Raw genomic sequence first — 57,671 nt, forward strand, 5'->3', positions numbered from 1 at the left:
CGGTGCGGCAGGAGGTCGTGGTCGCCTCCGCAGCTGGGAGGGCTGGGCCACGACGCGCAGTGGCGACCCGCTCACGGGCCGAATTATCGCGGCTGTTCCGGAAGGAGTGAGCGATCGTGGTCGGATCCGACCGGTGGGACTGGGCCGGGAAAATCATGCTGATCCTCCGGTGGTGTGAGGGGTGATCTCAGCCGCTGGTCGAGTCGGAGGCCCTGTTCGGATACGGGTCACCTGACAGGTGGGCGGGCCTGACGGTCGCGTGCGGCGCCTCCGGTGGTCAAACGATCATGTTAACGTTCACACTCATCGATGGCTCTCAGGTTGGCAGACAGTTCCAGGATTTTCAACCGGTAGTTTCGGGCCTGTTACGGATCAGGAGGTCGCGGGTGCGCGTCGCGCTCGGTCAGCCCTCGCGGCACCGGTGTGGGTTGCGCGTCGAGTGATTCGGGAAGGGAGTAGCCCAGACGCCCGACTCCTCAATGGACGGAGACTGACATGCTGGACAACCTTGCCGTGGTCGGAGGCCCGAAGACGCCGGTCTCCCAGCCGGTGCTGATCGGCTTCTTCGTCCTCGTCGCGGTCGCCATCGTCGTCATCCTGTTCCTGCGCTCGCGCAGCAAGTAGCACCGCGCGTCCGGGCCGTACCTCAGGGCGCTTCGCGCCCCGGTGCTCCTGGCGTCCACGTGTGGGCTCGTGTCTCCCAGGCCCACTGGGCGATGCCGACGCGGTTTCGCACCCTCAACTTGCGTTGGACGCTGGCGAGGTGGGTCTTGACGGTTCCGGCGGTGATGAACAGTCTGGCGCCGATCTCGGGGTTGGTCAGGCCGTCGGCCACCAGGGAGACGATGTCCATCTCGCGGTCGGACAGCGCCGGTTCCGGGTTGCGGGTGGGCGCGCTGGTGGCCCTGGAGAGTTGGCGAAGCAGCCGGACGGTCACGGTCGGGCTGATCAACGCGTCGCCGGCCACCGCGGCGCGGACCGCCTCGGCGAGAAGGGCCGGCCCGGAGTGCTTGACGAGGAATCCGCTGGCCCCGTGGCGGAGCGCGGTGTGCACATAGGCGTCGAGATCGTACGTGGTCACTACGACGACGCGAGTGGCAACGGGAGCGTCGGCCGCGCACAGCCTGCGCGTCAGTTCGAGCCCGTCCATCCCCGGCATGCGGATGTCGGCGATGACCACGTCGGGACGTAGCCGCTGGGTCAGGGCCAGCGCCGTCGCACCGTCGGCGGCCTCGCCGACGACCTTGATGTCCGTGGCGGCCCCCAGGATGGTGCGGAACCCGAAGCGGACGGAATGCTGATCATCGGCGAGGAGCACGCGGATGGTCATGCTGTCGTCCGCAGCACGTCCGCGGGCAGGTCGACACGTAACTGCCAACCAGCCGGCGACTGCGGCCCGTAGTCGAGCGTGCCACCGAGCATCTCCACCCGTTCGGCCAGGCCGCTCAGCCCGCTGCCGCCGTGCCGTCGCAGCGGATCCCGTCGACCGTGGAGCGAAGCCGGGCTCTGGTAATCGGCGGGTGATCTGTTCGTCACGTCCACGGTGACGCCTCCGAGGTTGTGGTGCAGACGTACGTCGACGGCGGCACCGGGGTGGGCGTGGCGGCGCACGTTCGTGAGTGCTTCGACAACCACGCGGTAGACGGTCGTGCTCGCCTCGGGCAGCAACGAGGATTCGAGCCCCGGATCGATGGCGACAGTGACGGGTCCGTCCCAGGCGGCCGCGTATCGCTGGATCAGGTCGGGCAGTTCGGTGGCATCCGGCAGGGGCGTGCGGACCGCTCCGGCGGCGTCCTCCAGCTCCCGTAGCAGCCGGATGGTTCGGTCCATCGCGTTCAACGCGCGGGTGCCGTCGGCCTCGATGGCCTGAAGCACGTCGGCGACGTCGGCGCCCTCGTCGAGCAGGATTCGCCCGGCCTGCGCCTGGATCACCATGGCGCTGACGTCATGGGCGACGAAGTCGTGGAGGTCGGTGGCGAGTTGGACGCGTTGCGCCCGGCGAGCCAGTCGCACCGCGCGTACCCGGGCCTCGTCGAGGCGGCGCAGGTACAGGCCGGCGGCGACGCCGGCGAACCCGGCCAGCGACCAGAAGACGCAGACCGCGACGCGGTCGCGCCAACCCAGCTCGGCAGCGCCGGTGATCGGCACGGCCAGGACACTCTCCGCGAGGATCGCCACGGCGACCGTCAGGATGGAGATGCGGGACGTCGCCGTCCGGCACACAAGTGCGAGGTAGGCGATCAGGACCGCCGTGGTCAGCAGGGGCCACGGCCCCGCCGGCATCGGAGCACCGGCCTGGTGCCACAGCCCCACCGTGCCGAGCGACAGCAAGGACACCAGGCCGCTGCTCACACCGGTCAGGTGGCGGGCGCGCGGCCAGATCGCCGCGTGCCCGGCGAGCGTCGCGACGGCCAGTGCGGCCGCGACGGCGAGTGGTGGGTGAACGCCCGGACCCCAGACGCCGGCCGACACGACGACGGCGAGGCAGGCGCCGACCGCCACGCCCGCTCGTGCCGTACGTCTGGGGGTCAACCGCCCGGACCGGGCTGCCGGCGCGCTCAGCGAGATCACGAGTTCACCGTAACCGTGCCGTACCGCCTACCGGTATCTACCGATCGGCAGATGGCGAGGGGTTCCTGAACGCGGAGATCCTGGCGACACGAGGCCAGCCACGGACGTGGCCGGCACACCCACGGGGAGGGCGCAGATGACCGCGGCACCGACAGAACAACCTCCGGCGTTACGGCACCATCGATATGTCGCCGGCTGGCCGGAGGCCGGCGTCCTGGTCGGGTCCCTACTGCTGATCGCTGTCGGGTTCCTGTGGTGGCTGCGCCCGAGCAGCTACCCGTTCGGCCGGCAGGACCGGTTCGCGGACCTGTCCCTCATGACCCACGTACCTTCGGACACGGCTGTCGCGCTCGCCCTCACGGCCGGCGTCGTCGGACTGGCGCTGGCCACTCTGCTCCGCAGCGGCCGGTCTGGCACACCGGTGCGGGTCGCCGGCATCGTGGTCGCTGCCGTCGCGGCGACGATGCTCGGCTTCCTGGTGCCCGACATCCAGGTGCTCACCATCACCGCGTACCTGATGACTCTGGCAGTGCCTGCCGCGATCGTCGCCGCACTGGTCACGCGCCTGATCAGCTCCGCGAGGCCACACTGCGGTCGCGCCGCGGGCGCCGGTGGCATCGCCGCCGGAGCGGCGGCCTTCGTCGCACTGCTGCTGTGGTTGAGCTACATCGCCCGCGACGCCGAACCCATTGGCTACCGACCGTTTGTCGTGTTCGGATCCCTGGCCGTCGGCGCCTGCTGGGCTGTGGTGCTGGTACGGCTCCTGCGACACCATCGCGGCCACTGTCAGTCCTGCGGACGGCCGGGAGCGGCGTGGACGACACCAGCCTCCGCAGCGTCCTGGGGTCGCGTCCTGACCTGGGCCGCCGCCCTGTGCCCACTGCCGTACGTGGTGACCAGACTGAGTTGGCTGACGCCCTGGCCCGTCGGGGAGAGCGCCGAGACCCTCGCCGCGCATCCCGGTCTCCGCATCTTCGGACTGGCCCTCGCGGTCGCCGGCGAGGCCGGTACCTGGCTGACCCTCGGACTGATCCGGCCCCGCGGCGAGGTCTTCCCACGCTCGTTTCCGTTTGTCGGCGGTCGGCCCGTACCCGTCTACGCGGCGGTCATACCCGGGCTGATCGTGGCGCTCATGATGTGCATCGCCGGCCACTCGCTTGTGCAACAGTCCTTCGGCGCCGGCACCGACCTCTCGGATCATCTCCTGGTCGTGCTGATGCCCTTCCCGCTCTGGGGGCTCCTGCTCGCCGGCGCCACTCTCGTCTACTGGTACCGCCGCCGCCCCGCATGCCGCGTGTGCACACCTGCCACGACGGGCGGTCCGTGGCCCCCGATCGGGCCGGAGTCGCCGGAGCCCCGGCTGCGGCCGAGCTGAGAAACGCCTACCAGTTCCCGGCCCCGGGTTGCCGGGACGGATTGCGATCATTTACGGTCGACGATGCCAGGTGAGAGGCGCTGCGACGGACCTGGTCCGCCACGCTCACCCGGAAACACATCGGATCCAAGGGCGCCTTCCCACGATGGGGGAGGCGTGATGAGTTCGTTCGTGACCACGTGGGGTGCCGGCGACTACCCGGCCATGGCACAGCGGCTGATGCCGGTCGCCGAAGCGGTGGTGGCAGCAGCCGCGATACGGCCGGACGACCGGGTGCTCGACGTGGCCACCGGTACGGGCAACGCGGCGGTACTGGCCGCCCGGTGCGGAGCCCGTACCGTCGGGGTGGATTTGGAGCCCGCGCTGCTGGAACTGGCCCGGCGTCGCGCCGCGGATGACGGCCTGGCGGTCGACTGGCGGGTCGGCGACGCAGGTCGCCTACCGCTTCCCGACGATTCGGCCGACGTGGTCCTGTCGGTGTTCGGCGTGATCTACGCGAACGACCACGAAGCGGCGGCCCGGGAACTGAGCCGGGTGTGTGCCTCCTCGGGCCGAGTCCTGCTGGCCGCCTGGACACCGGGCAGTCTGTTGCCGGCCATGGGTCAGGTCCTCGGCGGATACCTACCGCCACCGCCGGTAGGCAGCGCCCCGCCGAGCCGGTGGGGTGACCGCACGCTCGTCGGACCGCTCCTGGCAGCCGCCGACCTGCGGATCACGTCGACGGTCGTCCACCGGTTGGGCCTGAGCTTCGCCAACGCCGACGCGGCGACCAGCCTGCTCATCGACACCGCCGGGCACGTCGTCACCGAACGGGACCGGCTCGTGGCCCAGTGCCGGTGGGAGGCGTTGCGCGCGGACCTGCGCTCGTTCGTCGGCGACCGTGGGGTCACCGACGGCGGTCGGTTCCGGTTGGAGGCCGAGTACCTGCTCACGACGGCCGTACCGGCGTCAGCGGTGACACCATGACGCGGGCGGGTGCCTGCTAGACAGGGCGGGTGGAGATGGACATCTATGACCGGTACGAGCGGGACGCCGAAGAGCACTTGGCGGCCTATGGCCTGCGTGTCGGCGCTGACCAGGTCCCGACCATTCGGGAGGTCCTCGCGCGTGAGACCCGGCACGAGGCGGACACCTACGCTGGATTGGGTACCGTCCCCGGCAACACGGCCCTGATGCGGATCTGCGCCGTTCAGCTCTGGCATGCGGGTGCCGTGGAGGACGCGCTGTTGATTCACCGAGCCCGCCGAACCAGCATGGACGCGACTGGCGCCCTCGATGGGGAACTGATGCTGGGGGCGGGGGTGGCCAGGACCAGGGCGTACCTCGCGACCCTGGGCACCGAGGAAGCCCGAGAGGTCCTCAACCAGATCGCGTGGGTGGAGGAGTCTTACGACGCCGAGCGATACGCGGCTTTCGTCAGCACGTACTACCGAATCGCGTGACGGCGTGCCGCGCACCGACGCGATCCTGCGCCAGACCAGCGGCTCCGCCTACTGGCACGCCTGGGCGCGCGCGTTGCCGCCCTCCGCCGAGCCTCTGCGAGCGGGTCGGGGCTGAGCTGCCCAAGCGGTTGGAGCGGAAACGTCGCGACGAGGCGTACCGGGCGACAGGCTCAACCGACCCGCTGGGCCAGCACCTGCCCCGGCCAGGACCCAGCTAGGAAGGTGTCGGTGGGGGTGAACCCCTGGCGCTCGTAGAACGCCACCAACTCGCCACCGCCGCCCGCCCAGCAGTCCACCCGTAACAACCGCACGCCGGCTCGCCGGGTCTCCCGCACGGCGTGTGCCAACAGGGCCGACCCGAGGTTTCGACCGGCGAACCGTCGGTCGGCGACCAGGAGGCGGACGTACCGCTCGGGTTCGTCCGCGGGCGGGATCGGTGCGCGCGGACTGGGCCCGGAGTCCAACACCAGGGTTGCGGCTGGTGTGCCGTCCAGTTCCGCGATGTACGCGAGGTTCTCGGTCAGGTACCGGTCGACCAGTTCGGTCCCGCCGGGCCTCTCGGAGAACGACGTCGTGCCCCACTGCTCGGTATTGCCTCGATCGTTCATCCACTTCACGGCGGCGTCGAGCATCTTCAGTACGGCAGGTGCATCGGCCGGACCGCCGCGTCTGACACGTATGCCGCGGCTGGTGTCGTCCATCGCGGAATTGTAGGCGTGGCAGGGCGTTGACCGACACCCACCGAGATCGACCCGTGCCCGGTGCGGCCTGACGGGCACGCGCCGCCCGGGACAGGACCCGGGCGGCGCGTCTTCGGCAGCTGCCGGATGCGGTACTAGTTGCGCGTGCTCCACTGCTGGTTGGCGCCGCCGTGGCAGGCCCAGAGGTGAAGTTGCGTGCCATTTGCCGTGCCGGAACTGACGGCGTCGAGGCAGAGGCCGGACTGGACGCCGGTGATGGTGCCGTTGGAGTTCAGATTCCACTGCTGGTTGGGCTGGCCGTTGCAGTCCCAGATGAGGACGGCGGTGCCGTTGCTGCTGCCCGCCCCGCTGGCGTCCAGGCACTTGTTGCCGTAGACGGTAAGGGTGCGGTTGGAGGTGTGGGTCCAGCGCTGGTTGGTGCGGCCGTGACAGTCCCACAACTGGGCGCGGGTCCCGTTGCTGGTGCTGGAGTTCGGTATGTCGATGCATCGGCCGGACGGGTTACCCACGATCAGCACGTTCTGCTGACCACCCGGCGGCGGGCTCGTCGGCGGGGCGGTGGTGGGCGGGGCACTGGTGGGCGGCACGGTGGAGCCGAACTGGCTGAAGAACCGCCACACCTCCTGCTTGACCCAGCTCCGCGCGCCGCTCTCACAGCCGGCACACCCGTCCACCGGACCTTGCTGGTGGCCGCCGTCGAACGCGGCCCAGACCACCGGATATCCGGCCTGGCACGAGTAGGCGGTGGTGATGTGGGTTCGGCTACCCGCCGCCGGCTCCGGTGGGTTCTGCGCGGCACAACCGTTGTTCCGGACGAACCTGTCCCGCAGCGACCGTCCACTCGCGATGTTGTCGTTGATGCCGTGGATTCCCAGGTACGCCACTGGCTGGGTGCCGCCGCTGCATCCGCTGATCGCCCCGGGAGCCGCGATTGCCGCGACCGCCCGGAACACGGTCGGTCGGGAACACGCCAACGAGTAGCTCATCGCGCCGCCGTAGCTGAACCCGACCGAGAAGAGCTGCGTCGTGTCGACGCAGAGCGCGTTCTCGATCACCCGGACCATGTCGTCGGTGAAGGTCACGTCCTCACCGTTGGAGTTGCCCCAGCCGTTGCCGATGCCCTGCGGGGCGACGAAGATCGTGGTGTTGTTCGCCTGCGAGAGCATGCCGTAGTAGGCCCACGGGGCTCCGTCGCTGCCGCCCGACGCGACCTGTTCGGCGGTGCCGCCCAACCAGTGGAACCCGAAGGCCAGCCGGTGGGCATAGGTGTTGTTGTAGTTGTCAGGCAGCCGAAGGATGAAACTGCGGCTCTTTCCGCTGCTCTGGATGGTGTGGGTGCCGCTGCTCAGTCCGGGTGCCTTGCCGCAGCCGGCGGTGGTGGCAGCGGACGCCGATCCGCCCGTCATGATCACGTACGCCCCGACGGCGACCAGAACCATGACGGCCATGGCCGCCCCTATCCAGGGGGCGGAGAGTTTACGAAGTGGCACAGTCAAACCTCCTTGTGTATGCGTGGATGACGATGTGCGGCGGCCGACCCGCGTCGGCGACACGCGGATGAGCGGGCCGCCCGTTCTGGTTGTCGAGACAACGCCCAGGAGGTGCCCCGCGTTTACCGCGCGGAAATAGACTAGCATCATCGTCTGACGTATGACGTCAGGAAGGGTGCGTGTGCCGACCCGGCAGCCCGCTGCGGCTGGGTGCCTTCTGGACGGTCAGACCAAGACCGCGGCGAGAGCGCGGAACGCGTCGGCGGGGAATGTCGTGGCGTCGCCACCGTTGAGCACCTGGACAGCCACCTCGTCCGCACCGGCCTGGTAGTGCTTCTCCAGCCCGGCCGCGACCTGCTCGACCGTTCCCCAGGGGATCAGCGCGTCCACGAGGCGGTCGCTGCCGCCTCCCGCGAAGTCCTCGTCGGTCCAGCCGAATCGCCGCAGGTTGTTCGTGTAGTTCGGCAGTGCGAGGTATCCGCTCGTGTATTGCCGGGCCGTGGCGCGGGCGGCGGTGGCGTCGGCGTCGAGGACCACCGCGACCTCGGGGGCGAGCAGGCGGTCCGGTCCGAGTGCGGCCCGGGCCTCGGCGGTGTGTTCGGCAGGGACGAAATACGGGTGTGCCCCGGCCGCGCGGTCACGGGAGAGTTCGAGCATCCGCGGGCCGAGTGCGGCCAGGATCCGCCGCTCGGGAGGGAGCCCGGCGGCGTCGAGACCGTCGAGGTATCCCACCATCTTCGAGTACGGCCTGCGGTAGGTCGTGCCGCTGCCTTCCAACAGCACGGCATGGCTCGCGCCGAGACCGAGCAGGAACCGGCCGGGGTGGGCCTGCTCCGCGTCCAGGGCGAACGCCGCCACCTCCGGGGGCGACGAGTGCCAGATGCTCACGATCCCCGACGCGACCCCGAGGCGCCTGGTCCCGTCCAGGATCTCCCGGAAGCGTGGGGCGACGTTCTCCCCGAAACCGCCAGAGAACCAGAGCCGCGCGTAGCCCAGCTTCTCCAGCTCGATTGCGGCGTCGATGGCCGCGCCCCGGCTCTCACTGGCGAGGAAGAACGGTTGCCACACGCTGACGAGTCGTTGTGCCATACCGGAACACTACGCAACGTCGGCGGAGCGCGACGCCGCACCAACCGAGATTCCGGCTCGGACCGGCGTGGCCGTCGAGTCGAGCGGACCCCTCGGCGGCATGGCGACGGCGCCGCAGATACGTCCTGCACGGCCGACCCGTCCACACCGGTCGTGACGGGGGCAGGTGGCAGACTCATCGGCGTGAACGACGTGGCCGCATCGCCGGTGGATGGTGAGTTGGAGAGTGTCAGTCTGGTGGACCTCGCCGTCTCTCGGCTGACCCGGGAGATCCTCAGCGGCAAGAGCGACCCGGGCGAACGCCTGGTGGAGGAGCAGCTGACCCGGCGGCTGGGGATCAGCCGGGCTCCGTTGCGGGAGGCGCTGCGGTTGCTGGCCCAGCAGGGGTTGGTCGAGCACGTGCCGCGGCGGGGAGTCCGGGTGGCCACCCTGTCGGACCGCGACGTTCGGGAGCTGTACGAGCTGCGGGACGTGCTGGAACAGTTCTCGGTGCGGGCCGGGATCCCGGTCGGCCGGGAGAGCGACCTGGCCGGGTTGCGGGCGACCCTGGACCAGCTGCGGGAGGCGACCCGGGCCGGCGACCGGATGGCGGTCGCCGAGTCGCACCGGGAGTTCCACGTCGCGCTGGTGGCGCTCGCCGGTAACCGGCAACTGTCCGCTGTGTACGGCTCGATCCTGGTGAAGTTGCAGCTCTACATGGCGATCAACCTGCGCCGGGAGGCGGAGCTGGCGCAGCCGCTGGACGGGGTCCACCGGCACGAGCGGCTGTTCGAGGCGGTCGCCGGGGGAGACCCGGAGGAGGTGCTGACCGTGCTCGCCGGGCACGGAGCGCGTTCGTACCTCGGTTAGGCGCGGGGGGCGGCCCGAGTGCCGTCATGTCGTCGTTACACAGCGCGCGGGTTTCCGTAACAGAACGGTCGACAATCGACTGTATGCCAAAGCCAGTGGGGTCCATCTCGGAGCTTCGGTCGGCGTACCTCGACGGCGGCCTGAGCCCGGCGGGCCAGACCGAGCGCATCCTGGACGGGCTCGCCGGGCGCGACGGCGGGCCGGTCTGGATCAGTACCGTCCCGGCTGACCGCCTGCGGGACCGCGCCGAGTCGCTGACCCGCCACGGAGATCCCACGCTGCCGCTGTACGGGATCCCGTTCGCGGTCAAGGACAACATCGACGTGGCCGGGATGATCACCACCGCCGGCTGCCCGGACTTCGGGTACCGGGCCGCCGAGGACGCGCCGGTGGTGCGCCGGCTGCTCGACGCCGGCGCGATGCTCGTCGGCAAGACCAACCTCGACCAGTTCGCCACCGGCCTGACCGGCGCCCGCTCGCCGTACGGCAGCTGCCAGAGCGTCTTCGGCGGCGGGCTGATCTCCGGCGGCTCCAGCTCCGGCTCCGCGGTCGCGGTCGCCGCCGGCCAGGTCAGCTTCGCCCTGGGTACGGACACCGCCGGCTCCGGTCGGGTGCCGGCGGCACTGAACGGGATCGTCGGCCTCAAGCCCACCCGGGGTCTGCTCAGCACGGCCGGTGTGGTGCCGGCCTGCCGCTCGCTGGACTGCGTGTCGGTCTTCGCCGCCGACGTCGCCGGCGCCGTCGAGGTGTTGCACGCGGCCCGTGGCGTCACGGCGGCCGACCCCTGGGGGCGTCCGCTGCCGGCGGAGCGGGTGGTTGCCCGCATGCCGGGGACGCTACGCCTCGGGGTGCCCCGGGCAGAAGACCTCGAGTTCTTCGGCGACGCCGGGCAGGAGGCCCGGTTCGTCGCCGGGGTGCAACGGCTGCGCACCTTCGTCGGGACCCCCCGGTCGGTGCCGCTCGGCGACTTCTTCGAGGCGGGCGACCTGCTCTACCGGGGACCCTGGGTGGCCGAGCGGCTCGTCGCGCTGGGCGGCTTCCTGCGGTCGCATCCCGAGTCGGTCCTCGCGGTCACCCGGGCCGTGCTGGAGACCGGGCGGCGCTACGACGCCATCGACGCCTTCCGGGGCCAGCACCGCCTGCGTGAGCTGCGAGCACAGGTCGACCAGCTCTGGCAGGACATCGACGTGCTGGTCGTGCCGACCGTCGGCACCACGTTCACGCTCGACGAGATCGCCGAGGACCCGATCGGGCGCAACGCCGTGCTCGGCCGCTACACCCAGTTCGCGAACCTGCTCGACCTGGCCGCGGTGACCGTACCCAACGGGTTCACCAGCACCGGCCGCCCGGCGAGCCTGACCCTGGTCGGCCCGGCGTTCAGCGACACCACCCTGGCCCGGCTGGCCGCCACCCTCACCGACGGCGGCGCACCGACCCGAACGGTCGAGGTCAGCTCACCAGCGGCGGAACTGCTGATCGCGGTGGTGGGCCGGCACCTGGCGGGCGAGTCCCGCAACGGTGAGCTGGTCGGGCACGGCGCCGCCCTCGTCGGCGCCGCCCGCACCGCGCCGCTCTACCGGCTCTTCCGGATGGACACGCCCGACGGCGAGGGGCTGCCCGGCCTGGTCCGGGTAGCGGCGGACGGGCCGGCGGGCCATCCGATCGAGGTCGAGCTGTGGCGACTGCCCGGCGCGGCGGTCGGCGGGTTGCTGGCCGGGGTCCCGGCGCCACTCTCGCTCGGCTGGATCCGGCTCGACGACGGGCGCGACGTGCTCGGTTTCCTCTGTGAGGCGTACGCCGCCGGCCCGCCGGCCGAGGACATCAGCGCCACCGGTGGGTGGCGGGCCTACCGCCGCGCCGCCGCCCGGCGGTAGGGCAGACAGGCACCAGCGACGACGACAGGAGGCGAGAGGATGGGCAGCATCGGGCCGGTACCGGCCAACCCCTACCCGTGGCCGTACGACGGCGCGGCGGACACCGCGCGTACCGCACTGCTCTGCATCGACTGGCAGACCGACTTCTGCGGGCCGGGTGGCTACGTCGACGCGATGGGTTACGACATCGGCCTCACCCGGGCCGGCCTGCCGGCCACCGCCCGGCTGCTGGAGCACGCCCGATCGCTCGGAATGCTCGTCGTCCACACCCGGGAGGGGCACGACCCGCAACTGTCGGACCTGCCGGCGAACAAGCGGTGGCGGTCGGCGCGCATCGGCGCCGAGATCGGCACGCCCGGCCCGGCCGGCCGGATCCTGATCAGGGGCGAGCCGGGCTGGGAGATCGTGCCCGAGGTTGCCCCGGTGGCCGGTGAGGTGATCATCGACAAGCCGGGCAAGGGCGCCTTCTACGCCACCAACCTCGACCTGGTGCTCCGCACCCGGGGCATCACCCACCTGATCCTCACCGGCATCACCACCGACGTCTGCGTGCACACCACGATGCGCGAGGCGAACGACCGGGGATACGAGTGCCTGATCCTCTCCGACTGCACCGGCGCCACCGACAAGGCCAACCACGACGCCGCACTGCACATGGTCACCATGCAGGGCGGCGTCTTCGGCTGCGTCACCACATCCGACGACGTCATCGCCGCCACGGCCCAGTGAGGTGCGCCCATGCTGACCATCCCCGCCGCCCGGCCCGGCCCGTACGCCTTCGACCTCTCGACCACCGCGCTGCTCGTCATCGACATGCAGCGCGACTTCCTGGAACCCGGCGGGTTCGGTGCGAGCCTGGGCAACGACGTCGGCCAGTTGCGTCGTACCATCGCACCGCTCGCGGCACTGCTGGCCGACGCCCGCGCCGTCGGCCTGACCGTCGTGCACACCCGCGAGGGGCACCTGCCCGACCTGTCCGACTGCCCGCCGGCCAAGCTCAGCCGCGGGGCGCCGAGCAGGCGGATCGGTGACCTCGGACCCAAGGGTCGGATCCTGGTCCGCGGCGAGTACGGCCACGACATCATCGACGAGCTGGCGCCGCTGCCCGACGAGCCGGTCATCGACAAGCCGGGCAAGGGCGCGTTCTACGCCACCGAACTGGACGGCCTGCTCGTCGAGCGGGGCATCCGCAGTCTCCTGGTCACCGGGGTCACCACCGAGGTGTGCGTGCACACGACCGTCCGGGAGGCCAACGACCGCGGGTACGAGTGCCTCGTGCTCGCCGACTGCGTCGGGTCCTACTTCCCCGAGTTTCAGCGGGTCGGGCTCGACATGATCGCCGCCCAGGGCGGGATCTTCGGGTGGGTCGCCGACTCGGCGCAGGTGCGCGCCGCGCTGCCCACCACCCCCGTGTTGCAGCCCTCTTCCTGACCGGGAGCAGTCATGGTCTCGACCAAGCCCACCGTCGCCCCGCTCCCGTACTGGGTGCGCGGCGACACCAACGCGTTCTTCGGCTTCGGCGTCAACGTCCTGGTCAACGTGCTCACCCTGACCGGGCTCTGCCTCGCCGTGGTGAACCTTCCCGAGGGGGAGGTGTTCGGCACGATCCTGCCGGCGCTGGGCATCGCCCTGGTCGCCGGCAACATCTACTACACCTACCTGGCCCGCCGGCTGGCCCGACGGGAGAACCGCACCGACGTGACGGCCCTGCCGTACGGGCCGAGCGTGCCGCACATGTTCATCGTCATCTTCGTCATCATGCTGCCGATCTACCTGCGTACCCAGGATCCCGTGCGGGCCTGGGAGGCCGGGCTGGCGTGGGCCTTCATCATCGGCGTGATCGTGCTGATCGGCGCGTTCGTCGGGCCGTACATCCGCCGGTACGCGCCCCGGGCCGCGCTGCTCGGCACCCTCGCGGGGATCTCCATCACGTTCATCTCGATGAACCCGGCCGGGCAGATGTGGCGGATGGCCTGGGTGGCCCTGCCGGTGTTCGCGTTGTTGCTGATCGGTCTGCTCACCGACGTGAAGCTGCCGTTCAACTTCCCGATCGGCCTCGCCGCGCTGCTGCTCGGCACCGCGATCGGCTGGGCCGGCGGGGCGATGTCGGTGCCGGACGTCACGGCCGCGGCCCGGGACATCGCGATCGCCGTACCCTCGTTCAAGCTGGATCTGCTCTTCACCGGGTTGGCCGACATGGCGCCGCTGCTGGCGACGGCGATTCCGCTCGGCGTCTACAACTTCACCGAGGGCATGACCAACGTGGAGAGCGCCGCCACCGCGGGGGACAACTACAACCTGCGCAGCGTGCTGCTGGCCGACGGCGCGGGCGCGGTGATCGGGGCGGCGCTCGGCTCACCGTTCCCGCCGGCCGTCTACGTCGGACACCCGGGTTGGAAGGCCGCGGGCGGACGCAGCGGCTATTCGATGGCGACCGGCGTGGTGATCGCGGTGCTGTGCTTCCTCGGCATGTTCGGGCTGCTCGGCGCGATCTTCCCGACGGCGGCCATCGTGCCGATCCTGCTCTACATCGGATTGCTGATCGGGGCGCAGGCGTTCCAGGCGACCCCCCGGGCGCACGCCGCCGCCGTGGTCGCCGCGCTGATCCCGAACATCGCGGCCTGGGCGACCGGGCAGATCGACAACGCGTTGGCGGCGGCCGGGACCACCGCCGCGGCGGTCGGCGACGATGCGCTCAACGGCGCGGGCGTGATCTACGACGGGCTGCTGGTGCTCGGTCAGGGCGCGATCCTCGCCGGCCTGGTGCTCGGCGCGGTGGTGGTCTTCATCATCGACAAGCGGTTCGTCCGGGCCGCGATCTTCGCCGGCACCGGCGCGGTGCTGTCGTTCATCGGGCTGATCCACGGCGAGCGGATCGAGTGGAACGCCAACGGCCAGGTGGCACTCGGCTACCTCTTCGTCGCGGCGATCTGCGTGGTCTTCGCGCTGGGTCGCCCGACGCCCCGCGAGCCCGACCCAGAGGAGGCCGCACTGGACCGGGAGCCCGATCCGGCTGGCTCCGGCGTCGATCGGGCCGACGGCGAGCAGCGGACCTCGGCGCTGAGCGGCTGAGCCGGCGGGCCCGGTCGGGGGTGTCACGGCCACCGACCGGGCCGACCAGCCGCCGACCCAACGGATCGAAGGGACGTACCGCATGGAGATCGACCAGACCGACGTGGTCGCCGAGGTGACGGCGGCCTTCGCCGACTACGAGCGGGCGCTGGCCGACGGCGACGCCGACCGGATCTGCGGGTACTTCTGGGACTCCGACCGGACCGTGCGGTTCGGCCTCGCCGACCATCAGTACGGGTTGGACGAGCAGCGCAAGTGGCGGGCCGCGCAGCCACCACTGCCGGCCGGTCGCCGGCTGGTCGACCCGATGGTCACCACGTTCGGCCCGGATCTGGCGGTCGTGACGACCCGATTCGGGTACGCCGACACCGCCGCCACCGGGCGGCAGACCCAGACCTGGGTACGCCTGCCCGTCGGCTGGCGGATCGTCACCGCGCACGTCTCCGTCTCGGCCCGTTAGGCAACCCGGGCACTGGTCGGCCCGACCGTTCAAGAATTCCCTGGGCAAGAGGGTGAGCGTCGTCGCGGCGGTCGCGGCGGCCCTGACGGTTGCGTTGGCGCAGCCCGCTCTCGCCGCGGCGTCGATCTCGCACCACCAGACGCAGGCGCAGGCGGACAACAATCCGGGCAAGGGGACCGCCTGGGTCTGGGTGTACTCCGGCAAGGAGAGCGGGGCGACCGGCGGCCGGGTCGAGTACACGCTGACGAACGGCGCCAGCGGCGACCTGGCAGTCGGCCGTGGCCAGAGCGCGTCGAAGGACCCGGGCGGCAAGGTCAGGGCAATCCGGGCCTGCACCACCTACTACGTCGACGGCTACGACATCAAAGCCTGTTCGAGTTGGGCCTCCTTCAGCTGATCGCCGCGCTGCTGGAACGGGTGCTGTGCCCGTTCGGCGGTTCGGGTGTCCCACCAGCGCGGCAGGTGCACGTCCGGCGCTACCGGGGTTGGTGAAGTGGAACGGCCCGCCGGCACGTCGCGCGACGGCCTGACCCTGCTCGATCGCCTGTTGCGCCTCCGGCCACGGCGGCACCCGCCCGGTGAACAGGCGGATGTCGCCGTGTCGTAGCACCGCCAACGGCACCTCATCGAAGTGATCGTGGTTTTGGCCGGGGGCCGGAACCGGGTGGGCGGCGCGGCGACGAGCGCGGCCGTTGACGTCGTCACGTCCAGTCCGAAGCCCAGCGTGGCAGGCGACGGGATCATCCCCACCGTGCCGCCGTTGGTCTTCGGGGCGCCTGTCGACCTTCCCGCCAGTTGAGATAATCGCTTGGGTTGTTTCGTATAGGCGATGATGACTCTGCTGATATCAGGGAAGCTCCGGCCTGGCAATCAGCCGGGTGTCCTGGCCCGAGCAGCGCAAGGGCCTTGTCCATGGTTCATTTCGCTAGCAAAAACAAACCCCGCGGCGTGCGCCAACTCGGCTGATGGTGTCTCGGCCCGCTGGGTGCGGGGTGATTTAATGGGTTTCAGGGATATCGTTGCACCCTTTGGGTGACCGGTCCCTTTCAACGAATTGTGTATGCCGCCGGGCAGCGCTTGTGTCACGATGCCGGTTGGTGGGCAAGAGCTGGCCTCAACTGCATATTCGACATTCGCTGCTGCTTCGGTATAGTGCGACCAATCCCCTTTGAGTGCGCCGGAAAGCGTCTGATCTGCGTGATGACAACTGGGCTGGAAAATGCGTCAAGCGACCCACGTTTCGTTGGGCGGCAATCACAGTTGGCGCGAATCAGGAGAGCCCAGGCCACCGTGCTGAACCGCGGCTGGCAAATGGTCTGCGAAGTGGTGGGGGAGCCGGGCGTCGGCAAGACGCGGTTCGTCCACGAGGCCGTGGAGCGGCCCGTCCCCACCGTCCCCTGGGCCGTCGGGACCTGCTCGCCGGATGAGCGCGGAGTTCCCTTCCACGTGTTCCGGCACGCCTTCACCGAGGGGCAGTCCCTGCGACGCGGGCTGCGTGCCGGACCGTCCACCGGGCAGACCTGGGCGGAGTCCGCCGCCGCGGTGCCGCCAGCGCCGGCGCGGGCCTCGGACGCCCGGCGGTTCCGGACCTACCAGTTGGCCCGCCGGCTGATCGGCCTGGCGGCCCGGGACGGTCTGGTGCTGGTCCTCGACGACCTGCACTGGGCGGACGCCTCCTCCACCGGGCTGATCGCCCACCTGCTGCGGTATCCGGTGCCCGCCCCGCTGCTGCTCGTGCTCGTCTACCGCCCGCGGCAGATGGCGACCCCGATGCCGTTCGGTCCACCGGATCCCGGCGAACACGCCGATGGGGAGTCGACGTCACACGATCGGATCGAGCTGCGCCCGCTCAGCCTCGCTGAGGTCGCGCTGCTGCACCCCTGCGACGGCCAGGCGGAGGTGCGCGCCCGGTACGACCTGACCGGCGGCAACCCCGGTTACCTGGCGGCGCTGCCGGTCGACCCCACCCCGACCAGCGCCGACCCGGTCCGGGTGGCGCCGGGTGCCCGGCTGTCCGACGCGGCGATGGCCGAGCTGCGCCGCGAGTGGACCGGCCTGCCCCCCGTCGACCTGGCCTGCCTACGGGCCGGGGCGATCGTCGACGCGCCCTTCGCCGCGGATCTGCTCGCCGAGGTCGCGCAGGTCCCGGCGGCACTCGCGGTCGAGGCCGGCTGGCGGTTGGCCCGGCTCGACCTGATCCGCCGTGTCCCCGGCACTGGACGGTTCGCCTTCCGGCACCCGGTGCTGCGGATGGCGGTCGCGCAGGACACCGACCCGGCGTGGCAGGTGGAGGCGTGCGCGCGGGCGCTCACCGCACTGGTCGAGCTGGGCGCGCCAGCCGCGGATCGGGCCCGCTACGCGGAGCGCCTGCTCGCCCTCCCGAGCGGTCGCTGGGCCGACCGCTGCGTCAACGTGCTCTGCCGGGCCGCGCAGGAGGTCCGGCGCGAGACACCGGACCTGGCCATCCGCTGGCTGCGGGTGGCGCTGCGTGCGCTGCGGCCGACGGCCGGTCTGACGCAGCGTCGCCACGACGTGTCCCTCGTGCTGGCCCAGATCACCGGGGAGGCGGGTGACCTGGCCGAGAGCAGGGCACTGCTCCAGGAGATCGTGCCGCTGTTCCCCGCCGACCCGCAGGGACGACGGGCACAGGCAGTGGCTCTCTGGGCGCGGGTGGAACGCCTGCTCGGCAACTACGCCGAAGCGGCGGCGATCAGCCGGCGCGAGCTGGCCGCCCTGCCAGCCGGTGCCGGACCCACCGGCGGCTACCGACTCGCCACCGAGATCGGCGTCGCCGGCATCCTGGCCGGCCGCCCGGTGGCCGGGCTGCCCGACGTGCTCGGCGGAGATCTCGGCGGCTCCGGCGCGGACCGGGCCAGCCTGCTGGCCGTCCGCAGTCTGGCCGCCGTCCACGACGGCGCGCTCGACGACGCCCGCGACCTGCTCGACGCCGGCGCCCGGATCGTCGACTCGCTGCCGGACGGGGGCGTGCGGGACCACCCCGACTGCCTCACCGCGCTCGGCCTCACCGAGCTGTACCTCGAACGGCAGGCCGACGCCGGACGGCACCTCGACCGAGGGCTGACGCTGGTCCGCGCCTCGCACCGCGACGACGGACTGTGTCAGCTGCTGCTCGGTCGCAGTCAGGTGGCCTACCACGGCGGCCAGCTGCCCGCCGCCATCGAACTGGCCACCGAGGCGGGCATCGTCGCCCGGCGCATCGGCAGTCACCACCTGCTGAGCTTCGCCCTGGCGTTCGAGGCGGAGGCGACCGCGTGGCGCGGCGGCCTGCGGGACGACGACCGGGCGGTGGCGCTGGCCCGCAGCGCCGCCGGAATCGCCACCGACCTCGCCAGCTGGTGCGGTCGTACCGCCGCGACGGCGCTGGCGACCGCGGCGCTGCTCTCCGGTGATCCGGCGACCTGTGCCGAACTGGTGCGGTCAGCCGGCGGCGACAGCCGGCTGAGTCGTCTCCAGAGCACCCTCCGGCCCAGGTGGTTCGAGCTGCTCTGCGCCGCCGCTCTCGCCGCCGGCGACATGGCCGACGCCGAACGGCAGGCGCGGCTGGCAATGGCCGAGGCGGATCAGGTCGGTCTCCCCGGGCAGCGGGGCTTCGCCGAGTCGGCGTACGGGGAGGTGCTGCTCGCCCGCGGCGAGGCCCTGGCGGCGCTGCCGCACCTGGAAACCGCGGCCGACCTGTTCCGCTCCGGCGGGATGGTGCTCCGGCGCAGCCTGGCACTGGCCTCCCTGGCTCGGGCGGCCGAAGCCGCAAAGCAGACCGGCCTGGCGGCGCGGGCCCGCCGCCGCGCGCTGGAACTGGCCGGGTGGTGCGGGACGGAACGGGTGGGCCTGCGACTGGCCCGTCCGGTCGGCCCGCGCGAGGTCGCCGCCCTGACCGACCGGGAGTGGCACATCGCGCGGCTGGCGGCGACCGGGGCCACCAGCCGACTGATCGGCCGGCAGCTGAACATCAGCCCCCGCACCGTGGAGGCGCACCTGACCCGCATCTACCGCAAGGCGGGCGTCGCCTCCCGGTCGGCTCTGGTCGCCTGGGTCGCTCGGCTCGATGACACCGATCGATGACCCCGACCCGGGCCGGATGACATCGTCTCGTGCAACGTCGACAGGCCGGGCAGCACGAGGCCGCGCCGCCGCCGTCGTGGCCCGACAGCCGCTCACATACTCGACTGCATCGGGCGCGATTCCCGTGCACCGGTGGTGGATGGAGGACGAGATGCTGGGCAGAAGATCCGTCAGGAGCCCGCGTACCCTCACCGCGCCGGTGCCGGCGATGCCGTTCGCCGCCGCCACTGTGGCGCTGCTCGTGCTGACCGGCTGTGGTGGCGAGCCGGTGGACGCGGCCACCCCGGCGCCCCACGATCCGGCGACCTTCGGTCGGGACCGGGCCGCGCTGGTGCTCACCGCCTTCGACCAGGCCGACTCGGCGGCCTCGGTGGCCGGTGACGTCGAGGCGCTGCGGGCCCAGGAGGCTCCGCCCGCACTGGACCTCAGCATCGCCGCGGCACGCCGAGCCACCTACAACCAACGGACGCAACCGTCCTTCCAGCACATCAACCCGGCCTTCGCGGTGCCGCCCGGTGACCCGACCTGTTTCCTCGCCACCGCCACCCTCCGGCTGACCGGCTCGGAGCTGTCTCCCACCGACGTCAGCCAGTTCGTGCGCGGCGCCGACGGCCAGTGGAAGCTCAGCCACAACGTGCAGGTCACCCAACCCTCGCTGGTGGTCGCCCGGAGCATCGACGGCCGACCGGCCACGGCGGGCGGTACCGCCCTGGACGAGACCAGCCGCCGGGCCCTCGCCGCCGAGGTGTTCGCCCGCAGCATCGGGTCCACGACGGGCAACCGGTCCCTCGTCGCGTCGAGCCCGCTGCTCGACGGCCAGTTCGCCGGTGGTTGGGAGGTCTACGGGCAGCAGCTCGCAGGTGCCGGCGCGGCGGTGCAGCGGACGATGGACCGGGCGGAGTGGTCGGACTGCGCGGTCGCGGTGCCGACCGGCACGCTGACCTTCCTGACGATCCACGCCACCGACACGCTGCGTCCCGCGCCCGGCGGCCCGGCCACCGTCCAGATGGCGCCGCAGAGCCCCGATCTGATCGCCACCGGTCATCGCACCGCGGCCAGCGGAAAGTCGGTCCGGGTCACCCGGGTGGAGACCTTCGTGCTGCTCGTGCCGGCGCAGGCCGCCGGCACGTCGGTGCTGGGGCTCAACGACACCGCGCTGACCGTCACCGCCGGCTGACCGGCCACCGAGCGTCCACGACGCCGCCGGCGGCAGAAACCGGTGGCATCACTCGGATCGGACGCCCGGGACCGCGACGATGGCAGCAGCCGTGATCGCCGGCGGGGCCGGCGGTCCGGCCACCAGGCTCGGGAGGAACCATGTGGCGTCCGCGCTTCCGATCGGACTACGTGCCGGTGCGGCTGCCCGACGGTCCGCTCGTGGTGCTGGGGGAGACCCGCAGCCTGCTCATCGACGACCCGGTCGCCGCGGACCTGACCGACCAGCTCGACGGTGCCGCGCCGCTGGCCGACGTGGTGGCTCGGCTGGCCACCCGACACCCGGTCGCCGCCGTCGCCGCCGCCCTCGCCCGGCTGCGCGACCACGGCCTGCTGGTGTCCGGCCCGGCGCGCACCTCGGCGGCCGTGGCCGCCGGCTGGGACGCCCGGGGTGTCCCACCCCAGGCCGGACAGCGGTGGATGGCCGGGGGAGCGGTCACCATCGTGGACCTCGGTGCGCCCCGGGTGGCCGAGACCGCCGACGCGCTGCGCGCCCTCGGGCTCGCCGTGACAGTGGTCGGGCCGGACCCGACGGAACCCGACCCGGACACCGCCCAGGTGCTGGTGCTGCCGTCGTCGATGCTCGACCCCCGGCTGGCGCTGATCAACGACCGCCACCTGGCCACCGGTCGCGGTTGGACGCTGGCCCGGCCACACGGCAACGTCGTCTTCCTCGGGCCGCACCTCGTGCCGGGCCGCACCGGCTGCTGGGTCTGCCTGCGGCAACGGTGGCAGGAGAACGAACAGGTGAACGCCTTCCTCGACGGGCAGGAGCTGGCTGCTCCGCTGCCGCAGCCAGGTCGCGCGGTCCTGCCCGGACTGGCCACCATGGCGGCCGGGTTACTCGCCGCCGAACTCGCCGTGCTGGCCGTCCGGGGCACGTCGCCCCGCCTCACCGGCCGGATGGTCGCCCTGGACACCCGGGACCTGAGCACGGAGAGCCACCAACTGGTACGCCAGCCGCAGTGCCCCGCCTGCGGCGACCCGGACCTCGTCGGCAAGGCCGAGCCACGGATCGACCTGCCCCCCAGCGGCACCCAGCCCAGTCGAGCGGGGGACTCCCGCACCCGCGAACCCGCCGAGGCGTACGCCGCGCTCGCCCACCACGTCAGCCGGTATCTGGGCGTGGTGAGCCGGCTGACCTCGCTGGAGGCGACCGACAACGGCGTCACCCACACCTACTCGGCCGGGCACAACTTCGCCCAGCCCCGCCAGCTCGCCGCGTTGCGCCGCAATCTGCGTGGGCAGAGCGGCGGCAAGGGCCGGACCGACCTGCAGGCCCGGATGAGCGCGGTCGGGGAGGCGGTGGAGCGCTACTGCGGGGTGTGGCGCGGCGACCGCCCGGTGCACCGGGCCACCTACCGGCAGCTCGGCCCGGAGCGCGCTGTGCACCTGCGGGAGTTGCTGCTGTTCTCGGAACGCCAGTACGCCGACCGGGACCGGCTCAACCCCGACCTGGGTCACCTGCACCGCATCCCCCGCCCGTTGCCCGACGAGGTGGAGCTGGACTGGACCACGGGTTGGTCGCTGACCCGGCAGACACCGCGCGAGCTGCCCGCCGCGCACTGCTGGTACGGGCATCCGGAGCTGACCGGGCTGGGCGTGTGCTCGGCCGACTCGAACGGCTGCGCGGCCGGCGGCAACCGGTCCGAGGCGATCGTGCAGGGCTTCTGCGAACTCGTGGAGCGGGACAGCGTCGCCCTGTGGTGGTACCACCGCTCCCGGATGCCCGGGGTCGACCTCGCCTCGTTCGCCGACCCGTGGACCGCCGCCTGCGTCGACCACCACGCCACCGCCCTCGGCCGCGAGCTGTGGGCCCTCGACCTGACCGCCGACCTCGGCGTACCCGCGTTCGCCGCGGTGTCCCGGCGGGTCGGTGCGGGGCCGGAGGACGTGCTTGTCGGCTTCGGTGCGCACCTGGACGCGCGGGTCGCGCTGACCCGGGCGCTCACCGAGGTGAACCAGTTCCTGCCCGCCGTGGCCGGACCGGCCACCGCCGGCAACCGGTACGGCGTCGACGACCCGGACACCGCGCGCTGGTTCGGCACCGTGCGGGTGGTCGACCAGCCCTGGCTGGCCCCGGACCCCACCCGGGCGCCGCGCACCGCGGCGGACCACCCGGCGCTGACCACCGGCGACGTCGGGGACGACGTGCGTCGGTGCGTACGCCGGGCGGAGCGGGCCGGCCTGGAGGTGATCGTCGTCGACCAGTCCCGTCCGGACGTCGACCTGGCGGTGGTGAAGGTCGTCGTGCCGGGCCTGCGGCACTTCTGGCGTCGACTCGGTCCCGGCCGCCTGTGGGACGTGCCGGCCCGCCTCGGTCGGGATCCGCTGGCCGTCGACGAGACGTCGGCCAATCCGCTGAATGTCTTCTTCTAGTGGGGGTGCGCGGATGACCACCGTGGTGGACCCGGCCGGTGGGCGGCCGTCGTGAGCGGCTCCGTCGGCGGTCCGCCGGTGCAGGAGTCGTACCGGCTGCGCCGTGACGCGGAGCTGCGACTCGGTGAGGACGGCTCGCTGACCCTGCGGCAGACCCGCTTCCAGCTCACCCTGGAACAACCGGGCATGGGCCGGCGGGCGCTGCTGCTGCGGCTCGCCGCCGACTGGGTCAACGACGTCGAGGTCGGCCGGCTGATCAGCGGGCTGGAGGGGGAGAACCGGGTGTTGCCCGCGCAGTTGCTGCTGCGCCGGCTGCTCGCCCACTCCTGGCTGGAGCGCCGCGTCCAGGTCGACGATCGGCCGCTGCTCGACCTGGTGCCCACCGGCCTGGGTCGGGGCAGTCTGCCGGAGAGCCGACTGCACACACCCGGGGTCCGCTACCGGCTCTCCCGCTTCGCCGCCCTCCAGCACGAACGGGGCATGCTGGTGGCCGCATCACCGCTGAGCACCCTCGTTGTCGGCTGCGCCGACGACGCCGTCGGCGCGGTACTGGCCGCCGCCGCGCCGGGCGTCGGCCCCGAGACGGTGGCCCGCACGCTCGGCGTGCCGCCGAACGTCGCCGGGCGGGTGCTCGACGAGTTGGCCACCGCCCGGATCCTGGTCACCGACGCCGAGTTCGAGGCGGAGTGCGACAACGCGCCGCTGGCCTACTGGTCACCGGAGGAGTTGCGGCTGCACCACCGCTCCCGGGCCGGCCGACACGCGCTGCCGGTCGGTGGCACCTACCGGATGCGGGAACGCTTCGCGCCGCAACCGCTGCGCCGCCCGTACGACGGGGGGCGGGCGGTCGAGTTGCCGCTGCCGGACCTGGCGACGATCGCCAAGGCGGACCCCGCGTTCAGTCAGGTCGTCACGGACCGCCACAGCGTGCGCGATCACGACGACGCGGCGCCGCTGCCCCTGGAACGGCTGGCGGAATTCCTGCACCGATCGCAGCACACCAGGGCCGTCGGTGAGGCCGGCGGCCAGGAGGTCGGCCACCGGCCCTACCCGGGCGGCGGCGGGGTCTACGAGTTGGAGATCTACCCACTGGTCGCGCGCTGCGCGGGGCTCGACCCCGGGCTCTACCACTACGACGCCATGGGGCACCGGCTGGAGCCGGTCGCCGGGTGGGGACCGGCCGCGGACCGGCTGCTGGCGTACGCCCGGGCGGCCGGCGCCCTGCCTCGGCCGCCGCAGACGGTCCTGGTGGTCACCGCCCGGGTCCAGCGGCTGATGTGGAAGTACGAAGGGATGAGCTACGCCATGATTCTCAAGGACGCGGGTGTGCTGACCCAGCAGATGTATCTCGTCGCCACCGCCATGGGGTTGGCCCCGTGCGCTCTCGGCGCCGGTGACTCCCAGGCCTTCGCCGAGTTGTCCGGGCTCGACCCGCTTGTCGAGCCGAGCGTGGCCGACTTCCTGCTCGGGTCGCGGCGCGTCACCGGCCCGCCCGGAGCGGGGGGCCGGTCATGAAGTTCCGGCGGCAGGCGCTGCGCCAGTTGGAGGCGCCCGAACAACTGGACCGGGCGGTCCGGCTGACCACGGTGCCGAACTGGTTGGCCACCACCGCGCTGGTCATCGTCGTGGTCGCGGCGGGCGTCTGGTCGGTGCGCACCGTGGTGCCCCGGACCGTCGAGGCGGCCGGGGTGCTGATCCACTCCAACGGGATCTCGGCCCTCGACGCGCTCGACAGCGGCCAGGTCACCAAGGTGTGGGCGGCACCGCACCAGCGGGTGCCGAAGGGCACCCCTCTCTACAGCCTGCGCACACCGGACGGCAAGGTGCGGGTGGAGACCGCGCCGGGTGACGCGTACGTCGTCGCCTGGCTGGTCTCCGAGGGAGAGATCGTCACCCCGGGCACGCACCTGGCCGACCTGGAACGGCTCGACACCGCCGGGGACGCGTTGCAGGCCGTCGTCTACGCCCCGGCCGTCGCCGCGCCGCTGCTGCAACCCGGGGTGTCCGTCGAGGTGGCCGCCGCGGCCGCGCCGCGCAACGTGTTCGGCACCCTCGCCGGCCAGGTGACCACGGTCGGCGCGTTCCCGGAGACCGAGGCCTCGCTGCGCGCCTTCCTGGGCACCGGGCCGGACGTCCGGCGGCTGCTCGCCCGCGGCAGCGTGGTCCGGGTCACTGTTGCCCTGGAGCCCGACCCGGCCGCCCCGGGCGGCCTGCGCTGGACCAGGTCCCCGCCGCCGTTCCAGCTCAACTCGGCAAGCGAGGTCACCGCCTGGTTCACTGTGGACCGGGAACACCCGATCGACTGGTTGCTGCGGCGATGAGCGCGCCGACGACCGCCGCCAGCGGCGCGACGGGACTCCCCAGGATCCGGCGGCGACGGGTCCGCACGCCCACCCTGATCCAGATGGAGGCGGTGGAGTGCGGTGCCGCCGCGCTGGGAATCCTGCTCGCGCACCACGGTCGGCACGTTCCCCTGGAGGAGTTGCGCCGGGTGTGCGGGGTGAGCCGGGACGGCTCCACCGCCGCCACCGTGCTCAAGGGCGCCCGCCGGTACGGCATGGTGGCCAAGGGTTTCCAGATGGACCTGGCCGGCCTGGCCACCGTGGCGCTGCCGGCGGTGCTGTTCTGGCGGTTCGAGCACTTCGTGGTGCTGGAGGGGCTCGGCCGCAAGGTCTTCATCAACGATCCGGCCACCGGTCCCCGCGCCGTGAGCTGGGAGGAGTTCGACGGCGCCTTCACGGGCATCGTGCTCACCATGGAGCCCGGCCCGGAGTTCCGGCCCGGCGGCACCCGCTACCGGCTGATCCGGGCGCTGGCCGAGCGGTGGCGCGGCCCCGGCTCGGCGATCGCGCAGATGCTGCTGCTCGGCCTGCTGATCGCCGTGGTCGGTCTGACCATCCCGGTGATGGCCAAGGTCTTCGTCGACCGGGTGCTGCTGCAGGAGGATCGGGCCGCGTTCGCCGGCCTGGTGGCGGCGGTGGCGGTGGCCACCGTGCTGACCTTCCTGGCCAGCCTGCTCCAGCAACGCCTGACCGTACGCGCGGAGACGGCCCTCGCCCTCGCCAGCGCCGCCCGGTTCTTCCGACATCTGCTGCGGCTGCCGCCGGCCTTCTTCGACCAGCGGCAGGCCGCCGATCTCAGCCAGCGGGTCCGCGGCAACGAGGTGGTCGCCGAGGTGCTCACCCGCCGGACGGCCACCACCGTGGTGGACACCGGCCTGGTGCTGGCGTACGGGGCACTGCTCTGCCAGTACGACCTGCTGCTCGGACTGTGCGCGGTGGTCCTCGCCGGGTTGAACGTCAGCGTGCTCCGCTATGTCGCCTCGACCCGGTCGACCGCCGTCGCCGGCCTGCAGGCGGATCGCAGCAAGCTGGTGACGACCGTCTACACCACGGTGCAGATGATCGAGACGGTGAAGGCCGGCGGCGAGGAGGAACGCGCGGTGGCCCGGTTCGCCGCCCGCCATGCCACCGTCGCCACCCGTCAGCAGCGGCTGGGAGTGCCCACCGCTGTGCTCTCCGTCCTGCCGGCGCTCCTCGCCTCGGGGACCACAGCGGTGCTGCTCGGGTTGGGCAGCCGGCAGGTCGTGGCGGAGGCGATGAGCGTCGGCGTGCTGGTGGGCATGCAGAGCCTGGCCGCCGCGATGAACCGCCCGTTGGGCAATCTGACGGCGCTGGGCTCGCGGTTGCAGGACATGAGCGCCGACCTCAACCGGCTGCGCGACGTGGAGCGGTATCCCCTGCCGTCGACCCAGGACCGACCCGCCCGCCCGTTGACACCGATGGAGGGGCACCTGCGCATCGAGGAGGTCACGTTCGGTTACAACCCGCTGGGCCGTCCCCTGCTGGAGAATTTCAGCCTGGACCTGCCGCCGGGTGCCCGGGTGGCGCTCGTCGGGCGGTCGGGCAGTGGCAAGTCGACGGTGGGCCGGCTGGTCGCCGGTCTCTACCGTCCCTGGACCGGGCGGGTCACAGTGGACGGAGTGGAGCGGTCGGCGGCCGACGACGGCCTCTGGGCGGCCACCGTCGCCATGGTGGACCAGGACCAACGGCTGTTCGAGGGGACGGTCCGGGACAACGTCACCATGTGGGACCTCACTGTCGCGGACGAGGACGTCGTCACCGCGCTGACCGACGCGTGCCTCTACGACGAGGTCGCGGCCCGCCCGGGTGGCCTGGGCAGCCCGGTGCGGGAGAACGCCCGCAACTTCTCCGGTGGCCAGCGGCAGCGGCTGGAGATCGCCCGAGCGCTCGTCCGCAACCCCCGGGTGTTGGTGCTGGACGAGGCCACCAGCGCGCTGGACGCCGAGACCGAACGCCGGATCGACATGCACCTGCGCCGTCGGGGGGCGACCTGCCTGATCGTGGCCCACCGGCTGTCCACGGTCCGCGACTGCGACCTGATCGTGGTGCTGGACGGCGGTCGGGAGGTCGAGCGCGGCACCCATGAGCAACTGGTCGCCCAGGACGGGGCGTACGCGCGCCTGGTCCGGGACCACTGACCACGACGATCCGAGGAGACGCTGATGAGTGGCGCGGTGGAGAATTCCCCGGCCGGCGGCCTGATCGGCTTCTGTGCGGACGGCGTACGCGAGGTCTGCCGCCTGGACGGTCCGGTGGCCGGCTGGCTGGTGACCGGGGGCGAGGCCGACCTGTTCGCGGTGCGCCGGGCCGGGATGAGTCCCTCGCGTCGCCACCATGTGGCCCGGCTGCCCGCCGGTGGCCTGGTGCCGACGTCCACGGCGATCGGTGCGTGGCAGTTGATCCTGGTGCCGCTGCCCGGCACGGAGCTGCGCGGGCTGTCCCGGCGTCACCTGTCCCTGCTGGAGCGGCACGTCCGGCTCGGCCGGGTGGCGGACGAGGGGGCGTCGCTGCGGGCGCGGACCGCCGCGACGGAGCTGGTCGCGGCGGTGGACCTGGTGCTGGTGACCGTCGCCGACGCGCTGCGCCGGGGGCAGGCTCCCCGGGAGGCGTCCACCCTGTGTGGCAGCGAGATCATGTCGCTGGCGCAGGGGAGTGCCCTCACCTCCACCGGCGGCGCCTGGTGGCTGCGCAGCGCCGGCGGGCAGCTGCGACGCAACGACGGTGGCCCGGCGGAGATGTCGGGGGAGCGGGAGCTGCTGCTGGTCACCGAGCGGGACTGGGTGGTGGCCGAGTCGTCCTGCGCGGTGGAGAGCCACGGCAGCTGGGACCTGCTGGTCAACGGTCAGCTCCGCTCGGCCGTCGACCAGCACGTGGCTCGGCTGCTGCGGATGGTGGAGACCCGGATCGAGGAGGCCGATGCGGCCCTGCTGAGCGCCGTGCAGCGGCGCCGGGAGGCCGACGCGGCGGTGCTCGCCGCGGCGGCCCGCCGGTCGATCGGGGTGATCGGCGCGGGCGGCGCGGTTCCGGTCCCGGACACCGAGGCCGGTTTCGACCGGTACGGGCGGGCGGCCGCGGTGCTCCGGGTGGTCACCGAGGGGATGGGCAGCCCGATCAACGAGCCGGCCGACCGCAGCCGCGCGCCGCTTGACGACCGGGCGGCGGTGCACGCGGTGACCCGGGCGTCCAGCCTGTTCCTCCGTGCGGTGCGGCTGCCGGACCGCTGGTGGCGGCGGGACCTGGGTCCGCTGGTGGGGTGGCGGGCCGGCGATGACCCGGAGCACGCCCTCGCGGTGCCGCTGGTGTTCCGCCGGGGCCGCTACCACCACGTCGACCCGGACACCCGGTCGTACGCTCCGATCGACGCGACGGTGGCCGCGACGTTCGCCGCCGAGGCGACCGAGGTGCAGGCGCCGCTGCCGCCGACCGCTCGGATGCGCCACCTGCTGCGGGCCGGGCTGGTCGGCGCGGCCCGTGACGTGCGGGGTCTGCTGTTCGCCGCCATCTGCGTGGCGCTGCTGGGCCTGGGCGTGCCGCTGGCCACCGGCGAGGTGCTCGGCCAGTTGGCCCGGCAGGGCGAGGTGACCGGCCTCCTCGGCTTCGTCGCGCTGATGCTCAGCGCGGCGGTGGTCGCGGGGCTGGTGGGTGTGGTGCAGAACCTGCGTCTGCTGCGGTTGGACGGCCGGCTGCAGTCCGGCGCGCAGTTGGCGATCTGGGACCGGCTCATGCGGCTGCCGGCCCGGTTCTTCACCGGTCGCAGCAGTGGTGAGATCGCCAACTCGATGTTGGGGATCTCGTTCGTCGGTGAGGCGCTGAGCGCGCTGCTGCCGCAACTCGTCTCGGCGGCCGCGACGGTCGCGGTGACCCTCGGCATGCTCCTTGTGGTCGAGCCCGTGCTCGGGTTGTGGGGAGCGGGGATCGTCGCCGTCACCATGCTGACCTTCAGTGCGTTCGCCGTCCTGATCGTCCGTCAGCAACGGTCCGCGCTGCCGGCCGAGCACCGGGCGGCGGCGATGACCAACCAGCTGCTCGGCGGCATCGTGAAGATCAAACTGGCCGCCGCCGAGACCCGGGCCCACGCGCGCTGGTCGGAGGTGGCCGCGGCGGCCCGCGCATCGCTGCAACGGGTCCGGCAGAGTCAGGCGGGCCTTGTCGCCTTCGGCACCGTGCTGCCGGTCGCCGGTCAACTGGTCCTGTTCGCCGTGCTGATGGGGCCGCTCGCCGGCCGGGTCGCGCCGGCCGACTTCTTCATTCTCAACGTCGGCTTCGCGATGCTGCTCGGCGGGCTGCTGGTGCTGGTGTCGGCCGGGGTCGAGGTGATCGCGGCGGTGCCCCGGCTGGGCAGCCTGCGGGAGATCCTGCGCGCCGAACCCGAGGCACGTCCGGACCGGGTGGACCCGGGCGAGTTGCGCGGCGAGGTCGCGCTGCACCGGCTCACCTTCGCCTACCAGCCGGACGAGCCGCCGGTGCTCGTCGACATCGACCTGCACGTCCGCCCGGGTGAGTTCGTCGCCATCGTCGGACCGAGTGGCTGCGGGAAATCCACACTGCTCCGGTTGCTGCTCGGTTTCGAACGCCAGCAGCAGGGCGCGGTGCTCTACGACGGCCAGGACCTCTCCGAACTCGACGTGCACGCGGTCCGCCGGCAGTGCGGGGTGGTCCTGCAGGACGGCCAGCTCTTCGCCGGCTCGGTACGGGACAACATCTGTGGCGCCGGCAGCTTCCCACTGGACCAGGTCTGGGAGGCGGCCCGGATGGCGGGCCTCGCCGACGACCTGGAGGCGCTGCCGATGGGGATGAGCACGATGGTGCCGTTCGGCGGCGGCACGCTCTCCGTCGGGCAGCGGCAGCGGGTGCTGATCGCCCGCGCGCTGGCCCCCCTGCCCCGGATCATCTTCCTCGACGAGGCGACGAGCGCACTGGACAACCGGACCCAGGAGGTGGTCAGCCGGAGCACCGCGGCCCTCGCCGCGACCCGGGTGGTCATCGCCCACCGGTTGTCCACGGTCCGTGCGGCGGACACCATCGTGGTCCTCGAAGCGGGCCGGATCGTCCAGCGGGGCACCTTCGACGAGTTGATGGAGGACCCGGAAGGGCTGTTCCACAGGTTGGCGCGGCGGCAACTGCTCACCGATCCGGTTCGGTCTGACGCCGTGGTGGAGAGCCGGCAGGCGGACGGACAACCCGCGACAGGCTGACGGGTCGGTCAGCCGTTGTCGATGACCGTGCTGTCCTCCAGGCACACGTCCGTGTCGAGGTGGTTCTCCAGCAGCTCGGCGACGTGCGCCTCCGACTGGTTCTCCACGGCGAGCCGGAACGCCTCGGTGAGCACGTTTACCACGCCCTGGGTCAACAGCAGGGTTTCCCGGTCGAGATCGGCCCAGGACGACCGGGCGCTGCCGCGTACCAGCTCCGGAGCGAGGGTCAGCAGTCGGGCGGTGACGGCGGCGACCAGCTCGTCGGCCACCGGCCGGAGGCTGTCCAGCACCTCGCTGAGGGTCTGCAGGGCCGGCACCGTGCCCACGCGTACCCGATGCAGGTCGAGGGCGGCGCGCAGCGGGCGTGGCCGGACCGTGCGGACGGTGCCGTCGGTGGTCCGGCCGATCACCCCGTGCCGGGTCAGCGCGTGGGCCAGCGCGGGACGGTCGGCGGTCAGGCGTTGCAGCATCGCGGTCAGCCCGTCGGGCGCCTCGTCACTGGCCCGGACCCCCAGCATCGCCTCGATGGACACCAGGTTGAAGCCCTGCCGCTGCAGGGCGAGGATCGCGTCCAGCCGGCGGACGTGGGAGTCGTCGTAGAGCGCGGCCCGACCGCGCCGCACCGGCGGGGGCAGCAGTCGCCGGGCCTGGTGGGCTCGGATGTTGCGCGGCGACATCCCGACCTTGCGGGCGAGTTCCTCCACGCTGTACCCGGCCGGGCCGCCGGGCGTCGTCGTCACCTCGTCGATGGTCACGGTGGCCTCCGGCAGCACTCGGTGACGAAACACGGCACCCCGTCGAACCGCTGTCACTCCTGGGCGGTCCGCCGATCGCAGCGTAGGTGCGGGCACCGGGCGGATGACAGGCGAGGAATTACTACTTGTCCACAGTGGTGCGGCTCATTAGAATTGTTCGCCCGCCGCAAGTCGCTGATTCTCAATTACCCGGCTTTCGCCGCAGCGCGACCTTTTCGCGGCCACATTCGATGAAATCCCCGCGCTGTGGGCGGACCGGATCCACCGGTGACCCACGATGAGGCGAAACCGGCGGCCCGGAACCTCCCGCGCTGCCTGTCGCCGCCGCCGGGCGGCGGACCATTGAAGGGAGCAGGGTGTGACACCTGTCGATCGAGCGGTCTTCGTGGCCGCGTACAGCCGGCTGGTCGCCGACGTCTGGGCCGACCCGGTCAAGGAGCAGGCGCTCGATCGGGACCCGCGGGGGTTCCTCGCCGGCTACGGGCTTCAACTCTCCGAGGATGTGCAGGTCCGGGTGGTCCGGGACGTGGCCGAGGCCGATCCGGACCTGGAGGTGCAGGTCGAGTCGTGGCAGCAGGCGGGGACCACCGGCATCTTCGTACTCTTCGTGCCGTCGCTGCTGCCGGTGGCCCAGGCGGAGCTGGCCGAGGACGAACTGGACAGCGTCGTCGCCGGCCTGGACCCCAGCTGCGCCTGTTGCTGCCCGTGCTGCTGCACCTGACACCGATGTCTGCCGCCCACCGGTCGGCACGGCAGATTCTGATGGCAGTAAGCCGAAATCGTTGATTGTCGAACCTCGATCTTCGTAGCGTTCTCGCCACAGCGATCGACCCCCGTCTTGCAGCGACCCCCGAGGAAAGGACCGAACGATGAGCAACGACGAACAGGAATATGGCGCGAGGTTCGTGACCAAGTACTCGGAACTGGTCACCGCGGTGTGGCGCAGCGACGAGGAACTGCAGCGCCTGCTCGCCGACCCGACCGGCTACGCGACGGCGGCCGGCCTGCCGGTCGCCGCCGGCTCCCGGGTCGAGGTCGACCGCGCCCAGCCCGCCACGCTCTACACCAAGGACCAGATCGTCGCCGACTGGGCCGGCACACCCGGCCTGCACGTGCTGCACGTGCCCGAGGTGCCGCTTGTCGACCTCAACGAGCTGACCGAGGCCGAGTTGGAGACGGTCGCCGGCGGCGTCGCCCCGATCGCCGACAACAACGTCAACATCATCGCCGTCCTCATCCTCTGAGTTCCCCACCCCCCGCCGGGAGCCTCGATGACTGACACGACCGAGAGCATCGCCTTCCGATCCGGCACCTACCGGACGGCCACCGTGGAGCAGACCTGGGAACGGATCGGGGGCCTGCTCGACCGGTTCCGGATCACCCGGGTCGCCGACATCACCCGGCTCGACGAGATCGGCCTACCGGTGCACGTCGCCTACCGGCCGGTCGGAGCCACCATGGCGGTGAGCGTCGGCACCGGCGCCACGGCGACGCAGGCCCGGGTCAGCGCGGTCATGGAGAGCATCGAGTCCTGGCATGCCGAGAACCTCCGGCCGGGGACCGTCGTCCGGTCCCCGGCCGAGGCGCTCGACCTGCCCTACGACGTCCGGTGGCTGCACCTGGCGGAACGGTCACCCCTGACCCCTGCCGTCGCGCTCGACTGGGTGGCCGGCCGTGGGCTGGTGACCGGTGCGCGTTGCCTGGTGCCCCGCGCCACCATCGAACTCGACTTCACCGTCCGGCGGGGCTGGGACCGGGCCCTGTTCACCCCCAGCAGCAACGGGCTGGCCACCGGGAACACCTTCGCCGAGGCCAGCCTGCACGCCCTGCTGGAAGTCGTCGAACGCGACTGCATCGCCCCGTACTGCACCTCGCCGTTGGCCGATCGCACCTACGCCGACCCGGGCACCGCCACCAACGCGACGACCCGCACGGTGCACGAGGCGCTGCTGCGGGCCGGCTGCTGGGTGGAGGTCTGCGACATCACCAACGCGGTCGACGTGCCCTGCTACGCCGCCTCGATCTGGTCCCCGGACCTGCCTGTCACCTTCGGCGGCTTCGGCTGCCACGTGGACCCCGAGATCGCCGTCGGTCGGGCCATGGCGGAGGCGGCGCAGTCGCGGCTGGTCATGGTCTCCGGAGCGCGGGACGACATCGACGCCACCGCGTACCACGACGTCGGCGCACCGCCGGTGCCGCCACCCACCGTCGACCGGCCCGTCCGGCCGGTCCGTCGGGATTCGCCACCGGTGGGGGACGTGACCCAGGTGCTGCGCGAGCTGGCGTCGCGGGTGCAGCGGGTCACCGGCGTCGAGCCGTTCAGCGTCGACCTGACGCACGACGACATCGGCATTCCGGTGAGCAAGGTGTTCGCCCCCGGCCTGCGGATGTTCGACGAGCGGGCCCTGAGTATCCGACCAGGAGTGCCCCGTGACTGACGTCGTCTTCATCGGTCCGAGCCTGCCGGCCGACGAGGTCGGTCGGCTGCTGCCCGACGCTGTGGTGCTGCCGCCCGTCGCGCACGGCGACCTGCTCCGCCTGGACGTCGCCCCCGGCGACCGGGTCCTCGTCATCGACGGGTTCTTCCTGCAACACCCGCCGGTCCGCCACCGGGAGATCCTCCACCTGCTCGACCGCGGCGTGACGGTGGCCGGCGCCGCCAGCATGGGCGCGCTGCGCGCCGCCGAGCTGTGGCCGTTCGGGATGCGTGGCGTGGGCGAGGTGTTCCAGCTCTACCGCGACGGGGTCGTCACGGGCGACGACGAGGTGGCGGTCGTGCACGGTCCCGCCGAGGAAGGCCACCGCGCGTTGAGCGTCCCGCTGGTGAACATCCGGGTCGCGCTGCGCCGCGCCGTCACGGCCGGCGTGCTCAGCGACGCCGAGGCGGTGCTGCTGCTGGACATCGGCCGGGAGCTGCCCTTCCGGCGGCGGTCGTACCGGGCGTTGGAGCGCAGCGCACCCCCCGAGGCGGCGGCCGTCGTGGACCGGTTCCTGACGTGGCACCGGCGGGACCCCTCCGACGCCAAGGGCGCCGACGCCCGGCTGCTGCTGTCGATGGCGGCGGACAACGCGCCCGAGCTGTGCCCGGCGCACGCCGGCGACCAGCCGATCGACAACCTGCACACCCGCTTCCTGGACAGCTGGCGATCGCGCTTCGCCGGCGAGTCGGTCGGCGGGCACTGGGTCAGCGACCGGGAGGTCGCCGCGGTGCTGATGCTGCTGCACCCCGAGTCGGCGACCTGGCACCGGCGGGGAGTGCTGGCCGGGCTGGCCGCTGTCGACATCGCCGACCCGATGGTCGAGCAGCGCGCCCGCGAGGTGGCCCGCCAGCGAGGGTTGACCGCCGCGCTGCCGACCGGGTGGGACTGGCTGACCGACCGGGAACGGGATCTCGGCGATCCGGAGGCGGTGCTGCGGGTGTTGGTGCGGGCGTTCGGTACCACGCCGTACCGCAGCCTGGCGCTGTGGATGGTCGCGGCGCCGCTGCGTACCCCCGCGATGCTCGCCGCGGCGCGGCAGGTCGCGGCGACCGCGGCGTCGCTGAACGAGACGCTCGTTCCGCGTACGACGGGGCACCGCCGCCCGGGTGGTCGGCTGCACTTCCGCACCGAGGTCGTCGACGCGTTCTTCGCGAGGCTGTGGGGCTGTGCCGTCGACGGGCTGGAAGCGGAGGCTTGGGACCGGGGCTTCGTCGACCTGGCGGCGTTCCGGTACGCCGCCGAACCGCTTGTCGCGTACGTCAAGGCGTTCGGTGCCCCGCGACTGCCGGCGGTGGCCATCTGCGCGCAGGAGGACACCCTGGCCGGTTCAGCGGTCCGGGTCGGCTGAGGAGGAGTCGATGAGCGGCACCGTGAAGGCGGCACTGATCTACCCCCCACTGACCGATCCCACCTCGGGATACCACTCCCTGAACTACCTCGACTCGTACGCCCGGGCACAGGGACACCGGCCGGCGGAGATCATCGACGCCAACATCGAGGCGTTCCACCACTCGTACACCCCGTCGGCGTACGACTGGCTACGGCGGGAGCTGTCCCGGCTCTCCATCGACGACCTCAGCGGCCCGGACGCGTTGATGGCCCGGGCCAATCAGCTCGGCCTGCCCGACCCCGACCCGGAGCGGCTGCGCCGGTCCATCGGGGTGTTGCAGGATCCGACCCTGTTCTACGACTACCGGCACTACCAGGACGCCGTCGAGGGTGTGATCTCCTGGATGGACGCGCTCGGCACCGTCGGGTTCCCCGGGCAGTTCCACGCCGGCTTCCGGCTCCACCCGCCACCGATGATCTCGATCGGCTCGGTGGCCGCGCTGACCGACGAGGCGCTGCTCGCCCGGCTCAACCGGCCCTTCCTGCCGTACTACGAGGACGTGCTGATCCCGCGACTGGCCGCGGGCGGACACCAGGTGATCGGTATCAGCGTCACCTACCAGTGGCAGCTCCCGTTCGCGCTCTGGATCGCCCGACTCGTCCGGCGGGCCTGCCCGGACGTCTTCCTCATCGCGGGTGGCACGGAGATCTCCGACGTCTGGAAGTGCGCCAGCAAACCCGAGTACGTCTTCCAGGTGCTCGCCGACTTCGACGCGATAGTGGTCGGGGAGGGGGAGAGCGCGTACACGGAGATCCTGGACGCGGTGCAGACCGGCACCCTCCCGGCCGGGCATCCCAACGTCCGGCTGCACCCGAAGTACGGCCGTCAGCGTCAGCTGCCCCTGCGCTACGAACGCCTGGCGCAGGTGCCGGTGCCGGACTTCTCCGGCCTGCCCTGGGACCTCTATCTCAGCCCGGAGCGGTTCGTCTACTACTCGCCGACCCGAGGCTGCTACTGGAACAAGTGCACGTTCTGCGACTACGGCCTGAACACCGACGGCCCCACCAGCCCGTGGCGGCAGGACACTGTGGACACCATGCTCGCGGACGTCACCGAGCTGTCGAAGTTCGCCAAGTTCATCTACTTCTCGGTCGACGTGCTCGCTCCCGCGACCATTCTGCGTTTCGCCGAACGGGTCGTCGAGCGCGGGCTGGACTTCCGCTGGGGTGCCGAGATCCGGCTGGAGAAATACTGGTCGGACGAGCGCTGCGAACTGCTGCGGCGCAGCGGCTGCGTGGCCATCTCGGTCGGGTTCGAGTCCGGTAACCAGCGCATCCTCGACCTGATCGACAAGGGCACGAAGCCGGAGCAGGCACGACGCACCATGACGGCGATGACCAAGGCCAACATCGGTGTGCAGATGATGGGCTTCACCGGTTTCCCCACCGAGACCCGCGAAGAGGCGCTGGACAGCGTCAACTTCCTGCGGGACAACCCGGACCTGTGGACCCTCGGCGGGCTCGGCGACTTCATGTTGACCCCGGGCGCCATCGTCGCCAAGGAGCCGGACCGGTTCGGCATCACCAATGTGCGGCCGGTGGAAGGATCGGACATCGTCCGGATGCTCAAGTACGACGAGCCGGTCACCGAGGCGGTGCGGGCCGAGGTCGCCCAGGCCAAGGCCGGCCTGAACCCCGGGCATTACCACCGTCCGTGGCTGGGCGCCACCGACACCCCGCACACGTTCTTCTACCACGACCGGTACGGCACCGCGGTGCGGGGCGTCCTCGCCCACGACCGGGTACGGCACGACACCGACGAGCACACCGAGTTCCTCGCCAACGGCTCCTTCGTGGACCGCGACGACGAGCAGGTCTGGGACGCGTACCGGCGGATCCGGTCCGACGAGCAGGACGGCGTCCCCGGCGACCTGCCGGCGGACCGGCACCTGTTCCGCCGGGTCGACGGTCAGGTGTTCGCCCTCAACCGCAGCAGCCGATTGTTCCTGGATCTCTTCAGCGCGCCGCTCACCCTCGCCGAGGCGCAGCGCCGGCTCTGGATCGTCGAACCGACAGTCGCCGACCGGGTCTGGCGGACCTTCATCGGGCAGCGGTTGATCCGCCGGCATCGGCTCGCGACCGATCAATAGGGTCGGTGGGCAGGTACGACCCGGCCGCTGCTGCCGTCCACCTCCACCGGCACTCCGTCGGGCAGGGCTGTCGTCGCGTCCCGGACCGCCAGGACGGCCGGGAGGCCCTGCTCGCGGGCGACGATCGCGGCGTGCGAGAGGAGGCCGCCGATCTCGGTGACGACCGCGGCGACCACGCCGAACAGTGGGGTCCAGGCCGGATCCGTGGTGCGGCACACGAGGACATCACCGGGCCGGACCCGGGCGAAGTCGGCGGGGCCACGCACCACGCGCACCGGCCCGGTGGCGCGACCGGGGCTGCCGGGCGTACCGGTGAGGGCCTCGCCTCCGTCACCGCCGGCCGTGGGCGCGGGAGGGAGGGCACTGGTGACCGGGCGCGACTGGAGGAGCCAGATCCGGGAGCCGGCGATCGCCCACTCGACATCCTGCGGGCCGCCCAGCAGGTCGGCTGCCTGCCGACCGAGCTGCGCGAGTCGGGTGAGTTCGTCATCGGTGAGGCAGAAGCGCTCCCGGTCGGCCCGTGCCACCTCGCGGGTGACAGTGCGGTCGACCCGCGTCTTCTTCGTGCCGAGCGACCGACGGGTGATCTCGCCGCCGGTCAGCGTCCACGAGTCCGGGGTGACGTGGCCGCTGACCACGCTCGCACCCAACCCCCAGGACGCCTCGATCCGGGTGTCGTCGCCGGTGAACAGCACCCCGGCGACGTCCGCGTCCACCAGGCGTTGCACAAGCACGGCGACCGACGGCGACCGGGTGTCTCCCCGCCGACGCCGATATTCCACGGCACGCGCGGACCACAGTGACAACCAGCACCTGCGAACGGCGTCCGCCACCTGATCGGGGCCGCGCACGCCCAGGAACGTGTCGTGCTGCCCGGCCGCGGTGGCGTGGGTGGTGTCCTCGCTGGTCGCCGACGACCGCACGGCAAGGTGGCCGTCGCCGATCCGCGGCAGCGCCTGAGCGATCTCGTCGATCAGCTCCGCGGGGAGGCCCTCGTCGGTCCTCTGGTAGGCGGTGCTCGGCACCACGAACCCAGGTGGGACCGGCATACCCGCGCGGAGAAGCCGGGCGAGCGCGGCGGCCTTGCCGCCGGACGTCGCGGGTTCGGCGTCGGTCAGGTCGATCAGCAACAGGCCCCCTTCAGCTCCCGTGGAGCCTAGCCGCGCGCCAATGCGGAGATTCCCGACGTGCGGGGGATGTGCGCCGCGTTGACGTCCGGTGCGGGACTCTGAATGCTGACTGCCATGACGCACGCCTCAGCGCCGGAACTGTCGGTTCTGCACGCCGTGCGGGTGACCGGGCTGGCCAGCGACGCGGCAGTCTCCCGCCGCACCGGCATCGACCTGGACACGGCCTCCGAGCTGCTGGGGGACTTCGAGGCGTACGGGTGGGTGACACACGTCGAGTTCGCCGGCACCAGCGGGTGGACGCTCACCGAGCGCGGCCGTGAGCAGGACTCCCGGAAGCTGGGCGAGGAGCTGGACCAGACTGGCGCACGGTCGACAGTCGAGCAGGTCCACAAGGAGTTCGAGATCCTCAACGGACGACTGGTCCGGGCCTGCACCGACTGGCAGTTGCGGCCGGTCGAGGGTGACCGGTTGACGTCCAACGACCACAGCGACCCGCAGTGGGACGGCCGGGTGCTGGACGAGCTCACCGCGATCGGCGCGGAACTGACCCGGCTGACCGGCGCACTGGTGAGCGCGCTTGATCGGTTCGACGGTTACGCCGATCGGTTCGACGCGGCGCTCGGGCGTGCTCGCGCGGGGGACGGGCAGTGGGTGACCGGAGTGGGGGTCGCGTCGTGCCACGCCGTGTGGATGGAGCTGCACGAAGATCTCCTGTCGACACTCGGGATCGCTCGCGGCGCCGAATCGGGAAGCCGGTAGGTCTCCGCCGTGGCTGTCCGATATCTCTACCTGGCGCGACACGGCGCGGCGGACGCCTTCGGCGAACTGACCGACGTGGGACACCAGCAGGCTGACCTGCTCGGTCGACGGCTCGCCCGCCTGCCGATCGACGCGGTGTGGCACTCGGTGCTGCCGCGAGCCGCCGCGAGCGCGCGCGAGATCGCCAAGCACCTGCCGGACGTGCCGGTCGCCGAGGCGGCCGAACTGATCGACCATGTGCCGTACGTGCCGACCGGGGACGAGATGCCCCGCTCCTGGGCCGGCTTCTTCGACGGTTACGACGAGGCCGAGGCGGCGGCCGGCACCCGCATAGCGCAAGCCCTGGTGGGACGGTTCACCACCGCCCCGGAGCGTACCGAGCCGGACTCGCACCAAGTGCTTGTCACGCACGCGTACCCGATCGCGTGGCTGGTGCGGCACGTGCTGGCGGCCCCGCCGACCCGGTGGCTCGGCCTGGACAGCGCGAACACCGGCCTCACCGTGATCGAGTACCGGGCCGGCCTGTCGCCCACGCTTGTGATGTTCAACGACCAGAGCCACCTGTCGGGTGACCTGCGCTGGACCGGTTTTCGCTCGGCCGCACGCCCGTGAGGAGTCCGCTGTCGGTGCGTCCGACCCCGGTTGTCAGGGGAGCGTGATGCCGGTCTGCGTACCGGCCAGAGCCTGTCCGCACGGGCAGCCGCCCTGGTCCGGCGGCAACGCCCGCACCGCGTCGCCGAGCAGGACGCGCAGGCGCTCGACGTTTCGCGCGAAGACCGTGAACACCTCCTGCTGGGTGACGCCGTGACCGACCTCGACGCCCGAGTCGAGGTCGGTCACCAGCGACAGCGCGGTGTAACACACTGCCAGTTCCCGTGCCAGCACCGCTTCGGGGTGACCGGTCATGCCCACGACCGACCAGCCCTGCTGGCCGTACCACTGTGATTCGGCACGGGTGGAGAAGCGCGGCCCTTCGATGACGACAATGGTGCCGCCGTCGACCGGTCGCCAGCCGGCGGTGCGGGCGACGTCGAGGACCGTGGCGCGCCCGACCGGACAGTACGGGTCGGCGAACGGAACGTGGACGACCCCGGGGAGTTGCCCGTCCGTGCGGGGCTGCCCGTCGTAGTAGGTCTGCTCGCGGCCGTTGGTCCGGTCGACCAGCTGGTCCGGTACGACGAGGGCGCCGGGACCCAGGTCCGGTCGCAGGCCGCCCACGGCGCCCGGCGCGAGCACCTGGCGGACGCCGACTGTGCGCAGCGCCCACAGGTTGGCCCGGTAGTTGATGCGGTGCGGGGGGAGGGCGTGCCGGCGTCCGTGGCGGGGAAGGAACACCACCTGTCGCCCGGCGACGCTCCCGACGGACAGCGAGTCGCTCGGCGGTCCGTACGGTGTGTCGACAGTGACCTCGCTGACGTCGTCGAGGAACTCGTAGAAACCGGATCCGCCGATCACGCCGATCGGCGGGGAGGCCTTACCTGCTGACATGTGCACCTCTCTTCGGAAGCGGGTGGGGCCGACTCAGGAACGGTCCGTGCCGCGCCGGCCGACGATGGTGGCGACGACCAGCACGATCACGATGACGGCCCAGACGACGGCCAGCCCGGCGGTGAGCCCCAGCGGGTAGTCGCGGTCCGGTAGGCCGGGGTTCGGAGGCGCCGAGGGCGGTCGCCACAGCAGTGGCACCGCGATCAGCAGCAACGTGGCGCTGGCCAGCAGGCCCGCGCTGATCCAGGCCAGGCGTAGCCGGTTGGTCACCAGTCGGCCCAGCGCCAGCCCGACCAGTCCGACCAGCGGTGCCACCAGGACGTCGTGCAGCAGCGGACCGCCGAGAAGCCACGGCACTGTGGTGCCCAGCTGGGGGAGGAGCAGCCAACCGCCGTACGCCGCCGCGGCGGCGCCGAGCACGAGCAGAAGCAGTCGGACGGTTCTCACCGCAACACCTCCAACCGGGCCACCCACTTGGTCTGGAGGACACCCGGCCGGCTCGGCGCGATGAGGCGGCAGGGGTACCCGTGGTCCGGAGACAGCTCCTCGCCGTTGATCCGCAGTGCGAGCAGGGTCAGCGGGTCGCCGGAATGGGCCGCGGGGAGGGTGCTCGCGGCGTACAGGCCGTCGGTCTCCAGGGAGGTGATGCGAACCGGTCGGTCGGTGGGTGCGCCGGCCCGCCGGAGCAGCTGGGCGACGGGCACGCCGGTCCAGTGGGCGGAGGCGCTCCAGCCCTCGACGCAGGCGATCGGCAGTTGCGCCGTGCGTTGCGGCAGGGCCGCCAGGTCGGCCAGGGACAGGGCGTACCGCCCGCCCGGCCAGACGATCTCCAGCCGCCATTCCGGTGGAACGACGATGCGCGCGGCGGCGGCCGTCCGGTTGATCGGTACGCCCTGCGGTCCGGACGCGGACCGCCACGCCAGCGGGGACACCCGACGCAACCACGGGACGGTGACCCCGGCGGTGGCCAGCACGGCGATCCCGGCGACGCCCGCCGAGGTACGCAGGAACGCGCGTCGTCCGGCCGAGTCCCGATCCTCCTGCCCGGCCGCACCGGCACTCCGCCGCAGTGGCGTGCCCAGCGCCGTGCGGGCGACCGGGAGCTGCACCGCGACGTGCAGCAGCAACGCGCCCACCACCAGCCAGGCCACCGCGTAGTGCGCCGTCGGGAAGAAGAACCCCCAGGGGTACGACTGGGCGACGTTGAACAGGCCGGTGACAAGTTCGAAGAACGCGGCGCAGACCAGGACCAGGACGGAGATCCGTTCGAGGGCATGGGCGGACAACCGGATCGGCTGGCGCAGCGGCGGACGGACGAACAGCCGGGGGTAGACGCTCCACAGTTTGGCAAGCAGCAACGGGATCGCCGCGACGCCGGAGAGCACGTGGACACCCTGCGTGATGCGGTAGAGGTTGACCGGTCGGGTCGGCCAGGTGAACCAACCCGGCGGGTGCTGGATGTAGTGGCTGAGCAGTCCGGTGCCGAAACACAGCCCGAACGCCACCCCGAGCCAGAGGCCGAGCCGGGCGGCGACCAGCGGTGAGTGCGACGGCGCGGTGAAGTCCTCGGGGGCGGGAACGCGGGGCCGGCGGATCACTGGCGCACCAACTCGGCGAACCAGCGCCTGCCGAACCGGAGGCGGTCCGCGACCCGTAGGCCGGCGGCGGCGGCGGTACCGGCCACCACGTCAGCCCCGACCCGCGCCCAGGGAAATGCCGGCCCCTGGCGTCCCCCGTCGCCGGACGCCCCGGACAGCACGTACGCCTGTCCCTGCCACAGCCCGGCTCCCGGGGGCTCCACCTCGACCACCAGCGTGCCGTCGGCCGCGAGCAGGGTGCCGCACCGGCGCAGCAGCCGGACCGGGTCACCGCCGATGCCGATGTTGCCGTCGACGAGCAGGGCGTGGGCCCACCTCCCCTCGCCGGGAAGCGGGTCGAAGACGTCGCGTCGCAGGGCGACCACACCCCGGCCCTGGGTCAGCCGTACCGCCTCGGCGGAGATGTCCACCCCCAGTGCGACGAGACCGCGCTGAGCGAGTGCCCTGGTCAGCCGGCCGGGGCCGCAGCCGAGATCGATCGTCGGCCCGTCGCAACGTGCGGCGATGGCCTCGATCGCCGGTTCGGGCGGGCCGTGCCAACGCCGTACCGGCAACAGGTCGCGTCGCCCGTCGGTGTGCACCAGCCAGTGCTCGGGTCGGACCGGAGGCAACGGGGCGACCGGCGTACCGCAGGCGTCCTGGTCGGCGGGCCACCCGTCGAGTCCGCCCAGCACCACAGCGAAACCGTCGAGGCTGATCGTCGACGTCACCGGCGACGTCCGCTCACCAGGTGGCCACCCACCGACTCGACGGCAGCCGCGAACCGGGTGCCGGGCAGGTCGGCCGCGACCGCCAGCGCGCTGGGCCAGTCGTCGACATCCCGTTGCGCCGGCAGGATCGCCGGGCGTACGCCGTGCTCGCGGAGAGCGGCGAGGGTGCGGCGACCCGTGTCGTCGGTCGACATGGGCACGTCGCGCAACGCGCTCGCGTACGCCGGGTCGCGTAACCCGAGCGCCCACCAGCCGCCGTCGAGCGCCGGCCCGAACACCGCCCCGCGTTCGGTGAGCAACTCCAGCGCGGTGGTGAGCAGGGCCGGCCCGACCTGCGGCGTGTCCATGCCGATCTGCAGGACCGCTCGGCCGGGGAAGGCCGCAGCGGTGTCGGCGTGCGCGTTCGCGAGGCGGTCGGCGAACGTGCCGCCGCGCTGGGGGAGGAGGTGCCAGCCCGCCAGCGCGGCGTTCAGTTCCGCGCTGTACTCGGCATCGGCGAACCGACCGGTGTGGGCCAGCACGGGAATGGTCGCCGCGGTGGCGCGTACCGCCGCGAGGGTGTCCAACAGTGCCGCCGCCGCGACCCGGGCCGCCTGGGCGGGATCCGCCGGTGGACAGAGGCGCGTCTTGGCCAGCCCCGCGACCGGTGCCTTGGCGACCAGGAGCAGGACGTTCACTGGCCACCGCCGACACCGGCGCGCAACACTCCGGCGAAGTCCCGGGTCGCCCGCACCGTGCCCCGCACCGACCCGGAGACCTTCGACCTGGTGCCGGCAGCCCGGGGCGCGTACGCGACGTCCAGTTCGAGAATCCGCCAGCCCGCCTCGGAGGCGCGGAGCAGCAGCTCCAGGGGGTAACCGAACGCGCGGTCCTGAACGCCGAGTCCCAGGAGCGCCGCGTGCCGGGCCACCCGGATCGGGCTGATGTCGTACACCGGCACACCGCGCCGGCGCAGCAGCGCGGCGACCAGCGCGTTTCCCATCCGGGCATGCCACGGCCAGGCATCCGCCGAGACCGGCCGACGCCGCCCGACGGCGAGATCCGCCCGCCCGTCGAGCAGCGCCGCGACGAGCCGAGGCAACTCGGCCGGATCGAACGAGCCGTCCGCGTCAAGGACGCAGACCAGCTCCGCGTCCGCCGCCAGCAGACCGGCGTGTACGGCCGCGCCGTACCCGCGTCTCGGCTCGTGGACGACCCGGGCCCCGTACTCGGCGGCGACAGCCGGCGAGCCGTCGGTGGAGCCGTTGTCGACCACGATGGCCCGGTAGCCGGGTGGCAGCCCGCTCAGTACGGCAGGCAGTGCGGCCGCCTCGTCCAGACACGGCAGCACCACGTCGATCGTTGTGTGCATACCGGCGACGCTAGGCCCGCCACGGGCCGTCCGGACCGCTGTGTGTCCTTACGAATCGCTTACGTGGCAGGGGATCTTACGAGTCCCTGACGTCCCACAGTTGCGCTGCCGGATCCCTGGTCGGAGGTCGTATCGTCGGCCGTCACCATGACCATGATGACCCGGCCGGGACGACCCCGGTCCGCCGACCTGATCGTCCTCGGCACCGAGGTGGCACTGCTCGCCACCGCCGTCACCGTCGGCGCACTGCTCAACCATCGGGGCGTGCGGCTGCATGCCGACGCGGCCCCGCTCTACGCCGCGTGGCAGCCACATCTGGGCCCCGGCACTCCCGCCGCGCTTCTCGTTGCGGCGCTGTTCGTCTGGCGGGGCGCGCGCTGGGCCGCCGACGCGCGGTGGCCACGGCTGCTGGTCGTCGGCTATCTCGCCGCGGTGCTCTGGACGCTGTCGCTGGCCCTGGTGGACGGCTGGTCCGCCGGGTTGGCCGAGCGGCTCACCGTGCAGGCCGAGTACCTGCACGAGGTGCCCCGGGTGACGGATGTCGGCGGCATGGTGTCCGGCTTCGCCGACCGGATCCTCGACTTCCAGCCCGATTCGTGGTCCACCCACACCGCCGGTCATCCACCGGGAGCGCTGCTGTTCTTCGTCTGGCTGGAGCGGATCGGCCTCGGCGGCGGGACGGCGGCCGGGCTCGCGTGTGTGGTGCTCGGCGCCACGGTCTGCGTGTCGGTGCCGGTGACGTTGCGGGCGCTCGGCGCGCAGGACGCGGCTCGGGCGGTGTGGCCGTTCCTGGTCCTCTTCCCGGGGGCGGTCTGGGTGGGCGCGTCCGCGGACGGCATGTTCGCCGCGGTGATCGCCGCCGGGCTGGCGCTGCTGGCGGTGGGTGGTCGGCCCAGGGCCGTACTCGGCGGGCTGCTGCTCGGCTTCGCCCTCTACCTGTCGTACGGGTTCGTCCTGGTCGGGATTCTCGCGCTGACAGTGGTGCTGCTGCGGGCACGTGATCGCCTCGGAGTGCTCCTGGTCGCGGCGACGGCGGTCGCGGCTGTGGTCGCCGGGTTCAGCCTCGCCGGTTTCTGGTGGCTGGACGGCTACCACCTGGTGGCACGTCGCTACTACCAGGGCTGGGCGGCGGAACGCCCGTACGGCTACTGGGTCTGGGCGAATCTCGCCGCCCTGCTGCTCTCGGCCGGGCCGGTGGTCGGGCCGGCACTGCGCCGGGCGGTGGCCGCCGTGCCGATCCGACCACCGCTCGCGACGGCCCTCCGGCAGCGGATCGCCAGCGCCGGACCCGCTGTGTGGTTGCCCGTCGCGGCAGCGGTGGTCGTGCTCGCGGCGGACCTGTCCGGGCTCAGCAAGGCCGAGGTGGAGCGGATCTGGCTACCGTTCGCCGTCTGGCTGCTTGTCGCCACCGCGCACCTGCCCCACGGACACCGACGGTGGTGGCTGGCGGCCCAGGCCGGCACGGCTCTCGCCGTCAACCACCTACTGTGGACGGTGTCCTGACCGAGGCCGGCTCCCGCATCACCGCTGTGGTGAAGTCCGCGATGCCAGCGGCGAAGCCGACTCGGGCGCTGAAACCAAGCAGCCGGGCGGCGCGGGCCGGATCGGCCACGACGTGCCGGACGTCCGCCACCCGACCGCCGCCGACCGTGACGGGTGCTGGCCCGCCCATCGCCGAGGCCAGCTCCTGGGCCAGCTCGCCGACGGTGTGCGGTTCACCCGAGCAGATGTTGACCGGGACCAGGGGCTCCGGAGCCGGTGTCGTGAGGGCCAGCAGGTTGGCCGCCGCTATGTCGTTCACGTGCACGAAGTCGCGCCGCTGCCGGCCGTCCTCCAGGACCCGGGGCGGTTGCCCGGCGGCCAGGGCCGACCGGAAGATCGATGCCACCCCGGCGTACGGGGTGTCGCGGGGCATCCGCGGCCCGTAGACATTGTGGTAACGCAGCGCCCAGACCGATCCGCCGGTCTGCCGGGCCCAGGCGCCGGCGAGGTGTTCCTGGGCCAGCTTGGTGGCGGCGTACGTGCTGTGCGGCTCCAGCGGCGCGTCCTCGGGCACGAGACCGGGGGAGAGCGCCTGGTCGCAACGGGGGCAGCTCGGCTCGTACCGGCCCTCGGCCAGGTCGGCGGCGCGGCGGCCGGCCGGCCGGACGATCCCGTGGGCCGGGCAGTGGTAGCGGCCCTCGCCGTAGACCACCATCGAGCTGGCCAACACCAGCCGGCGTACGCCGGAGGCGTGCATCGCGGCGAGGAGGGTGGCCGTGCCGAGGTCGTTGTGTGCGGCGTACCGGGGGGCGTCGGCCGGGTCGACGCCGTGGCCGACCATGGCCGCCTGGTGGCAGACCGCGTCGACCCCGGCGAGCAGCCGGGTCAGCAGCTCGCCGTCGCGCACGTCGCCGACCACCAGGTCGTGCCGCTGTGCCCAGGGCGGTGGCGTCGCGCCGTGCGCCTCCGGCAGGAGCGCGTCGACGGCCACCACCTCGTGCCCGTCGTCGTCGAGCAGGTCGGCGACGTGGGAGCCGATGAACCCGGCAGCACCGGTGACAAGTATCCGCATTCCGGTCACCGTATGACCCCGCGTACGCCCGCACCCGCTGGCCCGCGCAGCCGTAAGAACCTCGTTAGGTTTCGCCGGTGCGGTCGGCGCCCGGTGCCTGGCTACGCTGGGCGGATGGACAGGCCGGGGGACAGGTCGACGGGCCGGAACGGGGGACGTTCGTGACACAGCGGGTGCTGGTGGTCGACGACGACCAGACCGTCAGTGACGTCATCTGTCGATACCTCGAACACGACGGCTTCCAGGTCAGCCACGCCGGGGACGGGGCGGCGGCACTGGCGGCGGTGGCTCGCCAGGCACCGCACCTGGTCGTGCTCGACCTGATGCTGCCCCGGATCAACGGCCTACAGGTGTGTCGGGAGCTGCGGGCCCGGCCCGATGGCATCCCGATCATCATGCTGACCGCGCGGGGTGACGAGTCCGACCGGATCCTCGGGCTGCAACTCGGCGCGGACGACTACCTGACCAAGCCCTTCTCCCCCCGGGAACTGGTGCTCCGGGTCCGTTCGGTGCTCCGTCGCGCCGCCAGCGGGCCGCCGCCCGAGCGGCCGGAGGCGATCACCGACGGCAGCCTGGTACTGCACACCACCTCCCGGACGGCCCGCCTCGCCGGTGCCGACCTGGCGCTGACGCTGCGTGAATTCGACCTGCTCGTCCACCTCATGCGGCATCCGTCCCGGGTGTTCAGCCGGGCCGAACTCCTTGAGCAGGTCTGGGGCTGGAACTTCGGGGACCACTCCACAGTGACCGTGCACGTACGCCGACTGCGCGAGAAGATCGAGGACAGTCCGGCCGATCCGCAGCGGATCGTGACCGTCTGGGGCGTCGGCTACCGGTACGAGCCAGCCGATGCGTGACCTGCTGCTGATCTTCGCGATCGCCCTCGGCGCGGCACTGGGCGTCGGACTCGCCGGCGCACTGCTGCTGCGCGCGCTTCGGCGCCGCTCGATCACCGTGCACCTCAGCGTGCTGCTCGCCACCACGGTGGTCGCCGTCGCCGTGGGCGTGCTGGCGGTCGCGGAGGCGATGTTCCTCTCCGCCCACGACCTTGAGGTGGTGCTGATCACCGTCTCGGCGGCAGCGGTGGTCAGCCTCGCCGTCGGCGGGCACTTCGGCCGTCGACTCGCCCGCGCGGCGGTCTGGCGCGACCAGGCCCGGGAACGGGAACGGCAACTGGAGAAGGGCCGACGGGACCTGGTCGCCTGGGTCTCCCACGACCTGCGTACCCCGCTGGCCGGGCTGCGGGCCATGGCGGAGGCGCTGGAGGACCGGGTGGTCCGCGATCCGGACACCGTCGACGAGTACCACCGCCGGATCCGGCTGGAGACCGACCGGATGACCCGACTCGTCGACGACCTGTTCGAGCTGTCCCGGATCAACGCGGGCGCGCTGCGGCTGTCGCTGACGGCGGTGCCGCTCGGCGAGGTGGTGTCGGACGCGCTGGCCAGCACCACCCCGTTGGCCGACGCCCGCCGGATCAAGCTGATCGCCAGCGAGTCGGGGTGGCCGACGGTCGCCGCGAGCGAACCGGAGCTGGCTCGGGTCGTCGCCAACCTGCTGCTCAACGCCGTCCGCTACACCCCCGAGGACGGCACCGTACGCATCGAAGCCGGCCACGAGGAGGACCACGCCTGGCTGTCGGTCGCCGACACCTGCGGCGGCATTCCCCCGGCCGACCTACCCCGGCTGTTCGACATCGCGTTCCGTGGCGAACCGGCCCGCACGCCCGGCCCCGGCGACGGCGGGGCGTCCGGCGGGCTCGGCCTGGCCATCGTCCACGGCCTGGTGGAGGCGCACGGAGGTCGGGTCGAGGTGCGCAACACCCCGGAGGGTTGCCAGTTCATGGTCCGACTCGCCACCGCCTGACGCCACGATCGCTCAGCCCGGCACCGACCGAGGCCACTGCCCACAGCCGCAAGATCGAACTACCCCTCGTTCCGCCAGGCCCGCAACGCGTCAACCATTGCCAACGTGGCCGGGTGCTCGTCCCCCAGCACCCGGACCGCATCGTTGACGACCCTCTCTTCGATGGTGATGGCCTCGTGGGTGCGGCCTGCCTGGCGGTAGGAGCAACCCGGCCTGCGGCGGGGCGGACTCCGGTTTCGGGGATCAGGTCTGCCGCCACACCCGGAACGTCTGCTCAAGCCGCCACGTGCCATCGGGCTGCCGGGCCTCGTTGCGCCAGCGGAACGCGTCTGCCTCGATATCGGAGAAGGTCCAGCGGAGGTCGCCGCCGTCGAGCACGATCTTGTCGCCGACGCGAGCTGCCAGGAAGGTGTGCGTCCGACGCCGTCCCGGTCCCACCCACGTCGAGCGCCAGACCCCCGCGCCGGCCGTGGGATCGGGGAACCGCACGCTGACGCCGTGTTCGACGCCGGGCAGGAGCCAGACATCGGTGGTGGCCCGGCCGCCCAACGCGTACCCGAAGTGCCACTCGCCTCGTCTAACAGTCGAGGACCCGTCGGGGTCGTACTCGGTGCAGTCCAGCACCCAGGAGCCCTCGAACTGTCCGAACAGGCTGAGGTCGACGCCGTCGGCTGGCTCGTCTGCGAGAAAGGCGGCACCGATGGCATCGGATGAACTGAGCACCATGCCAGAACGATAGCCAGCCGCACGATCGGCTGCGGACTGCCAGCCATGGGAGCGGGATCAAGGCGAACGAACTTCTTCGATCCTTGACACTCGCCGATGCGATCGCTAACACTGTCCGCAACGCGAGCTTAACGAGCCGAACACATTGTGCTTGTATCGCGTGGCGCACCAGAGATGTCCCGTGCGGCAGGTTGCCCGCCGTCCACAAACACGAAGACCCGAGCTGACACACGGTTTGATCTTGTTAACGCTAACATAGGTGGTCGTCCCGGAAGGGGAGTCGTGACCGTGGTTCCATGGCGAACAACAGCGGCACTGACCACCGGGCCTGAGTCGTCACCGGACGGTGCGGTTACCCAGCAGTGGGCCGATACCGGCAGGGCCGACCACCGGTGGCGGCTGCGCTACGGGGCCGACGGCTACCTGCGCATCCGGATCCTCGCGCTCTCCGCCGTGGCCGCCGCCGCTCTCGTGGTGGTCACCGACGGGCCGGCGCAGGCCGCCACGCTGCCGACCGGTGCCGTTTCGCTGGAGGCGGTCAACCAGACCGGGCGGTACGTGCGGCACATCGACTATCTCGGGCAGCTCGACCCGGTGACCTCCAGCAGCGCCAACCAGGTCAAGCTCGACGCCACCTTCACAGTGGTCAACGGTCTGGCATCGCCTGCCTGCTACTCGTTCCAGACCAGGACGGGCCTGTTCCTGCGGCACCGCGACTACCGGCTCCGGATCGACCCGAACGCCGGTGACGCGGGGTTCCGAGCCGACGCCACCTTCTGCGCGGTCGACGGATCGGTCTCCGGATCGGTGGCGCTGGCCTCGTACAACTATCCGAACCGGCGGATCCGGCACCGCGACTTCGCGCTCTGGCTCGACGCCTACCAGGACACCGCCACGTTCCGGGCGGACAGCTCGTTCCGCCTGGTCGCGCCGTGGGCACCCCGGACCACCAAGGGCCCGGTGATCCCGGGCCTCTTCGCCGACCCGCACCTCGCCGTGTTCAACGGACGCTACTACCTGTACCCGACCACCGACGGCTACGCGAGCTGGGCCGGCACCTACTACAAGGCGTTCTCCTCCACCGACCTGGTGAACTGGACCGACCACGGGGTGATCCTCGACCACGGGCCGGACGTGTCCTGGGCGGACAACTCGGCCTGGGCGCCCGCGGTGGCCAGCGCTAACGGCCGCTACTACCTGTACTTCAGTGGCGGCGCGGCCAGCGGCAACACCGCCAAACAACTCGGTGTGGCAGTGGCCGACAGCCCCACCGGGCCGTTCCGTGACGCGCTGGGACGGCCGCTCATCCGCAGCGACCAGTTCTCTGGTGGGCAGGCGATCGACCCGATGGTGTTCACCGACGACGACGGGCAGTCCTACCTGTACTGGGGGCAGGGCGTAGCGCGGGCCGTGCGACTGAACAGCGACATGATCTCCTTCGACGCGGCGCAGGTACGGGTCAGCACGCCCTCCGGCTACAACGAGGCGCCGTTCGTGTTCAAGCGCAACGGCCAGTACTACCTCATGTGGTCGGAGAACGACACGCGCAGTGAGGACTACCGGGTCGCGTACGCCACCGGCCCGTCGCCCCTCGGCCCGTGGACCAGGCGGGGCGTCGTGTTGCAGAAGCGGCTCGAGGTCGGCATCAAGGGCACCGGCCACCACTCCGTGGTCCGGGCACCCGGCAGCGACACGTGGTACATCGCCTACCACCGGTTCGCTGTGCCGGCCGGCAACGGCACCAACCGGGAGACCGCCATCGACCGGCTGGAGTTCACCACCGACGGCACCATCCGCCCCGTCGTACCGACGCTCTAGCTGACGCGAAGGAGAAAGGCCCATGTCGAGAGTCCTGGTGCGGCTCGGCGCGGTTGCGGTGGCCGCGTGCCTGCTGTTCACCACCTGGTCGGTGGCCACACCGAAGGAGGCGGCGGCGATCGACCCGACCGTCGGCTACCTGATGGCGCACTTCACCGGTGAGTCGTCCACCGACCAGCAGATCTACCTCGCCCACAGCACCGACGGCCTGCGCTGGACGGACCTCAACAACGGGGGGCTCGTCCTGCGTTCCACAGTCGGCACCCGCGGCGTCCGCGACCCCGCACTGGTCCGCTCGCCGAACGGTGACCGGTACTGGATCATCGCCACGGACCTGTGCATCGGCTGTGGCCAGGACTGGTCGACCGCTATCAACAACGGCAGCCGCAACCTCGTCGTGTGGGAGTCCACCGACCTGGTCAACTGGTCCGCGCCGTGGTTGCTGAACGTCGCCGGCGCGATCCCGGACGGACGCAACGCCTGGGCGCCGGAGGCGATCTGGAACCCGGACACCGGCGACTACGTCCTCTACTGGGCGACGAACGTCCCACTCAACGGCGCGACCAAGCACCGCATCTACTACGCGCGCACGACGAACTTCCGCAGCGTCACCACACCGCAGGTCTACATCAACCGACCTGGCAGCCAGGAGATCATCGACACCCAGATCGTCGAGGTGCCCTCCGGCGTCGGCGGCTACCGCTACGTCCGGGCCTCCCGGGACGGCCAGATCGCCATCGAAGGCAGCAACTCGATCCTCGGCACCTGGACCAGCGTCGGGAACCTCTCCGGCATCGGGCTGACCGGCTCGCAGGTCGAGGGTCCGATGTGGATGAAGTTCAACGCCCGCAACGAGTGGCTGCTCTACCTGGACCAGTACTCCTCCGGGCGCGGCTACCTGCCCGTCCTGACGACCAACCCGTCGAGCCCGAGCAGCTACCGGCTGCCGGCGTCCGGCTCGTACGCGATGGGTGGCACCAAGAAGCGGCACGGAACGATCCTCAACCTGACCGCCGCCGAACAGGACCGGGTGCTCGCCCGCTGGCCCGCCACCGCGGTCAACCGGATCCAGTCGTACAACTTCCAGGACCGGTATGTGCGGCACTACGACTACGACGTCCGCATCGACCCGAACGTCAGCCCGGCCCAGGACGGCCAGTGGCGACTGGTGCCCGGCCTGGTCGGCTCCGGCACGGTCTCCATCCAGTCGGTCAACTACCCGGGCTACTACCTGCGCCACTACGGGTTCGACTTCCGGCTGGAAGCCAACGACGGCACTGCCACCTTCGCGGCCGACGCCACCTTCCGGCGGGTCGCCGGTCTGGCCGACTCGTCGTGGACGTCGTTCCAGTCCTACAGCCACCCGGACCGCTACCTACGGCACTACAGCTACCTGCTCCGGCTCGACCCGGTCACCGACGCGCAGAGCCGCGCCGACGCCACCTTCCGCGTGACCGGCTGACCTCTAGTGATTGGACAGCTTATGAAACGGATCAGCCGGTCGATGCGCCGGATAGTGATCGCCCTGGTGACCGCGATGACGGCGACGGTCGGCATCGTCGTCGCGTCGTCGCCCGCCACCGCCGCCACCAACCAGTTCCGGGGCATGAACTGGGCCATGTTGGGTGACAACTTCAAGACGAGCCCGCTCGTCGTGCAGGGCCTGAGCATGTCCGACAGCAACGCGACCGTGCGGGCCAAGGCCAACGCGCTCTACGACGACATGGCGTCCACCATGGGGGTCAACACCGTCCGGCTTCCCATCAACACCCACACGGTGGGTACTGCCTGGTGGGAGGCCTACCGCGGCGCCATCGACGCGGCCACCGCCCGCGGGTTCAAGGTCATCCTCGCCTACTGGGAGGACGGCGCCGCCTCCGGTGGCAGAATCACGAACCTCGCCGCGTGGAACACGATGTGGTCCACTGTGACCAACACGTACGGCTCGAACAGCAACGTCTACTTCGAGCCGATGAACGAGCCGCACGGGTACAGCTCGACGGAGTGGCGCAACGTCGCGGCCAACTGGCTCAGCTACCACACCTCGGCGGTGCCCGGCCGGGTGCTGATCGGCGGCACGGGCTTCAGCCAGGACCTGCGCGACATCTGCAACGACAGCCGCTTCAACTCGACGCTACTGTCCTTCCACTACTACGCCTTCTTCTACGGCGCGATGACCTACGACGCCTTCCGCAGCCACATCCAGGCCCGCCTCGGCAACTGCGCCTCCCGCGCGGTCGCGACCGAGTTCGGCGCGCCCATGAACGACGGCCGCAACTACGCCGACGCGGGCAGCACCGACAACTTCGTGCGCTACATCCGGGCCATGGCCCAGGTCATGCGCGACAACCAGATGGGGGGCACCTACTGGCCGGCCCTCGGCGGCAAGACCGGCACCATCGGCTACGACTGGTACTCGATGTTCGCCCTCACCGGCAGCGGCACCGACCTGAACCTGACCGTCCGCAACACCTCCGGCGCGGACCGGATCCGGTACGCGTGGGGCGACACCATCGGCGGCGGCGACCCGACGACGCCTCCGCCGTCGACCGGGACGTTCTACCGGATCAACGTGCGGCACAGCGGCAAGGCCATGGACGTCCAGTCACCGAACACCGACAACGGCGCGCGCGTCGGCCAGTACACCTACGGCGGCAACGCGTGGCAGCAGTGGCAGTTCCAGGACGCCGGCAGCGGCTACTGGCGCATCGTCAGCCGCAACAGCGGCAAGTGTCTCGACGTGGTGAGCGCGTCGACCGCCGACGGCGCCGAACTCGTCCAGTACACCTGCGGCAGCGGCACGAACCAGCAGTTCCAGATGGTCGCCAACGGCAGCTACTTCCAGCTCCGGGCCCGACACAGCAACAAGTGCGTGGACGTACCGGCCGCGTCGACAGCGGACGGCGTGGTCCTCAAGCAGTACACGTGCAACACCGGCACCAACCAGCAGTGGTCGCGCACGGTCGTCTGACGGTCGTCTCGACTGATCAACGGTACGGCCCGCACACCCCGAGTACCGGGTTGCGCGGGCCGTACCGTCGCCGTTTGCGCCTTCCGTGCCGGGTGTGGCTTAGCGCCGGTCCGGACGCGGGCACTGTGGAATCCGAACCCGGCCAAGGTCGGCTTTGTCGGCGACCACGGGTACGGTTTCGGTGCCCGAGAAGCACGGGTATCGGCGGTACGTCGCCGGGTCGGGAACGGCCAGCCCGGTGGCGACGGGCCGTGGGAGGGAGCGAGGGTGACGCAGCGCAGGGCATTGGTGGTTCGGGGCGGATGGGAGGGGCACCAGCCGGTCGAGGCGACCGAGTTGTTCGTCCCCTTCCTCGAACGTGGCGGCTATGCCGTCCGGGTCGAGGAGTCGACGGAGATCTACGCCGACGCCGCCGAGATGGCCGACACCGACCTCGTCGTGCAGTGCATGACGATGTCGCAGATCACCGCGGACCAGGTGGCGGGTCTGAGCGCGGCGGTCCGCGCCGGCACGGGCTTCACCGGTTGGCACGGCGGCATCGTTGACTCGTTCCGCGCGTCCTCGGAATACCTGCATCTGGTGGGTGGCCAGTTCGCGACCCATCCTGGCAAGGAGCCCTGCGAGCGGCACGGTGGCGCGGAGGACAACTTTCTGCCGCACACGGTGCGCGTCACCCACCTCGGGCGGGAGCATCCGATCACCGCGGGCATCGAGGACTTCGACCTGGTCACCGAACAGTACTGGGTGCTGCACGACGACCTGATCGACGTCCTGGCCGTGACGACCCACCCCACGCAGGCATGGCATCCGTGGCACCGGCCGGTCACCTCACCGGCGATCTGGACGCGGCGCTGGGGTGCCGGGCGCATTGTCGTGACCACCCCGGGACACAGCGTGGACGTGCTGGAACACCCGAGCGTGCGTACCGTCATCGAGAGGGGGATGGTGTGGGCGACCCGCACCGCGTCGGGGTCGTAGGTCTCGGGGTCATCTCCCGCGCCTACCTGGACACCCTCGCCGACCACCCCGCGGTGCGGATCGCCGCACTGGCCGACCTCGACGACGCCCGGTCGGCCGCGGTCGCCGCCACGATCCCCGGCGCCGAGGCGATGAGCGTCGAGCGGCTGCTGGCCCGCCCGGACGTGCAGACGGTTCTCAACCTCACGATCCCCGCGGCGCACGCCGACATCTCGCTGGCCGCGATCGGGGCCGGCAAGAACGTCTACGTCGAGAAGCCGCTCGCCGTGACGTTCCCGGACGGTCGCTCGATCATCGACCGGGCCGCAGCGGCCGACGTGCGCGTCGGGTGCGCGCCGGACACCGTGCTGGGCACGGGTACGCAGACGGCGCGGGCGGCGATCGACGGCGGGCTCATCGGACGCCCGATGTCCGCGTCGGCCGTGATGATCACCGCAGGGCACGAGCGCTGGCATCCCGACCCCGACTTCTACTACGCCCCGGGCGGCGGCCCGTTGCTGGACATGGGGCCGTACTACATCTCGGCGCTCATCCACCTGCTCGGACCGGTTCGCGCTGTGGTCGGAGCCGCCAGCCGCCTGCGCGACGAGCGCGTCATCGGCTCGGGTCCACGTGCCGGCCAGCGGATCCCGGTGGAGGTGGACACCCACGTCACCGGCGTGCTCGAACACGCCAACGGCGCTCTCTCCACCATCACCACGAGCTTCGACGGGGTCGCGACGACGGCCGCACCGATCGAGGTACGAGGGGAGACCGGCACGCTCGCCGTACCCGACCCGAACTACTTCGACGGAGAGGTCCGCCTCTTCGCGCTCGGCGGCACCGAATGGCGCGTTCTCGAACCGCGGGCCGGCTACGCCGAGTCGTCCCGCGGCATCGGCCTGATCGACCTGGTCAGGGCCGACGGGCAGCGTCCGGCGCGCGCTGGCGGCGACGTCGCGCTGCACGTCCTGGAGACGATGACCGCCCTGCTCCGGTCGGCGGCCGAGCGCCAGCGGATCGAGCTGACGACGATGGTGGAGCGACCCGCACCCGTGCCGCTCACCCCGGTGCAGGACTGGAAGGCGTAACACGGGCCAGCGGCCCTGATTCTTAACTCCGATGTCACCTCTCGAACCCTCAGGCGACGTGTCGGTGTCTGCCCGCAGGAGTTGGCTGTCAGCCGTCGCACGTACCCTGACCAGGAGCTGATTCGAGTGCCTTCGTCCCGTCGTACCTTCCTCGCGGGCGGCGCCGCCGCCGGCGTGGGCCTTGCCGTCGCCGGCGGGCTGCCGTCCCTCGCTCAGGCCAGCCCTGGCCGGCCGCACTCGCCGGTCAAGAGTGGTCCGGTGCCCTTCCCGCCGCTCGCGGACGACAGCAAGGGGATCCTGGCCCTGCCGGAGGGCTTCAGCTACACGGTGGTGACCCGGACCGGCGTCACCCGACTCGACCGTGGCCAGGGCGTGACGCCGTCGGACCACGACGGCATGGCCGTCTACGACGCCGGCCAGGGCCGTTACATCCTGATCCAGAACCACGAGATCGATCCGGGCGCCGAGTTCGGCGTACCGCACGTCAAGGGCACGGTGTACGACGCGGGCGCCGTCGACGCCGGCGGTTGCACCGTGATCAAGACGGACCGCGCGGGCCGTAACCTGGGTGAGTTCGTCGCCCTCTCCGGCACCATCTCCAACTGCGCCGGCGGACCGACCCCCTGGGGCACCTGGCTCACCTGCGAGGAGACCGAGGACCGGGCCGGCGACGAGTGGGAAGAAAGCGGCCGGTCGGGCGTCTACCAGAAGGATCACGGGTACGTCTTCGAGGTCTGGGCCGACGGCAGCGCGGACCCGAAGCCGATCAAGTGCCTGGGCCGCTACTCGCACGAGGCCCTGGCGGTCGACAAGGACCGCACGAACATCTACCTCTCCGAGGACGCCGACGAGCCCAACGGCCTCTTCTACCGCTGGTCGGCGCCACGGGGGGTCAAGCTCGGTCCCGGCGTGCTCACCCGCCTCGCGCCGAACGCCGGTGTCCTCGCGGCAATGCAGATCATCATGGACGACGGCTCGGTGCTGCCGGACGTCGCCTACCTGACCTCCGCCCAGCTGGGCCGCCCCTTCCCCGTACGGTGGATCGAGGTACCGGACCGCGACGCGCGGCACACATCCGTGCGCGAGCAGTTCGCCGACGCTCAGGTCACCCGGGGACGCAAGTTCGAAGGTGTGTGGAGCACCGACGAGGGCGTGTACGTGGTCAACTCCTACGCCTGGGACGACGGTGACCTGCCGGCCGACGCCGCGCCGCACGACGGCATGGTCTGGTTCTACAACTTCGAAACCCAGACCATCCAGCTGGTGACGTACTTCCCGCACCAGACGGCGTCGGAGGAGGGCACGGCGGTCAAGTACAACGACCTCACCTTCGACGGCCCGGACAACGTCTCCGTCACCCCGTGGGGCAGCCTGGTGCTCGCCGAGGACGGCACCGGGGCCTCCCACGTGCTCAGCGCGACTCCGGGCGGGCCGACGTACGCGATCGCCCGCAACCAGCTGAACGATTCCGAGTTCTGCGGGCCGACCTTCAGCGCCGACGGCCGGGTCCTCTTCGTCAACATGCAGGACCCGGGCCTCACCCTGGCGATCACCGGCCCGTGGGAGAAGTACCTGGGCTGACCGGGTCAGACCGCGGCGTGGGTGACAAACGCTTGTGCGGCTCCGGGTCGGCCGTGTGCTGTCGGCCCGGAGCCGCGCGGTGGACCGTCAGCCGACCTGGACCAGCCGCCAGTTGTTCCTGGTGCTGCCGTTGTCGGTGTACTGGACGGCCTGGGTTCCCCAGGTGCTGGAGCCGTTGAGGATGGCGAGGACCTTGCCGCTG

Annotated in this window: 50 protein-coding genes and 1 riboswitch (1 of these 51 only partly in view); of the genes, 34 read left to right on the forward strand and 16 right to left on the reverse strand. The window is 71.8% G+C overall.

Annotation, left to right across the window (positions count from 1 at the left end; genetic code table 11):
• Positions 1-495 precede the first annotated feature (495 nt).
• Positions 496-624 carry a hypothetical protein gene (locus ABZU25_RS15360; RefSeq protein ID WP_355029963.1) on the forward strand — a complete coding sequence of 43 codons (129 nt, stop codon included), beginning with the start codon at positions 496-498 and terminating at the stop codon, positions 622-624.
• A 22-nt stretch (positions 625-646) separates the two neighbouring features.
• Here ABZU25_RS15360 and ABZU25_RS15365 read toward each other — a convergent pair whose 3' ends face one another.
• Positions 647-1,330 (reverse strand): response regulator transcription factor, encoded by a 684-nt coding sequence (locus ABZU25_RS15365; protein ID WP_355029964.1) that lies wholly within the window; start codon positions 1,328-1,330, stop codon positions 647-649.
• Positions 1,327-2,571: a histidine kinase gene (locus ABZU25_RS15370; protein WP_355029965.1), complete on the reverse strand. Its 1,245-nt coding sequence runs from the start codon at positions 2,569-2,571 to the stop codon at positions 1,327-1,329. The genes ABZU25_RS15365 and ABZU25_RS15370 overlap by 4 nt, the downstream gene beginning before the upstream one ends.
• A 136-nt stretch (positions 2,572-2,707) precedes the next feature.
• Here ABZU25_RS15370 and ABZU25_RS15375 point away from each other — a divergent pair, with 136 nt between their 5' ends.
• The 3 genes from ABZU25_RS15375 (at position 2,708) to ABZU25_RS15385 (ending at position 5,388) form a co-directional block, all read left to right on the forward strand.
• Positions 2,708-3,946 carry a hypothetical protein gene (locus ABZU25_RS15375; RefSeq protein WP_355029966.1) on the forward strand — a complete coding sequence of 413 codons (1,239 nt, stop codon included), beginning with the start codon at positions 2,708-2,710 and terminating at the stop codon, positions 3,944-3,946.
• A 66-nt stretch (positions 3,947-4,012) separates the two neighbouring features.
• A riboswitch (S-adenosyl-L-homocysteine riboswitch) is annotated at positions 4,013-4,091 on the forward strand.
• Positions 4,092-4,105: 14 nt separating this feature from the next.
• Positions 4,106-4,912, forward strand: coding sequence for a class I SAM-dependent methyltransferase (locus ABZU25_RS15380; RefSeq protein WP_355029967.1), 807 nt, complete (start codon positions 4,106-4,108; stop codon positions 4,910-4,912).
• A gap of 29 nt (positions 4,913-4,941) precedes the next feature.
• Positions 4,942-5,388, forward strand: a complete 447-nt coding sequence (locus ABZU25_RS15385; protein WP_355029968.1) for a hypothetical protein — start codon at positions 4,942-4,944, stop codon at positions 5,386-5,388.
• A 170-nt stretch (positions 5,389-5,558) separates the two neighbouring features.
• Here the strand turns inward: ABZU25_RS15385 and ABZU25_RS15390 are convergent, their stop codons facing one another.
• The 3 genes from ABZU25_RS15390 to ABZU25_RS15400 form a co-directional block, all read right to left on the reverse strand.
• The gene (locus tag ABZU25_RS15390; protein WP_355029969.1) at positions 5,559-6,089 is read right to left on the reverse strand and encodes a GNAT family N-acetyltransferase; all 531 of its coding nucleotides are present in this window, start codon (positions 6,087-6,089) and stop codon (positions 5,559-5,561) included.
• 134 nt (positions 6,090-6,223) lie between these two features.
• Positions 6,224-7,528 (reverse strand): ricin-type beta-trefoil lectin domain protein, encoded by a 1,305-nt coding sequence (locus ABZU25_RS15395; protein ID WP_355030023.1) that lies wholly within the window; start codon positions 7,526-7,528, stop codon positions 6,224-6,226.
• 276 nt (positions 7,529-7,804) lie between these two features.
• Positions 7,805-8,668: a TIGR03620 family F420-dependent LLM class oxidoreductase gene (locus tag ABZU25_RS15400; RefSeq protein ID WP_355029970.1), complete on the reverse strand. Its 864-nt coding sequence runs from the start codon at positions 8,666-8,668 to the stop codon at positions 7,805-7,807.
• Between the two features lie 183 nt (positions 8,669-8,851).
• On the opposite strand from ABZU25_RS15400, the gene ABZU25_RS15405 reads away from it, so the two are divergent.
• The 14 genes from ABZU25_RS15405 (at position 8,852) to ABZU25_RS15470 (ending at position 30,155) form a co-directional block, all read left to right on the forward strand.
• Complete coding sequence (locus ABZU25_RS15405; RefSeq protein WP_355029971.1) at positions 8,852-9,517, forward strand: GntR family transcriptional regulator; 666 nt, start codon at positions 8,852-8,854, stop codon at positions 9,515-9,517.
• A gap of 83 nt (positions 9,518-9,600) precedes the next feature.
• Positions 9,601-11,391 (forward strand): allophanate hydrolase, encoded by a 1,791-nt coding sequence (gene atzF / locus ABZU25_RS15410; protein ID WP_355029972.1) that lies wholly within the window; start codon positions 9,601-9,603, stop codon positions 11,389-11,391.
• A gap of 39 nt (positions 11,392-11,430) precedes the next feature.
• Positions 11,431-12,120, forward strand: coding sequence for an isochorismatase family cysteine hydrolase (locus ABZU25_RS15415; protein WP_355029973.1), 690 nt, complete (start codon positions 11,431-11,433; stop codon positions 12,118-12,120).
• A 9-nt stretch (positions 12,121-12,129) separates the two neighbouring features.
• On the forward strand, positions 12,130-12,822 hold the full coding sequence (locus tag ABZU25_RS15420; protein WP_355029974.1) for a cysteine hydrolase: 693 nt from the start codon (positions 12,130-12,132) through the stop codon (positions 12,820-12,822).
• Positions 12,823-12,834: 12 nt separating this feature from the next.
• The gene (locus ABZU25_RS15425; RefSeq protein WP_355029975.1) at positions 12,835-14,463 is read left to right on the forward strand and encodes a regulator; all 1,629 of its coding nucleotides are present in this window, start codon (positions 12,835-12,837) and stop codon (positions 14,461-14,463) included.
• Between the two features lie 82 nt (positions 14,464-14,545).
• Positions 14,546-14,923 (forward strand): AtzH-like domain-containing protein, encoded by a 378-nt coding sequence (locus ABZU25_RS15430; protein ID WP_355029976.1) that lies wholly within the window; start codon positions 14,546-14,548, stop codon positions 14,921-14,923.
• 52 nt (positions 14,924-14,975) lie between these two features.
• On the forward strand, positions 14,976-15,320 hold the full coding sequence (locus ABZU25_RS15435) for a hypothetical protein (protein WP_355029977.1): 345 nt from the start codon (positions 14,976-14,978) through the stop codon (positions 15,318-15,320).
• Positions 15,321-16,123: 803 nt separating this feature from the next.
• Positions 16,124-19,003: an AAA family ATPase gene (locus tag ABZU25_RS15440; protein ID WP_355029978.1), complete on the forward strand. Its 2,880-nt coding sequence runs from the start codon at positions 16,124-16,126 to the stop codon at positions 19,001-19,003.
• A gap of 151 nt (positions 19,004-19,154) precedes the next feature.
• A complete protein-coding gene (locus ABZU25_RS15445) occupies positions 19,155-20,180 on the forward strand; it encodes a hypothetical protein (RefSeq protein ID WP_355029979.1) in 1,026 nt (341 codons plus the stop codon).
• Between the two features lie 140 nt (positions 20,181-20,320).
• On the forward strand, positions 20,321-22,597 hold the full coding sequence (locus ABZU25_RS15450) for a TOMM precursor leader peptide-binding protein (RefSeq protein ID WP_355029980.1): 2,277 nt from the start codon (positions 20,321-20,323) through the stop codon (positions 22,595-22,597).
• Positions 22,598-22,648: 51 nt separating this feature from the next.
• Positions 22,649-24,112, forward strand: a complete 1,464-nt coding sequence (locus ABZU25_RS15455; RefSeq protein ID WP_355029981.1) for a SagB family peptide dehydrogenase — start codon at positions 22,649-22,651, stop codon at positions 24,110-24,112.
• Positions 24,109-24,918 carry a hypothetical protein gene (locus ABZU25_RS15460; protein ID WP_355029982.1) on the forward strand — a complete coding sequence of 270 codons (810 nt, stop codon included), beginning with the start codon at positions 24,109-24,111 and terminating at the stop codon, positions 24,916-24,918. The genes ABZU25_RS15455 and ABZU25_RS15460 overlap by 4 nt, the downstream gene beginning before the upstream one ends.
• A complete protein-coding gene (locus tag ABZU25_RS15465) occupies positions 24,915-27,098 on the forward strand; it encodes an NHLP family bacteriocin export ABC transporter peptidase/permease/ATPase subunit (protein ID WP_355029983.1) in 2,184 nt (727 codons plus the stop codon). Before ABZU25_RS15460 ends, ABZU25_RS15465 begins: the two co-directional genes overlap by 4 nt.
• 24 nt (positions 27,099-27,122) lie before the next feature.
• On the forward strand, positions 27,123-30,155 hold the full coding sequence (locus ABZU25_RS15470; RefSeq protein ID WP_355029984.1) for an ATP-binding cassette domain-containing protein: 3,033 nt from the start codon (positions 27,123-27,125) through the stop codon (positions 30,153-30,155).
• A gap of 8 nt (positions 30,156-30,163) precedes the next feature.
• On the opposite strand, the gene ABZU25_RS15475 is transcribed toward ABZU25_RS15470, so the two are convergent.
• Positions 30,164-30,910, reverse strand: coding sequence for a MerR family transcriptional regulator (locus ABZU25_RS15475; RefSeq protein WP_355029985.1), 747 nt, complete (start codon positions 30,908-30,910; stop codon positions 30,164-30,166).
• Between the two features lie 358 nt (positions 30,911-31,268).
• On the opposite strand from ABZU25_RS15475, the gene ABZU25_RS15480 reads away from it, so the two are divergent.
• From ABZU25_RS15480 to ABZU25_RS15500, 5 genes are all read left to right on the forward strand, one after another.
• Positions 31,269-31,631 (forward strand): hypothetical protein, encoded by a 363-nt coding sequence (locus ABZU25_RS15480; RefSeq protein ID WP_355029986.1) that lies wholly within the window; start codon positions 31,269-31,271, stop codon positions 31,629-31,631.
• A gap of 148 nt (positions 31,632-31,779) precedes the next feature.
• Positions 31,780-32,154, forward strand: coding sequence for a class IIb bacteriocin, lactobin A/cerein 7B family (locus ABZU25_RS15485; protein WP_355029987.1), 375 nt, complete (start codon positions 31,780-31,782; stop codon positions 32,152-32,154).
• A 27-nt stretch (positions 32,155-32,181) separates the two neighbouring features.
• Complete coding sequence (locus ABZU25_RS15490; RefSeq protein WP_355029988.1) at positions 32,182-33,348, forward strand: YcaO-like family protein; 1,167 nt, start codon at positions 32,182-32,184, stop codon at positions 33,346-33,348.
• On the forward strand, positions 33,341-34,738 hold the full coding sequence (locus ABZU25_RS15495; RefSeq protein ID WP_355029989.1) for a TfuA-like protein: 1,398 nt from the start codon (positions 33,341-33,343) through the stop codon (positions 34,736-34,738). Before ABZU25_RS15490 ends, ABZU25_RS15495 begins: the two co-directional genes overlap by 8 nt.
• Positions 34,739-34,748: 10 nt before the next feature.
• Positions 34,749-36,869: a radical SAM protein gene (locus tag ABZU25_RS15500; RefSeq protein WP_355029990.1), complete on the forward strand. Its 2,121-nt coding sequence runs from the start codon at positions 34,749-34,751 to the stop codon at positions 36,867-36,869.
• On the opposite strand, the gene ABZU25_RS15505 is transcribed toward ABZU25_RS15500, so the two are convergent.
• Positions 36,863-37,999 (reverse strand): PEP/pyruvate-binding domain-containing protein, encoded by a 1,137-nt coding sequence (locus ABZU25_RS15505; protein ID WP_355029991.1) that lies wholly within the window; start codon positions 37,997-37,999, stop codon positions 36,863-36,865. The two genes, ABZU25_RS15500 and ABZU25_RS15505, sit on opposite strands and share 7 nt — an antisense overlap.
• Before the next feature lie 114 nt (positions 38,000-38,113).
• Between ABZU25_RS15505 and ABZU25_RS15510 the strand changes: the two genes are divergently transcribed.
• Entirely contained in the window at positions 38,114-38,758 is a 645-nt protein-coding gene (locus tag ABZU25_RS15510; protein ID WP_355029992.1) for a transcriptional regulator, read from the forward strand.
• A gap of 9 nt (positions 38,759-38,767) precedes the next feature.
• Positions 38,768-39,370: a histidine phosphatase family protein gene (locus tag ABZU25_RS15515; protein ID WP_355029993.1), complete on the forward strand. Its 603-nt coding sequence runs from the start codon at positions 38,768-38,770 to the stop codon at positions 39,368-39,370.
• A gap of 33 nt (positions 39,371-39,403) precedes the next feature.
• Here ABZU25_RS15515 and ABZU25_RS15520 read toward each other — a convergent pair whose 3' ends face one another.
• Genes ABZU25_RS15520 through ABZU25_RS15545 form a run of 6 tightly spaced genes read right to left on the reverse strand, consistent with a single transcriptional unit; the run spans position 39,404 to position 43,905 of the window.
• Positions 39,404-40,246 (reverse strand): S-methyl-5'-thioadenosine phosphorylase, encoded by an 843-nt coding sequence (locus ABZU25_RS15520; RefSeq protein WP_355029994.1) that lies wholly within the window; start codon positions 40,244-40,246, stop codon positions 39,404-39,406.
• A 33-nt stretch (positions 40,247-40,279) separates the two neighbouring features.
• On the reverse strand, positions 40,280-40,693 hold the full coding sequence (locus ABZU25_RS15525; RefSeq protein WP_355029995.1) for a hypothetical protein: 414 nt from the start codon (positions 40,691-40,693) through the stop codon (positions 40,280-40,282).
• On the reverse strand, positions 40,690-41,844 hold the full coding sequence (locus tag ABZU25_RS15530; RefSeq protein ID WP_355029996.1) for a molybdopterin-dependent oxidoreductase: 1,155 nt from the start codon (positions 41,842-41,844) through the stop codon (positions 40,690-40,692). The genes ABZU25_RS15525 and ABZU25_RS15530 overlap by 4 nt, the downstream gene beginning before the upstream one ends.
• On the reverse strand, positions 41,841-42,554 hold the full coding sequence (locus tag ABZU25_RS15535; protein ID WP_355029997.1) for a methyltransferase domain-containing protein: 714 nt from the start codon (positions 42,552-42,554) through the stop codon (positions 41,841-41,843). The genes ABZU25_RS15530 and ABZU25_RS15535 overlap by 4 nt, the downstream gene beginning before the upstream one ends.
• The gene (locus tag ABZU25_RS15540; protein ID WP_355029998.1) at positions 42,551-43,231 is read right to left on the reverse strand and encodes a DUF2064 domain-containing protein; all 681 of its coding nucleotides are present in this window, start codon (positions 43,229-43,231) and stop codon (positions 42,551-42,553) included. Before ABZU25_RS15540 ends, ABZU25_RS15535 begins: the two co-directional genes overlap by 4 nt.
• Entirely contained in the window at positions 43,228-43,905 is a 678-nt protein-coding gene (locus ABZU25_RS15545) for a glycosyltransferase family 2 protein (protein WP_355029999.1), read from the reverse strand. Before ABZU25_RS15545 ends, ABZU25_RS15540 begins: the two co-directional genes overlap by 4 nt.
• A 147-nt stretch (positions 43,906-44,052) precedes the next feature.
• Here ABZU25_RS15545 and ABZU25_RS15550 point away from each other — a divergent pair, with 147 nt between their 5' ends.
• Positions 44,053-45,408: a hypothetical protein gene (locus ABZU25_RS15550; protein WP_355030000.1), complete on the forward strand. Its 1,356-nt coding sequence runs from the start codon at positions 44,053-44,055 to the stop codon at positions 45,406-45,408.
• Here the strand turns inward: ABZU25_RS15550 and ABZU25_RS15555 are convergent.
• A complete protein-coding gene (locus ABZU25_RS15555; RefSeq protein ID WP_355030001.1) occupies positions 45,380-46,459 on the reverse strand; it encodes an NAD-dependent epimerase/dehydratase family protein in 1,080 nt (359 codons plus the stop codon). The genes ABZU25_RS15550 and ABZU25_RS15555 overlap by 29 nt on opposite strands.
• Positions 46,460-46,620: 161 nt before the next feature.
• On the opposite strand from ABZU25_RS15555, the gene ABZU25_RS15560 reads away from it, so the two are divergent.
• Both ABZU25_RS15560 and ABZU25_RS15565 read left to right on the forward strand, forming a co-directional pair.
• Positions 46,621-47,316: a response regulator transcription factor gene (locus ABZU25_RS15560; RefSeq protein ID WP_355030002.1), complete on the forward strand. Its 696-nt coding sequence runs from the start codon at positions 46,621-46,623 to the stop codon at positions 47,314-47,316.
• Positions 47,309-48,325, forward strand: a complete 1,017-nt coding sequence (locus ABZU25_RS15565) for an ATP-binding protein (RefSeq protein ID WP_355030003.1) — start codon at positions 47,309-47,311, stop codon at positions 48,323-48,325. The genes ABZU25_RS15560 and ABZU25_RS15565 overlap by 8 nt, the downstream gene beginning before the upstream one ends.
• A 243-nt stretch (positions 48,326-48,568) precedes the next feature.
• Here ABZU25_RS15565 and ABZU25_RS15570 read toward each other — a convergent pair whose 3' ends face one another.
• The gene (locus tag ABZU25_RS15570) at positions 48,569-49,051 is read right to left on the reverse strand and encodes a hypothetical protein (RefSeq protein ID WP_355030004.1); all 483 of its coding nucleotides are present in this window, start codon (positions 49,049-49,051) and stop codon (positions 48,569-48,571) included.
• 282 nt (positions 49,052-49,333) lie between these two features.
• Between ABZU25_RS15570 and ABZU25_RS15575 the strand changes: the two genes are divergently transcribed.
• The 6 genes from ABZU25_RS15575 to ABZU25_RS15600 all read left to right on the forward strand — a co-directional run bounded on the left by ABZU25_RS15575 (position 49,334) and on the right by ABZU25_RS15600 (position 57,469).
• Complete coding sequence (locus ABZU25_RS15575; protein WP_355030005.1) at positions 49,334-50,869, forward strand: family 43 glycosylhydrolase; 1,536 nt, start codon at positions 49,334-49,336, stop codon at positions 50,867-50,869.
• A gap of 22 nt (positions 50,870-50,891) precedes the next feature.
• Positions 50,892-52,331, forward strand: a complete 1,440-nt coding sequence (locus ABZU25_RS15580) for a glycoside hydrolase family 43 protein (protein ID WP_355030006.1) — start codon at positions 50,892-50,894, stop codon at positions 52,329-52,331.
• Positions 52,332-52,352: 21 nt separating this feature from the next.
• Entirely contained in the window at positions 52,353-53,840 is a 1,488-nt protein-coding gene (locus ABZU25_RS15585; protein WP_355030007.1) for an RICIN domain-containing protein, read from the forward strand.
• A gap of 267 nt (positions 53,841-54,107) precedes the next feature.
• The gene (locus ABZU25_RS15590) at positions 54,108-54,818 is read left to right on the forward strand and encodes a ThuA domain-containing protein (protein WP_355030008.1); all 711 of its coding nucleotides are present in this window, start codon (positions 54,108-54,110) and stop codon (positions 54,816-54,818) included.
• A complete protein-coding gene (locus ABZU25_RS15595; RefSeq protein WP_355030009.1) occupies positions 54,788-55,888 on the forward strand; it encodes a Gfo/Idh/MocA family oxidoreductase in 1,101 nt (366 codons plus the stop codon). The genes ABZU25_RS15590 and ABZU25_RS15595 overlap by 31 nt, the downstream gene beginning before the upstream one ends.
• Positions 55,889-56,014: 126 nt before the next feature.
• A complete protein-coding gene (locus tag ABZU25_RS15600; RefSeq protein ID WP_355030010.1) occupies positions 56,015-57,469 on the forward strand; it encodes an alkaline phosphatase PhoX in 1,455 nt (484 codons plus the stop codon).
• An 87-nt stretch (positions 57,470-57,556) separates the two neighbouring features.
• Here ABZU25_RS15600 and ABZU25_RS15605 read toward each other — a convergent pair whose 3' ends face one another.
• Positions 57,557-57,671, reverse strand: the final stretch of a protein-coding gene (locus tag ABZU25_RS15605) for an RICIN domain-containing protein (RefSeq protein ID WP_355030011.1). Its footprint extends 593 nt past the window's final position; the window shows 115 of its 708 coding nt (coding positions 594-708); its start codon lies beyond the right edge, outside the window — the gene reads right to left on this strand; the stop codon is at positions 57,557-57,559.

Source organism: Micromonospora sp. NPDC005215, from assembly GCF_040607915.1.
Lineage (GTDB): Bacteria > Actinomycetota > Actinomycetes > Mycobacteriales > Micromonosporaceae > Micromonospora.

Bases quoted from the DNA above. Each gene is read 5' to 3' on its own strand.
- ABZU25_RS15360 (WP_355029963.1), top strand. From the start codon at position 496: ATGCTGGACAACCTTGCCGTGGTCGGAGGCCCGAAGACGCCGGTCTCC.
- ABZU25_RS15365 (WP_355029964.1), bottom strand. From the start codon at position 1,330: ATGACCATCCGCGTGCTCCTCGCCGATGATCAGCATTCCGTCCGCTTC.
- ABZU25_RS15375 (WP_355029966.1), top strand. From the start codon at position 2,708: ATGACCGCGGCACCGACAGAACAACCTCCGGCGTTACGGCACCATCGA.
- ABZU25_RS15380 (WP_355029967.1), top strand. From the start codon at position 4,106: ATGAGTTCGTTCGTGACCACGTGGGGTGCCGGCGACTACCCGGCCATG.
- ABZU25_RS15390 (WP_355029969.1), bottom strand. From the start codon at position 6,089: ATGGACGACACCAGCCGCGGCATACGTGTCAGACGCGGCGGTCCGGCC.
- ABZU25_RS15395 (WP_355030023.1), bottom strand. From the start codon at position 7,528: ATGGTTCTGGTCGCCGTCGGGGCGTACGTGATCATGACGGGCGGATCG.
- ABZU25_RS15400 (WP_355029970.1), bottom strand. From the start codon at position 8,668: ATGGCACAACGACTCGTCAGCGTGTGGCAACCGTTCTTCCTCGCCAGT.
- atzF (WP_355029972.1), top strand. From the start codon at position 9,601: ATGCCAAAGCCAGTGGGGTCCATCTCGGAGCTTCGGTCGGCGTACCTC.
- ABZU25_RS15415 (WP_355029973.1), top strand. From the start codon at position 11,431: ATGGGCAGCATCGGGCCGGTACCGGCCAACCCCTACCCGTGGCCGTAC.
- ABZU25_RS15420 (WP_355029974.1), top strand. From the start codon at position 12,130: ATGCTGACCATCCCCGCCGCCCGGCCCGGCCCGTACGCCTTCGACCTC.
- ABZU25_RS15425 (WP_355029975.1), top strand. From the start codon at position 12,835: ATGGTCTCGACCAAGCCCACCGTCGCCCCGCTCCCGTACTGGGTGCGC.
- ABZU25_RS15430 (WP_355029976.1), top strand. From the start codon at position 14,546: ATGGAGATCGACCAGACCGACGTGGTCGCCGAGGTGACGGCGGCCTTC.
- ABZU25_RS15440 (WP_355029978.1), top strand. From the start codon at position 16,124: ATGACAACTGGGCTGGAAAATGCGTCAAGCGACCCACGTTTCGTTGGG.
- ABZU25_RS15445 (WP_355029979.1), top strand. From the start codon at position 19,155: ATGCTGGGCAGAAGATCCGTCAGGAGCCCGCGTACCCTCACCGCGCCG.
- ABZU25_RS15450 (WP_355029980.1), top strand. From the start codon at position 20,321: ATGTGGCGTCCGCGCTTCCGATCGGACTACGTGCCGGTGCGGCTGCCC.
- ABZU25_RS15460 (WP_355029982.1), top strand. From the start codon at position 24,109: ATGAAGTTCCGGCGGCAGGCGCTGCGCCAGTTGGAGGCGCCCGAACAA.
- ABZU25_RS15465 (WP_355029983.1), top strand. From the start codon at position 24,915: ATGAGCGCGCCGACGACCGCCGCCAGCGGCGCGACGGGACTCCCCAGG.
- ABZU25_RS15470 (WP_355029984.1), top strand. From the start codon at position 27,123: ATGAGTGGCGCGGTGGAGAATTCCCCGGCCGGCGGCCTGATCGGCTTC.
- ABZU25_RS15485 (WP_355029987.1), top strand. From the start codon at position 31,780: ATGAGCAACGACGAACAGGAATATGGCGCGAGGTTCGTGACCAAGTAC.
- ABZU25_RS15490 (WP_355029988.1), top strand. From the start codon at position 32,182: ATGACTGACACGACCGAGAGCATCGCCTTCCGATCCGGCACCTACCGG.
- ABZU25_RS15500 (WP_355029990.1), top strand. From the start codon at position 34,749: ATGAGCGGCACCGTGAAGGCGGCACTGATCTACCCCCCACTGACCGAT.
- ABZU25_RS15510 (WP_355029992.1), top strand. From the start codon at position 38,114: ATGACGCACGCCTCAGCGCCGGAACTGTCGGTTCTGCACGCCGTGCGG.
- ABZU25_RS15520 (WP_355029994.1), bottom strand. From the start codon at position 40,246: ATGTCAGCAGGTAAGGCCTCCCCGCCGATCGGCGTGATCGGCGGATCC.
- ABZU25_RS15545 (WP_355029999.1), bottom strand. From the start codon at position 43,905: ATGCACACAACGATCGACGTGGTGCTGCCGTGTCTGGACGAGGCGGCC.
- ABZU25_RS15550 (WP_355030000.1), top strand. From the start codon at position 44,053: ATGACCATGATGACCCGGCCGGGACGACCCCGGTCCGCCGACCTGATC.
- ABZU25_RS15555 (WP_355030001.1), bottom strand. From the start codon at position 46,459: ATGCGGATACTTGTCACCGGTGCTGCCGGGTTCATCGGCTCCCACGTC.
- ABZU25_RS15565 (WP_355030003.1), top strand. From the start codon at position 47,309: ATGCGTGACCTGCTGCTGATCTTCGCGATCGCCCTCGGCGCGGCACTG.
- ABZU25_RS15570 (WP_355030004.1), bottom strand. From the start codon at position 49,051: ATGGTGCTCAGTTCATCCGATGCCATCGGTGCCGCCTTTCTCGCAGAC.
- ABZU25_RS15580 (WP_355030006.1), top strand. From the start codon at position 50,892: ATGTCGAGAGTCCTGGTGCGGCTCGGCGCGGTTGCGGTGGCCGCGTGC.
- ABZU25_RS15585 (WP_355030007.1), top strand. From the start codon at position 52,353: ATGAAACGGATCAGCCGGTCGATGCGCCGGATAGTGATCGCCCTGGTG.